At 62.1% G+C, this 57,301-nt stretch carries 47 protein-coding genes (1 of these 47 cut by a window edge); 26 read left to right on the forward strand and 21 right to left on the reverse strand.

Going from position 1 to position 57,301, the window contains the following annotated elements; all coding sequences use genetic code 11:
• Positions 1 to 216 carry the start of a class I SAM-dependent methyltransferase gene (locus ACWTU7_RS17695; RefSeq protein ID WP_455839360.1) on the reverse strand. Its footprint begins 819 nt before the window's first position, so 216 of the gene's 1,035 nt are visible here — the first part of the coding sequence; the start codon lies at positions 214 to 216; its stop codon lies beyond the left edge, outside the window.
• 287 nt (positions 217 to 503) lie between these two features.
• Here ACWTU7_RS17695 and ACWTU7_RS17700 point away from each other — a divergent pair, with 287 nt between their 5' ends.
• Positions 504 to 2,525, forward strand: coding sequence for a putative bifunctional diguanylate cyclase/phosphodiesterase (locus ACWTU7_RS17700; protein WP_455839446.1), 2,022 nt, complete (start codon positions 504 to 506; stop codon positions 2,523 to 2,525).
• 124 nt (positions 2,526 to 2,649) lie between these two features.
• Here the strand turns inward: ACWTU7_RS17700 and ACWTU7_RS17705 are convergent, their stop codons facing one another.
• The 6 genes from ACWTU7_RS17705 to ACWTU7_RS17730 all read right to left on the reverse strand — a co-directional run bounded on the left by ACWTU7_RS17705 (position 2,650) and on the right by ACWTU7_RS17730 (position 11,653).
• Positions 2,650 to 3,438: a DUF899 domain-containing protein gene (locus tag ACWTU7_RS17705; protein ID WP_455839447.1), complete on the reverse strand. Its 789-nt coding sequence runs from the start codon at positions 3,436 to 3,438 to the stop codon at positions 2,650 to 2,652.
• Between the two features lie 397 nt (positions 3,439 to 3,835).
• Positions 3,836 to 6,304, reverse strand: coding sequence for an adenylate/guanylate cyclase domain-containing protein (locus tag ACWTU7_RS17710; RefSeq protein ID WP_455839361.1), 2,469 nt, complete (start codon positions 6,302 to 6,304; stop codon positions 3,836 to 3,838).
• Positions 6,305 to 6,387: 83 nt separating this feature from the next.
• Positions 6,388 to 7,485: a branched-chain amino acid ABC transporter substrate-binding protein gene (locus ACWTU7_RS17715; RefSeq protein WP_455839362.1), complete on the reverse strand. Its 1,098-nt coding sequence runs from the start codon at positions 7,483 to 7,485 to the stop codon at positions 6,388 to 6,390.
• 442 nt (positions 7,486 to 7,927) lie between these two features.
• Entirely contained in the window at positions 7,928 to 8,959 is a 1,032-nt protein-coding gene (locus tag ACWTU7_RS17720) for an aldose epimerase family protein (protein WP_455839363.1), read from the reverse strand.
• Between the two features lie 85 nt (positions 8,960 to 9,044).
• Complete coding sequence (locus tag ACWTU7_RS17725) at positions 9,045 to 10,502, reverse strand: NAD-dependent succinate-semialdehyde dehydrogenase (RefSeq protein WP_065012184.1); 1,458 nt, start codon at positions 10,500 to 10,502, stop codon at positions 9,045 to 9,047.
• A gap of 203 nt (positions 10,503 to 10,705) precedes the next feature.
• Positions 10,706 to 11,653 carry an AEC family transporter gene (locus tag ACWTU7_RS17730; RefSeq protein ID WP_455839364.1) on the reverse strand — a complete coding sequence of 316 codons (948 nt, stop codon included), beginning with the start codon at positions 11,651 to 11,653 and terminating at the stop codon, positions 10,706 to 10,708.
• A gap of 167 nt (positions 11,654 to 11,820) precedes the next feature.
• On the opposite strand from ACWTU7_RS17730, the gene ACWTU7_RS17735 reads away from it, so the two are divergent.
• Entirely contained in the window at positions 11,821 to 12,369 is a 549-nt protein-coding gene (locus tag ACWTU7_RS17735) for a histidine phosphatase family protein (protein ID WP_287091581.1), read from the forward strand.
• Positions 12,370 to 12,959: 590 nt separating this feature from the next.
• Here the strand turns inward: ACWTU7_RS17735 and ACWTU7_RS17740 are convergent.
• Positions 12,960 to 13,127, reverse strand: coding sequence for a hypothetical protein (locus ACWTU7_RS17740; protein WP_455839365.1), 168 nt, complete (start codon positions 13,125 to 13,127; stop codon positions 12,960 to 12,962).
• Between the two features lie 379 nt (positions 13,128 to 13,506).
• Here ACWTU7_RS17740 and ACWTU7_RS17745 point away from each other — a divergent pair, with 379 nt between their 5' ends.
• From ACWTU7_RS17745 to ACWTU7_RS17765, 5 genes are read left to right on the forward strand one after another with little or no spacing between them, the layout of a single operon-like run.
• Positions 13,507 to 13,788 carry an acyl carrier protein gene (locus ACWTU7_RS17745; protein WP_006335407.1) on the forward strand — a complete coding sequence of 94 codons (282 nt, stop codon included), beginning with the start codon at positions 13,507 to 13,509 and terminating at the stop codon, positions 13,786 to 13,788.
• Positions 13,789 to 13,844: 56 nt separating this feature from the next.
• A complete protein-coding gene (locus ACWTU7_RS17750) occupies positions 13,845 to 15,035 on the forward strand; it encodes a beta-ketoacyl-ACP synthase (protein WP_455839366.1) in 1,191 nt (396 codons plus the stop codon).
• 16 nt (positions 15,036 to 15,051) lie between these two features.
• Positions 15,052 to 16,323 carry a beta-ketoacyl-ACP synthase gene (locus ACWTU7_RS17755; RefSeq protein ID WP_029351831.1) on the forward strand — a complete coding sequence of 424 codons (1,272 nt, stop codon included), beginning with the start codon at positions 15,052 to 15,054 and terminating at the stop codon, positions 16,321 to 16,323.
• Between the two features lie 37 nt (positions 16,324 to 16,360).
• Positions 16,361 to 17,389, forward strand: coding sequence for a zinc-binding dehydrogenase (locus tag ACWTU7_RS17760; RefSeq protein WP_455839367.1), 1,029 nt, complete (start codon positions 16,361 to 16,363; stop codon positions 17,387 to 17,389).
• Between the two features lie 37 nt (positions 17,390 to 17,426).
• Positions 17,427 to 18,422, forward strand: a complete 996-nt coding sequence (locus tag ACWTU7_RS17765) for a lipid A biosynthesis lauroyl acyltransferase (protein ID WP_455839368.1) — start codon at positions 17,427 to 17,429, stop codon at positions 18,420 to 18,422.
• A gap of 291 nt (positions 18,423 to 18,713) precedes the next feature.
• On the opposite strand, the gene ACWTU7_RS17770 is transcribed toward ACWTU7_RS17765, so the two are convergent.
• The 4 genes from ACWTU7_RS17770 to ACWTU7_RS17785 all read right to left on the reverse strand — a co-directional run bounded on the left by ACWTU7_RS17770 (position 18,714) and on the right by ACWTU7_RS17785 (position 23,560).
• On the reverse strand, positions 18,714 to 19,493 hold the full coding sequence (locus ACWTU7_RS17770; protein WP_095521961.1) for an ATP-binding cassette domain-containing protein: 780 nt from the start codon (positions 19,491 to 19,493) through the stop codon (positions 18,714 to 18,716).
• Positions 19,486 to 21,741: an ABC transporter permease gene (locus ACWTU7_RS17775; RefSeq protein ID WP_455839369.1), complete on the reverse strand. Its 2,256-nt coding sequence runs from the start codon at positions 21,739 to 21,741 to the stop codon at positions 19,486 to 19,488. Before ACWTU7_RS17775 ends, ACWTU7_RS17770 begins: the two co-directional genes overlap by 8 nt.
• Before the next feature lie 84 nt (positions 21,742 to 21,825).
• Positions 21,826 to 22,908, reverse strand: a complete 1,083-nt coding sequence (locus ACWTU7_RS17780) for a substrate-binding domain-containing protein (protein ID WP_455839370.1) — start codon at positions 22,906 to 22,908, stop codon at positions 21,826 to 21,828.
• A 223-nt stretch (positions 22,909 to 23,131) separates the two neighbouring features.
• A complete protein-coding gene (locus ACWTU7_RS17785; protein WP_029351843.1) occupies positions 23,132 to 23,560 on the reverse strand; it encodes a L,D-transpeptidase in 429 nt (142 codons plus the stop codon).
• 228 nt (positions 23,561 to 23,788) lie between these two features.
• On the opposite strand from ACWTU7_RS17785, the gene ACWTU7_RS17790 reads away from it, so the two are divergent.
• The 5 genes from ACWTU7_RS17790 to ACWTU7_RS17810 all read left to right on the forward strand — a co-directional run bounded on the left by ACWTU7_RS17790 (position 23,789) and on the right by ACWTU7_RS17810 (position 30,188).
• The gene (locus tag ACWTU7_RS17790; protein ID WP_455839371.1) at positions 23,789 to 25,069 is read left to right on the forward strand and encodes an acetylornithine deacetylase/succinyl-diaminopimelate desuccinylase family protein; all 1,281 of its coding nucleotides are present in this window, start codon (positions 23,789 to 23,791) and stop codon (positions 25,067 to 25,069) included.
• A gap of 160 nt (positions 25,070 to 25,229) precedes the next feature.
• Complete coding sequence (locus tag ACWTU7_RS17795) at positions 25,230 to 26,711, forward strand: ABC transporter substrate-binding protein (RefSeq protein ID WP_455839372.1); 1,482 nt, start codon at positions 25,230 to 25,232, stop codon at positions 26,709 to 26,711.
• Positions 26,712 to 26,734: 23 nt separating this feature from the next.
• On the forward strand, positions 26,735 to 27,682 hold the full coding sequence (locus ACWTU7_RS17800) for an ABC transporter permease (RefSeq protein ID WP_029351849.1): 948 nt from the start codon (positions 26,735 to 26,737) through the stop codon (positions 27,680 to 27,682).
• Positions 27,679 to 28,548, forward strand: a complete 870-nt coding sequence (locus tag ACWTU7_RS17805) for an ABC transporter permease (protein ID WP_095521956.1) — start codon at positions 27,679 to 27,681, stop codon at positions 28,546 to 28,548. Before ACWTU7_RS17800 ends, ACWTU7_RS17805 begins: the two co-directional genes overlap by 4 nt.
• Positions 28,545 to 30,188, forward strand: coding sequence for an ABC transporter ATP-binding protein (locus tag ACWTU7_RS17810; RefSeq protein ID WP_455839373.1), 1,644 nt, complete (start codon positions 28,545 to 28,547; stop codon positions 30,186 to 30,188). The genes ACWTU7_RS17805 and ACWTU7_RS17810 overlap by 4 nt, the downstream gene beginning before the upstream one ends.
• Before the next feature lie 22 nt (positions 30,189 to 30,210).
• Here the strand turns inward: ACWTU7_RS17810 and ACWTU7_RS17815 are convergent, their stop codons facing one another.
• Positions 30,211 to 30,642 (reverse strand): TerB family tellurite resistance protein, encoded by a 432-nt coding sequence (locus ACWTU7_RS17815; RefSeq protein ID WP_455839374.1) that lies wholly within the window; start codon positions 30,640 to 30,642, stop codon positions 30,211 to 30,213.
• A 205-nt stretch (positions 30,643 to 30,847) separates the two neighbouring features.
• Here ACWTU7_RS17815 and ACWTU7_RS17820 point away from each other — a divergent pair, with 205 nt between their 5' ends.
• From ACWTU7_RS17820 to ACWTU7_RS17835, 4 genes are all read left to right on the forward strand, one after another.
• Positions 30,848 to 31,633, forward strand: a complete 786-nt coding sequence (locus ACWTU7_RS17820; RefSeq protein ID WP_029351857.1) for a TSUP family transporter — start codon at positions 30,848 to 30,850, stop codon at positions 31,631 to 31,633.
• A 52-nt stretch (positions 31,634 to 31,685) separates the two neighbouring features.
• Complete coding sequence (locus tag ACWTU7_RS17825) at positions 31,686 to 31,856, forward strand: hypothetical protein (protein WP_084831397.1); 171 nt, start codon at positions 31,686 to 31,688, stop codon at positions 31,854 to 31,856.
• 99 nt (positions 31,857 to 31,955) lie between these two features.
• The gene (locus ACWTU7_RS17830; protein ID WP_455839375.1) at positions 31,956 to 32,789 is read left to right on the forward strand and encodes a helix-turn-helix domain-containing protein; all 834 of its coding nucleotides are present in this window, start codon (positions 31,956 to 31,958) and stop codon (positions 32,787 to 32,789) included.
• A 117-nt stretch (positions 32,790 to 32,906) separates the two neighbouring features.
• The gene (locus tag ACWTU7_RS17835) at positions 32,907 to 33,329 is read left to right on the forward strand and encodes a VOC family protein (RefSeq protein WP_455839376.1); all 423 of its coding nucleotides are present in this window, start codon (positions 32,907 to 32,909) and stop codon (positions 33,327 to 33,329) included.
• Here the strand turns inward: ACWTU7_RS17835 and ACWTU7_RS17840 are convergent.
• Together ACWTU7_RS17840 and ACWTU7_RS17845 are read right to left on the reverse strand one after the other, a co-directional pair.
• Positions 33,326 to 34,795, reverse strand: coding sequence for a cobyric acid synthase (locus ACWTU7_RS17840; RefSeq protein ID WP_455839377.1), 1,470 nt, complete (start codon positions 34,793 to 34,795; stop codon positions 33,326 to 33,328). The genes ACWTU7_RS17835 and ACWTU7_RS17840 overlap by 4 nt on opposite strands.
• Entirely contained in the window at positions 34,795 to 35,409 is a 615-nt protein-coding gene (locus ACWTU7_RS17845; RefSeq protein ID WP_455839378.1) for a dimethylsulfonioproprionate lyase family protein, read from the reverse strand. The genes ACWTU7_RS17840 and ACWTU7_RS17845 overlap by 1 nt, the downstream gene beginning before the upstream one ends.
• Before the next feature lie 150 nt (positions 35,410 to 35,559).
• On the opposite strand from ACWTU7_RS17845, the gene ACWTU7_RS17850 reads away from it, so the two are divergent.
• Together ACWTU7_RS17850 and mmsB are read left to right on the forward strand one after the other, a co-directional pair.
• Entirely contained in the window at positions 35,560 to 36,726 is a 1,167-nt protein-coding gene (locus tag ACWTU7_RS17850; protein WP_455839379.1) for an isobutyryl-CoA dehydrogenase, read from the forward strand.
• Positions 36,727 to 36,747: 21 nt separating this feature from the next.
• Positions 36,748 to 37,632 carry a 3-hydroxyisobutyrate dehydrogenase gene (gene mmsB / locus ACWTU7_RS17855; RefSeq protein WP_455839380.1) on the forward strand — a complete coding sequence of 295 codons (885 nt, stop codon included), beginning with the start codon at positions 36,748 to 36,750 and terminating at the stop codon, positions 37,630 to 37,632.
• Positions 37,633 to 38,065: 433 nt separating this feature from the next.
• Here the strand turns inward: mmsB and ACWTU7_RS17860 are convergent, their stop codons facing one another.
• Positions 38,066 to 38,722, reverse strand: a complete 657-nt coding sequence (locus ACWTU7_RS17860; protein ID WP_455839381.1) for an SMP-30/gluconolactonase/LRE family protein — start codon at positions 38,720 to 38,722, stop codon at positions 38,066 to 38,068.
• 736 nt (positions 38,723 to 39,458) lie between these two features.
• Between ACWTU7_RS17860 and ACWTU7_RS17865 the strand changes: the two genes are divergently transcribed.
• Entirely contained in the window at positions 39,459 to 39,755 is a 297-nt protein-coding gene (locus tag ACWTU7_RS17865) for a hypothetical protein (RefSeq protein WP_029351875.1), read from the forward strand.
• Positions 39,756 to 39,952: 197 nt separating this feature from the next.
• Here the strand turns inward: ACWTU7_RS17865 and ACWTU7_RS17870 are convergent, their stop codons facing one another.
• Positions 39,953 to 41,332 (reverse strand): aspartate aminotransferase family protein, encoded by a 1,380-nt coding sequence (locus ACWTU7_RS17870; RefSeq protein WP_455839382.1) that lies wholly within the window; start codon positions 41,330 to 41,332, stop codon positions 39,953 to 39,955.
• A gap of 207 nt (positions 41,333 to 41,539) precedes the next feature.
• Positions 41,540 to 43,603, reverse strand: coding sequence for a prolyl oligopeptidase family serine peptidase (locus ACWTU7_RS17875; RefSeq protein WP_455839383.1), 2,064 nt, complete (start codon positions 43,601 to 43,603; stop codon positions 41,540 to 41,542).
• Positions 43,604 to 43,758: 155 nt separating this feature from the next.
• Between ACWTU7_RS17875 and ACWTU7_RS17880 the strand changes: the two genes are divergently transcribed.
• Positions 43,759 to 44,316, forward strand: coding sequence for a hypothetical protein (locus ACWTU7_RS17880; protein ID WP_455839384.1), 558 nt, complete (start codon positions 43,759 to 43,761; stop codon positions 44,314 to 44,316).
• On the opposite strand, the gene ACWTU7_RS17885 is transcribed toward ACWTU7_RS17880, so the two are convergent.
• The gene (locus ACWTU7_RS17885; protein WP_455839385.1) at positions 44,313 to 45,473 is read right to left on the reverse strand and encodes an MFS transporter; all 1,161 of its coding nucleotides are present in this window, start codon (positions 45,471 to 45,473) and stop codon (positions 44,313 to 44,315) included. The two genes, ACWTU7_RS17880 and ACWTU7_RS17885, sit on opposite strands and share 4 nt — an antisense overlap.
• A 239-nt stretch (positions 45,474 to 45,712) precedes the next feature.
• Here ACWTU7_RS17885 and ACWTU7_RS17890 point away from each other — a divergent pair, with 239 nt between their 5' ends.
• From ACWTU7_RS17890 to ACWTU7_RS17905, 4 genes are all read left to right on the forward strand, one after another.
• Entirely contained in the window at positions 45,713 to 47,290 is a 1,578-nt protein-coding gene (locus tag ACWTU7_RS17890; RefSeq protein WP_455839386.1) for a trimethylamine methyltransferase family protein, read from the forward strand.
• 178 nt (positions 47,291 to 47,468) lie between these two features.
• Entirely contained in the window at positions 47,469 to 50,042 is a 2,574-nt protein-coding gene (locus tag ACWTU7_RS17895; RefSeq protein WP_455839387.1) for a GcvT family protein, read from the forward strand.
• Between the two features lie 280 nt (positions 50,043 to 50,322).
• Positions 50,323 to 51,828: an ArnT family glycosyltransferase gene (locus ACWTU7_RS17900; protein ID WP_455846531.1), complete on the forward strand. Its 1,506-nt coding sequence runs from the start codon at positions 50,323 to 50,325 to the stop codon at positions 51,826 to 51,828.
• A gap of 25 nt (positions 51,829 to 51,853) precedes the next feature.
• Positions 51,854 to 53,173: a M24 family metallopeptidase gene (locus tag ACWTU7_RS17905; RefSeq protein WP_455839448.1), complete on the forward strand. Its 1,320-nt coding sequence runs from the start codon at positions 51,854 to 51,856 to the stop codon at positions 53,171 to 53,173.
• A 6-nt stretch (positions 53,174 to 53,179) separates the two neighbouring features.
• Here the strand turns inward: ACWTU7_RS17905 and ACWTU7_RS17910 are convergent, their stop codons facing one another.
• Together ACWTU7_RS17910 and ACWTU7_RS17915 are read right to left on the reverse strand one after the other, a co-directional pair.
• Positions 53,180 to 53,980 (reverse strand): phosphate/phosphite/phosphonate ABC transporter substrate-binding protein, encoded by an 801-nt coding sequence (locus ACWTU7_RS17910; protein ID WP_455839389.1) that lies wholly within the window; start codon positions 53,978 to 53,980, stop codon positions 53,180 to 53,182.
• Between the two features lie 83 nt (positions 53,981 to 54,063).
• Complete coding sequence (locus tag ACWTU7_RS17915; protein ID WP_455839390.1) at positions 54,064 to 55,065, reverse strand: fatty acid desaturase; 1,002 nt, start codon at positions 55,063 to 55,065, stop codon at positions 54,064 to 54,066.
• 237 nt (positions 55,066 to 55,302) lie between these two features.
• Here ACWTU7_RS17915 and ACWTU7_RS17920 point away from each other — a divergent pair, with 237 nt between their 5' ends.
• Both ACWTU7_RS17920 and bmt read left to right on the forward strand, forming a co-directional pair.
• Positions 55,303 to 56,145 carry a helix-turn-helix domain-containing protein gene (locus ACWTU7_RS17920; protein WP_455839391.1) on the forward strand — a complete coding sequence of 281 codons (843 nt, stop codon included), beginning with the start codon at positions 55,303 to 55,305 and terminating at the stop codon, positions 56,143 to 56,145.
• A gap of 89 nt (positions 56,146 to 56,234) precedes the next feature.
• The gene (gene bmt, locus ACWTU7_RS17925; RefSeq protein ID WP_455839392.1) at positions 56,235 to 57,251 is read left to right on the forward strand and encodes a betaine--homocysteine S-methyltransferase; all 1,017 of its coding nucleotides are present in this window, start codon (positions 56,235 to 56,237) and stop codon (positions 57,249 to 57,251) included.
• The last annotated feature ends 50 nt before the right edge of the window (positions 57,252 to 57,301 follow it).

Raw genomic sequence — 57,301 nt, forward strand, 5'->3', positions numbered from 1 at the left:
GGAACGGGTTGCTTCGAGGTGCGCCATCAGACGACGAATGATCTCCGCGGGATCCTTTCGTTGCTCGATTTGCTGGTGTGTCGTGTGGAGAATGAGCGCAAGCTCTACGCGAGCAGTTTCGAACGCTTCGCTATGAGGCTCGAGCTTTCCTCGAGAGAGACTGGCGGCGATCATCTCGGCAGTAATCAGACTTTTGCCATCAAGGATGGTTGCCACCACATAACCCCATAGTTACAATTAGCTAGATATTATTTAGATATTGCGTAAAATTTTACCTTTGCCAAGCCACATCCCCGGCATTTTAGCGATGTCGTTAATTTCCCGCCAACCATGCTGGTTCTTTGGACGCCTTGCGGGTGGGATTCCGGATACGAGTTAACGAAAACCTATTTGCGCGACTGCATATTGTTTGCGAGGCGCCGCAATCGCTGTCGCGCCTGAGGAGTCGGCCGGCGTTGGGGGCAGAAGCTAGAAATGAGTTCGGAATACAAAGTCCCGTTCGGATGGGGTTTGTGGTGACGAACGAATGCGCGTCATCTGCATTGGCCGATATAGCCCATGCGGAACCGTTCGAACCGCGCTACGAGCCGCGGTCCGACGAGCTCCGCAACCTCTACCGAGAGGAAGGCCAAGCGAAGCGAAGAATGGACGCCAGGCCAGGGCTTTGGATCGCCGTTGCCATCTATCTGCTGTTTTCGGCAACGGATCTGCTGCTGATTCCGGATGTGGCACTCTATACGATCATGGCACGCTTCGCGGTCGGAGTGACTGCACTCCTGATCTTGGAGGCACAACTTCGCCGGGGCGTCGGAACGGAATGGATTGACGTCACTTGCGCCGGAGCCATCATCTTTGGCTATGTTGGCTGGCTGTGCCCAGCGGTCATGGGTGCAGACAAGGAAAGCGTCTCTTATTACATGGTGTTCGGCACCATCTTCATGATGAGCGCCAATCTCTTCTTCACGTTTAAGTTCAGCCTGTCTATTGTAACGTCTGCAATAATTTTAGTAATACTGTATGCCGTAAACTACTTTGTGCCTTCCACATTAATCTACAAAATGGTATTTGGAACTTTTTACATTTCATGCTTCACATTTACGTCTTACGTTAACTGGAAGCTGAACGAGGAGCGCTACAACGTCTTCCTGAATGCCCTCGAAGCCAAAATCCAGCACAAGGAAGCCACCGAGCGCGGACAGGCGCTGTTGAATCTGTCGAGAACCGACCCGCTTACGGGTCTGGAGAATCGGCGGGCGATTGACGAGAAGCTGCGGGACTACTGGAGCGACTGGCAAAGGTCTGGCAGCAGTTTTGTGGCGATCCTCATCGACGTGGACTTCTTCAAAAGGTTCAATGACTATTACGGACATCAAGAAGGCGACCGCTGCCTGATTCTCGTCGCCAATGCCCTTGCCGAAATGATTAAGCAGCACAATGGCTCAATCGGCCGCTACGGCGGTGAGGAATTCATTGTTCTGGCTCGCATGGAGAAAAGAGAACAGGTCGCAGATATTGCCGAAGCCATTCGAAGCACGGTGGAGAACCTCGCGCTTCCCCACGAGCAGCGCAGAGACGGTATCTCGGTTGTGACGGTGAGCGTTGGCGCTGCATTCACCAGGCCGCAGACTGGCGCCAAGCTGGAAAAAATCATCCATGAGGCCGATCGCGCACTCTATCTGGCAAAAGCAGGCGGTCGAAATTGTACCTGGCTGTTCGATCCAAACGATCCCCAGAGCAGCGACGAGAGCGAGAATATTGCGGCTTTGCTGAAGATCGCGATCGGCCAGGATCTCGTTTCACTCGTCTATCAGCCTATCCAGAATGTCACGTCCGGCCGAGTTGAAGCCGTCGAGGCTCTGATGCGCCTCAAAATGCTGGACGGTACATCGGTTCCGCCGAGCCTGTTCATTCCCGTCGCGGAACGAACTGGCGCGGTCCTGGCGCTTGGGCGCTGGGCAATAAGGACAGTGTGCACTGAGCTTCTGGCGGACAATCACGTCCGTGTCGTCAGCGTCAACGTCTCTCCGATTCAGCTCAAGACGCCCGGCTTCGCAACCTCTGTTGCGGCCATTTTGAGCGAGACTGGCGTAGCCGGCAGCAGGCTGGCCCTCGAAATCACCGAAGGGCTGGAGATGGAGATGCACTCCGACGTTCTCCGCTGCATCAGCGACCTGAAACTGCTAGGGATCAGGATATGGCTCGATGACTTCGGGACGGGCTTCGCCGGCCTCTCATGGCTTCGTCTAATCGATTTCGATACGGTGAAGATCGACCGCTCGTTTCTACATGACTGCGGCACGCCGAGGGGCAAGGCGATGCTGCAAGACATTATTGCCCTGGTCCGAAATCGCGGTCATAAAATCCTGCTCGAAGGGGTCGAAACCGACGAGCAGATGGCCCTCGTACGCGAATTTGACATAGATAAAATCCAAGGGTTTCACGTCGGCCGTCCCGCTCCCGCCGCGAGTTTCCGGACGAGACCGGTCACCTACAAACGCCAATTTTCGGTCGTCAAGTCCGCATGAATGGCGGCGCAGCGATCTGCGCTCCTGCAAGCCGTCGCCCCGCGCTCCCTCTGCAATCATCCAGCGGCTTTGTCTTAGCCGACCGACCGTCGCCGCCGTCGATCTCCACCGGACCAGGCCGGGCTCATTGCTTCGTGCTCGCCTCCCGGAACGCGGCCTCTCCGGCGTCCGACACCTCGGCCCACTTCTTGTCGGCCGCTGGATCCGCGGCGTAGCTGTCATGCCAGTTCCACCACTTGTAGGTCGGGGTCTGGGGATAGCCCTCGGGCGAGTCCTCCCAGACCTCCTGCCGGCCAAGCGGGGTGATGTCGAGATAATTCCAGGTGCTCCCCATCTGCTCGTCGCCGCGGTTGTTGATGAAGTAGGTGCGGAACACGCGATCGCCGTCGCGGATGAACACGTTGTGGCCGTGCCACTCGTCCACGCCGAAGTCGGCGTCGAAGCTGTCGGTGAGCGTGTACCACGGCATCTCCCAGCCCATCCGCGCCTTCAGCCGCGCGATATCAGCCTGAGGCGCACGCGAGACGAAGACAAGGGTGGTGTCACGGGCGTTCAGGTGGGCGACGTGGGCGACCTGGTCGGCTACCAGGGAGCAGCCGCGGCAGGCGTGGTCGGGCCAGCCGAACACTCCCGGCTCGAAGAAGGCGCGGTAGACGATCAGCTGACGCCGGCCGTCGAACAGGTCGAGCAGGCTGGCCTTTCCGTCAGGCCCCTCAAACGCATACGTCTTCTCCACGGCCATCCACGGCATCCGCCGCCGCTCGGCGGCCAGCGCGTCACGGGCGCGGGTCTGGGCCTTTTCCTTCACGAGCAGCCGCTCGCGGGCCACCTCCCACGCCTCAGGCGACACCACCGGTGGTGTGCGCATGGCAGGCTGTCCGCTTTTCCGTCCGCTCTCGGCTGATGAAGTCATGGCTTGATACCTCCTGATTTGGGCGAATTCCCGCGCCTCATGGCTGAAGCGCGGTTCCATTCGCTGCTCATCGCTCGTTGGCGTGAGATAGTTTGGCACCGGAGAGCAAACAGTGGGAGTAACAAGTGTGGCGCTATTCCGATGGAAACGCCGATTGCGTTGAGGGCAGCGTTCGAAGATTGGGTCAAAACTCAATCAGGCTGGCTGCCGCCAATGGCCGAGAACTTGCCACTTGAATCGGTCGGCGGGAACGAGCACAGGGCACCAATTGCCGACCTTGCCAGCGCTGCCCGGGAAGGTCGTGTCTCGATCCCAAAGAACCACGTTGGCCGACAGGCATGCCTGGCTGTGGGCTGGTCGACGAGGTGAGCGCTGGAGAATTCAGGTACGGGCCCTACTACCTAGGCTTGTGACAAAGTTGATCGAGCACGCCTCGAAGCGCAGTGGCGGCTTGGTCACGCTCGTCAGCAGACATCAGCTCGGGCTCAGCTTCTAGCCTGAGATGCGGCAGTTCGGTTCGAACGGAGCGATGGGCAGCGACAAGATTGGCCTTCAGATCGATGACGCGATAGGTGGCGACCGGATACGCGATCCCCTTGACGTGGATGTGCCCCAGTTCGTCGCAGTCGATCATGTCCTTCACTTGCGCAAACGTCTCATAAGAAATGAGCACGGTCCCTGGCTGCGCCTCCTGCTCGAGACGTGAGGCGAGATTCACAGCGCCGCCGATTATCGTGTAATCCATCCGGTCCTCGCTGCCGAAGTTGCCGACAGTGCAGTAGTCGGTGTGGATGCCGATGCGGCAGCGCAGCGGTGTTTCAATTCCAATGTCGCGCCAGATTTCGGCAAGTTCGCTCATCCGCTTCTGCATGGCGAGAGCCATCTGCACGCAGGCGAACGCGTCCTCCTTGACGCCGCGAGTCTCCGGATCGCCGAAAAACATCAGGATCGCGTCGCCGACATACTTGTCGATCGTCGCGCCGTGATCCGAAGCAATTTTCGACATTTCCGTCAGATAGTGATTGAGGAGCTGGGTGAGAACTTCGGACTCCATTTTGTCAGTGGTCTCGGTAAAGCCGGCGATATCCGAGAAGCATATCGTCAGCTTCTTCCGCTGGCTGGCGATCCTGACGTCCTGACGGCCAGTGAATATCGAGTTGTAGACCTGCGGCGCCAGGTACTTCGCCAGCTTGCTGGAAAGCGCCTCGAGAGCCGCGGATTTCTCGGCGAGGTTCTCCTCCCGTTGCTTCAGCTCGGTGATGTCCGAGTAGACCGCGACTGTGCCGCCGCCGGTGATCCGCCGCTCGCTAATCATAATCCATCGCCCGTCGCCTCGCCGCTGCAGCCACGGTTCGCCAGGGTTGCGGTGCCGGGAGAGGCGCTCGGCGACCCATTCCTCTAACCGTCCCTCAGCATCCCTGATATAGCCGCGCTCAGCGGATCGGCGAATGATGTACTCGAAGGCCGTGCCGGGCGTCAGTTCGATCGCAGGGTCGCTGTAGAGCAGTTCGCGGTAGCGGCTATTGCTAAGGGCGAGCCGGTCCTCCGCGTCGTAGAGAGCGAAACCCTCGGAGATGCTTTCGATGGCATCAATGAGCCGCTGACGCGCTTCGGCGACCTCGCGCAGGTTCTTCTCCTCCACCTCGACTGCGGTATCCCGGAAGAGCCTGAGCGCCTCGGCCATGCGGCCGATTTCGTCGTGGCCCGCGGCAGGCAATGGCGCACGAAGATCGCCGCCGGCGATCGCGAGCATGCTTTGGCTCAACCCTCCCAGCCGCGCGAGGAGGCTACGGTCGACATAGAGCCACACAAACAGAACGGAACTCAAGAGGCTGAGAACGGCGGAGCCAAGGACAACTCCGGTCCCGTAGCGCTGGACGACCGCGGCTTCGAGACCGGACGCCGCGATCTCGCGGTCTGCCGCGGCGACCAGGCGATCGACGGCAGCGGTAAGACTGCGCGACAGCTGCTGGTTTTCGGCCAGAAGCTTTTCGCCCTGCGCAAGGACGGCGAACTCGTCCTGCCGCGTCTTCGGGATGCTGTTTCCACCGTCGATCAATGCCTTGAACTCGTTGACCCGCTGCTGGAAACGGGTTCGCAGCCTCTCGTCGATCTCGTTGGAAATCGTATCTAGAACGGCGAACGACCGGCGCAGCGGAAACATGATCAACGCCAGATCGCCTGGCGTAGGCGCGTCCGCCGTGTTGACCAGCGCGTCATTGACCGCCGAGATCTCCTGCTGCGCCTTCTGCTGCGGGATGTAGGCCGCGATCGCTTGAACCAGGTCGGCCGTCGCCTCCGTGCCTCGATCCGACGCAAGCGACGTGCCGGCTGTGACCGCCCGCCATTGCTGGAGTTTGGAATTCATCACGAGCATACCGGGCGCCACAAGGCGCTGGCTTGCATTTGTCGTGGCCGATAGGCGGCGTAACAGTTCCTCTTTGTGCGCCACCACGGAGAGGCGGGCGGCGACAAGGTCATCGAGGGCGTTGAGATTGCGGCGCAGACCAAGCACCGCAGCCTCGATCTCAGCCACCACCGCCGTGCCAGGCTTGGCGCCTTTGAGAGCGGCAAGCAGTTCCTCTAGGCGCGTCATCTCGGCCGCGATCGCAGCCGACACCTCGTTGTGCTGAGCCTTGCTGGTCGAAGCAAGTACGGCGGGCGCAGTGGCGGCGACCCGCTCGGCCTGCCGCGACAGCTGGAGGGATGCGAGCGCCGACGGCACTCGGTCCTTGGTGATGCGGTCGACAACCTCCCCCACCTCGAGAAAGGCATAAAGAGCGGCTACTGTCGCGAGCACCGCGAAGGTGCTGATACCAAAAAAAGCGAGCAACAGGCGGCCGCGTATGCCGAGACGCTTAAGCATCGCGGCGACGCGTTGATTCAGCTGGCGCGGCCAATAAGATCTGCACAGATTGGCTCAATGCGATCCGCCAGCTCGGTGGTCCGTTACTCCAACGGCACGTATTCGCCGCCCTTCCAAACATACCATACCCAACTCTGAACAGTGAGGTCGCCCTTGTCATCAAAGTCCATACGGCCCAGCACAGTATCAAATTGATTGCTCCGCAGCGACGCAATCACGGCTTGGAGTTCTAGTGAGCCTGCCTTCTCGACCGCCTGCGCCCAAGTCTGTGCGGCACCGTAACTATGCAGCGTCCAGGAATCGGGTTCGAAGTTCTCGGCACGGAATCGTTCGACGACTTGCGCCGCTTCGGCATTTCGACGTGGGTCGGGGACAAAGGTGAAGAGCGTGCCCTCGGCGGCAGGGCCGGCAATGAGCCCAAACGCCTCGGTCGCCGTATCGTCACCCGAGATCAGCTGAAGCGAGTAGCCCCGGTCGCGCGCCGCACGGACCATAAGCGCAGCCTCGGTATGATACCCTCCCATATACAGCACGGCGATATCCGCCCCCTGTAGCCTACTGATCTCGGCCGAGTAGTCGTCTTTCCCGGGAGCGTAGCCATCATAGATTGTTTCGGTCACGCCCCGCTTGTTCAACTGCTTTCTTGTCTCATCGGCGAGACCCTTCCCATAGGTCGTGTTGTCGTGAAGGATCGCGATCTTCTTGTCGCTCCAATGATCGGCCAAGTAGTTGCCGGCCTCGAAGCCCTGCGCATCGTCGCGACTGCAGACGCGGAAAACGTTGGCGCGACCTTGCTCGGTCAACATCGGATTGGTCGAGGATGGCGAAATCTGCAGAATTCCCGCCGCCTTGTACACTTTCGAAGCTGGGATCGAGGCTCCAGAGCAGTAGTGCCCGACGACTAACGATACACCGTCAGCCACCAGCTTTTGGGCAGCAGCCACTGCTTGCTCGGGATCGCAGAAGTCGTCGACCGTGATGAGTCGCACCTGTTGGCCTAGAACGCCGCCCGCTGCATTGATGTCGGCCACAGCCACCTCTGCGCCGCGCTTCAATTGCGTGCCAGTCCACTCAAGCTTTCCGGTCATCGGGCCTGCGACCCCGATCAGCACCTCCGCCTGCGCAGGACAGTTAAGCGCGACCGCGAGCGCCACAAAAGCCACTGTGATGATACGGTGCATGGATGACACCCAAAGCGAGTAGTTTACGCCAATCCCGTCAACGCCGACAGTCCTTTCCGCGAGCGTAGATATCTTGGCTGGTTATACAGCGCATCGTTGATTAGCTTCTACCTGGATTTGCCATATCCCTGCGCGGGCTAGTTGATGGCTAAAGCGCTCGCGCTTGCCGAGGTTCTCAACAAAATTGGGCGCTAAGTGGTTGTTGCCATCGCGTGCTACGAAGTGGATTGTCCCCTTTGCAGACGTTCCGGCCCGACCTACGAAGGTCGCTTTCGGGTCAACTTGCCTCATCCCGGCGAACTCGATCGCTGACAGTGATTGGGTTCCGATCCGAGAGCGTCGCGCGTCCAATGGGAGCGCAAAGGACGGCCTTTGAACTTGCGCACGATCCTGTCCGAACCGGAGGTAGCGCAGCAAGAACCGGTACCACCCGACTTCCGTGTCAGGCACCAGGCAGTCGGAACCGGTATTCCGTCACATGATGGTAGATCTGGCCCGGCCATAGCGTGGCCTGTGGGAAATACGGCCGGTTCGGCGCGTCCGGCCAGACCTGCGGCTCCAGGCAAAAGCCCGAAAAAGCCTTGTAACGACGTCCTTCGAGCCCCGGCGAAGGCGGCGCCAGATACTGGCCGGTATAGAGCTGAACGCCCGGCTCGGTGGTCCAGAGCTCCATCTCGACGCCGGAATTTGCGCCTTGCGCCCATGATGCCAGCTTGAGCGGCCCACGCGTCGAGGCAAGGCAGAAATTCTGGTCGTAGGCGAGCTGCTTGCCCTCGCTTTCCATGCGCAGCGGCCGCGCCTGGCGGAAATCGAACGGCGTGCCGTCGACCGGCTTCACGACGCCGGTCGGGATCAGGTCGCCATCGACCGGAAGATAGGCGCCGGCGTTCAGCATCAGCCGGTGGTCGAGGATATCGCCGGCGCCGCCGTCATCCAGGTTGAAATAGGAATGCTGGGTGAGGTTGCACAGCGTCGGCTCCTCGCAGGTGGCGGTCATCTCGACGCTGAGCGTGCCGGGGATTTTCATCCTGTAGGTGCAGGTCACGTCGAGCGCCCCGGGAAAGCCCATCGTGCCGTCGGGATCATGCAGTGTCAGCGTGACAAAATCCCTGCCATGCAGCGAAACCTCCCATGGCCGGTGCGAAAAACCTTGCGAGCCGCCATGCAGCGTGTGCTTGTCGAGGAAGTTGCGCTCGGTCTGGTAACGCTGGCCGGCGATAGTGAAGCGGCCATCGCGGATGCGGTTGGCATAGCGTCCGACGACGGCGCCGAAGAAGGCCGTATCCGTTTCATAAGAGTCGAAATTGCCATAGCCGAGCACCAGCGGCGCATCGTGCCCGGCCAGGCGCAGATCCTGGACGATGGCGCCCAGCCCGATGATGTTGGCGGTGAGGCCGCCGCCGCGGATGGTGAAGCGGCGGACGGCCTCACCCGCTTGCGTCGTACCGAAGACCTCGCCGTCTTTCATCGCCATGCCCGAAACGCCAGTTGGTTGATCCATCCCCGCCTGGCCTCTCGGGCCGGCTTGGGTCTGTTGACGGTCAACAGGCCCTGCCAAATCAGAGGCCGAGGCCGCCGATGCAGACATATTTGGTGTCGAGATAATCCTCGATGCCCTGATGTCCGCCTTCCTTGCCGAGGCCCGATTCCTTGACGCCGCCAAACGGCGCCTCAGGCGTGGTGATGAGGCCTTCATTGACGCCGACCATGCCGTATTTCAGCCCTTCCATGACCCGGAAGGCGCGGCCGAGATCGCCGGTGTAGAAATAGCAGGCGAGGCCGAATTCGGTGTCGTTGGCAAGCGCCACGGCTTCCTCTTCGGTTTCGAACTTGAACACCGGCGCGACCGGGCCAAAAATCTCTTCCTTCATGAAGCGCATCTTCGGCGTCGCGTCGGCGATCACCGTCGGCTGGAAGAACGAACCGCCGAGCGCATGGCGCTTGCCGCCGGCGACGACCTTGCCGCCCTTGGCGGTGGCGTCGGCGATCAGTTCCTCAACCTTCTCGACTGCCTTCTCGTCGATCAGCGGCCCCTGCTGCACGCCATCTTCGAGGCCGGAACCGACCTTCAGCTCGTTGCTGGCAGCGGCGAGCTTCTCGACGAACTTGTCGTAGACGCCGGCCTGAACCAGGAAGCGGTTGGTGCAGACGCAGGTCTGGCCGGAATTGCGGTACTTGGCGGTGATCGCGCCGGCGACGGCACGTTCGATGTCGGCATCGTCGAAGACGAGGAACGGCGCGTTGCCGCCGAGCTCCATCGAGACCTTCTTGACGGTGACGGACGACTTCTGGATCAGGATCTTGCCGACCTCGGTCGAGCCGGTGAAGGTGATCTTCTTGACCAGCGGGTTGGCGCAGATCTCGTCGCCGATTTCGCCGGCGGCGCCGGTCAGGATGTTGATGACGCCTTTGGGGAAGCCGACTTCCTCGGCGAGCGCGCCCCAGGCGAGGCCGGAATAAGGCGTCTGCGAGGCCGGTTTGACCACCGCGGTGCAGCCGGCGGCAAGCGCCGGGCCGAGTTTGCGGGCCAGCATCGAAGACGGGAAATTCCACGGCGTGATGGCGGCGATGACGCCGACCGGCTCCTTGGTCACCAGGATGCGGCGGTCCGCCCAGGGCGACGGCACGACATCGCCATAGGTGCGGCGGCCTTCTTCGGCGAACCACAGGATGTAGGAGGCGGCCGAACCGATCTCGCCCTTCGATTCGAACAGCGACTTGCCCTGCTCGATGGTCAGCAGTTCGGCCAACACATCCTGATTGTCCATCATCGCGTCATGCAGCTTACGCAACAACTTCGAACGCTCGAGCGCAGTGGTCTTGCGCCATGTCTTGAAAGCGGCGTCGGCGGCTTCGATGGCGCGGCGCGTCTCGACCCTGCCCGACTTCGGCACGGTGCCGATCTTGAGGCCGGTGGCCGGATTGTTGACGTCCACCGTCTGGCCGCTGTCGGCCTGCACCCACTCGCCATTGATGAGATTGGCCTGGCGCATGAAATGGCTGGTTTTCTGAAGCATGGTCTAGCCTCCGGTCGGCGCGCTGACGGGCCGCTATCTGGATTTCTTTGGTGGGCGTGCGCAATGGCATCGGTGCCGGCACGCCTGGAGCCACTGCTCTTTACCTAGGGCAAGCCCCGCAATCAATCGCAAGATGGCATATAGGGTTTGGGCCAGCGCAAGGCGAGGCCAACTTGCGCCCAAATTGCAATCCAAACACGTTGCTATCCAAACACGTGGACGACGACCGTCAGCCAGAACGCCGTGGTGACGACCGCGCAGGCGGTGGCGATGGTCATCTGGTTCGATGCCAATGCCTGGCCGGTGTTGAACTGCGTCGCAATCAAGTAGGAATTGACCCCGGATGGCAGCGCGGCGGCCACGACCGCGACCTTCGCTGACAGCGGCGGCAGCCCGAACAGCCAGACCAGGCCGAGTGCAACGGCCGGCATCAGCAACAGCTTCAGCGCCGACAGCGCCAGCGCCGGCCGCACGTTGCCGGAGATGCCGAAACGGCACAGGCCAAGCCCCATGGCAAACAGCGCGACCGGTCCGGCGATGTTGGCCAATGCGTCGACCAGCCGGACGGCCAGCCCCGGCAGTGGCAGGCCGGTGATACGCCATACCCATCCGGCCAGGATGCCGATGATCAGCGGATTGGAGAGCAGCTTTCGAAAGAAGCGCCGGATGATACGCAGCGGATGCACATGCTCGTCACCGCGGCCAAAGATTTCAAACAAGATGATCGACGCCATGATCATCGTCGGCAGATGCACGGAAATCAGCAGCGACAGAACTTCGAATCCACTTGGCCCGAATGTGCCGAGGACGAACGGGATACCGAGCAGGACGAGATTGGAAAACGCCGATGACACGCCGCCGACGACCCCCTCGCGCGCGTCGCGCCCGAACACCCGCGTGATCACCAGATGGCCTGCAGCCCAGGTGACTGCGGCAGCCGTGAAATAGGCTCCCCAGAACGACCAGGGCGCGGCACCATGGAAATCGGCATTGACCATGGTGCGGAACAGAAGCAGCGGCATCGCCACCCCGACGGCGAATTCGGCGATGGCCTCGCCCGCCTCGGCCTTCAGATAGCCGGTGAGCCCGGCCAGATAGCCGAGCGCGACAAGGCCGAAGACAAAAAGGACGGTTTCGATGAGTGGAGACATTTTTCTCCTGATAGGCGAGCCGGGATGGCAGCGCAATCACCCCGCCTTACGAAGCGGTCTGTTCTCACAAACAGCCGGGATTGGTCGTGCCTTGTTTTTCGGCCGGCTTTGCCGTCCCTATATGCGGGCACCGGAACCCACCTCCGGTGACCGGAAAAGGACGTTTGATGCTTCGATTTGTGCTGGCGCTATTGCTGCTCGTCATTCCCGCGTCGGCCCATGCGACTGAAGCCGGCTGGGCGCTGTTGCGCGACGGCGGACATGTGGTGCTGCTTCGCCATGCCATGGTCACCGGCACCACCGATCCGGCGAATTTCGACATCGAGAAATGCGCGACCCAGGTCAATCTCTCGGTGCGCGGCAAGCAGCAGGCGCGCAAGATCGGCGCGCTGTTCGCCGCCCGCGCCGCGCCCGTCGAGCGCATGCTGTCCAGCCGCTATTGCCGCTGCCTCGACACGGCCCGCATCGCTTTCAGAGCGGAACCCGAACCGTTCGCGCCACTTGACCTGCTGAAGACGGACGCGAGCGAGAAAGCCGCCCAGCTCGAGGCGATCATGAACGAGATCCGCGGCTATTCCGGTTCCGACAATGTGGTCATGGTCACCCATCTGGAGAACATCATGGCTCTGACCGGCATCTCGCCGCGCGAAGGCGAAGCCGTGATCGTCGAGCTGCAAGGCGACGGCCTGCGCGTGCTCGGCCGCGTCACCTTCTAATCTGCGCTGGAGACGGTTGAAGCGTTCGCTAGTGGTGAAAATCTAGCGCTGGTACCTTAAGCGGAATACCGGTTCCGACCCTTCTTTGCCATTGTTCGGAGAAAGTTGAAGGGGAAGCCGTGACCCGTTGCGGTCTTTCAGTTGCGAGCGTCGCTTGCTGGAGCTGCGTTAGTCGGTCGGGGGCCAATGGTATTTTTAATGGAACGCTAATATACATAGACGCTCGAACGAGCAGCGGCTGCCAAATACTTGAGGAATGCCATGCGAAGATTAATCTTCACGGCAATGTGTATCGCCACCGCGACAGCCGCTAGCGCCCACGATTGGTACGAGGACAAGGTTGACCCACAGACGAAATTCAAGTGTTGCGGTGGTTCTGATTGCCGCGCCATACCACGGTCTTCGGTGCGGTCCAGGATAGACGGTGGTTACACTTACTTGCCGCATAATTTCATCATCCCCCGGGACCGTGTACAGGAATCCCCGGACGGCCAATACCATATCTGCGAGAGTACCTACGTCGTAACTAATCAGCTGTATTGGCGTTGCTTTTTCGCACCTCGTGCCAATGTCTCTCTACTTCTCCCACGTTAATGATACTGCGCGTCGTGGCCGGAATCGGCATCGGCAAGGTACGTAGCTGTGGCAAATTCAGTCGCGCCGCTCGCTGCCCTGAACGGACGTTCGCGTTCGCTACACGGGAAAAGCATCGGCCCCGAAAGCACGATGCCGTGGCTGCGCTCAAGATGGTTCGTCATCCTCCTCCCCGCCGGTTTCCGCCAGACCGTGGCTGTCCGCTGCGCCAAGCTCCAGCCCCGTAGATGCGCTTCAATTGGCCGATCGTTTCCAGGGTCACCGGGGAAAACGGCGTCTGGCCTTCAAAAGCACGATGCCCTCGACGACGTCACTCAGGCTCATGTCGCGATGTTCGGCCAAGGCCCTGAGCACCTTCACGCAATGACCAGAGATGGGATGGTTGCGGATATCGCCGGGAGGTTCCCGCGACCCTATTGCTCTGGTAGAACAGCCACCCCATCTGCGCCCGGCGTATCAGGCCCTTTTCCTGCCCGGAAAAACCGATTAGACAGCGCGCAAACACATGCGGACAGATTCCGCCCGCAACCGAAGGAACAGCCCTTGTCCACCACGTTCGACAAAGTCGCCAAGATCATCGCCGACACCAGTGAGATCGATATCGACACGATCACCCCTGAAAGCCACACTATCGACGATCTCGGCATCGACAGCCTCGACTTCCTCGACATCGTCTTTGCCATCGACAAGGAATTCGGCATCAAGGTGCCGCTGGAAAAGTGGACGCAAGAGGTCAATGACGGCAAGGCCTCGACCGACGATTACTTCGTCATGAAGAACCTGTGCGCCAAGATCGACGCTCTGGTCGCGGCCAAGAACGCCTGAAATGGTTCAGCCCGCGATCTTGATGCGCCTTCAAACCTGACCCACAACAACCGCCCATGAGTCCCCACCACGTCGTCATATCAGGCATCGGCCTTGTCTCTTCGCTGGGCGAAGGTCCGGATGCGCATTGGCGCAAACTCGCCCAGCCCGGCCTGGAACCCGTGCTCGAAGCATCGCGCTTCTCGCCCTACACCATCCACCCGCTGCCGGAGGTCGACTGGAACCTGCAGATCGCCAAGCGCGGCGACCAGCGGCAGATGGAAACCTGGCAAAGGCTCGGCACCTACGCCGCCGGCATGGCGCTCGACGACGCCGGCATCAAGGGCAATGACGAACTTTGCACGACCATGGACATGGTGGTGGCTGCCGGCGGCGGCGAGCGCGACGAAACCGTCGACGCCGACATTCTCGCCGCTTCGGAAAGCCGCAACGACCGTGACGTCCTGCTCAACGAGAAACTGACCACCGAGTTGCGGCCGACGCTGTTTCTGGCGCAGCTTTCCAACCTGCTCGCCGGCAACATCTCGATCGTTCACAAGGTGACCGGCTCGTCGCGCACCTTCATGGGCGAGGAAGGCGCCGGCGTCGCTGCCGTCGAGACGGCCGCCGCACGTATCCGCTCCGGCCAGTCGACGCATATCCTGGTCGGCGGCGCCTTCCAGACCGAGCATTCGGACATGCTGCTTGGCTACGAACTGGCCGGCTATCTGCATCGCGGCCCCTGGAGGCCGGTCTGGCAGAGACAAGGCCTGCAAGGCGGTGGCGTGGTGACTGGATCAGGCGGCGCGTTTCTTGTCCTGGAACAGCGCGAACATGCGATCAGCCGCGGGCGAAAGATCTATGCCGAACTCGGCCCGGTCATATCCGGACGCGCAAAACGCCGGCAGGGCGAACTCGATGCCGAAATTGCCGCCCTGCTCAGGCAGGCGGCATTGCCGAACGGCGAGTTGCTGACGATTTCGGGCGCTTCGGGTGCCCATACCGCTACTGCTGCCGAGAAATCGGCGCTCGACGCCAATCCGGCGATTGCCGCACGCGGCTTTTCGACGCTGACCGGCCACATGAAGGAAGCACAGTTTCCCTTCGCCGTGGCGCTGGCGGCACTGGCTGTCGAACGTAAGGCCGCCTACCCGGCTTTTGACCCCGCCACCGAGAAGCCGTTCAACGGCATTCCCAGGACCGTCCTTGCAACGGCGGTCGGCTATCACCAATTCGAGGGCTTGGCGTTGGTCAACGCCGCCGATTAAAGATCCGGGACAAGTCATGGCCAATCTGAACGACCACATGGGCAGGCCGATCGTCGCCGTCACCGGTATCGGCGTGGTGACTTCGCTGGGTGTCGGCAAGGCCGACAATTGGGCAGCGCTCACCGCGGGCAAGTCCGGCATCCATCCGATCACCCGCTTTCCGGTTGACCATCTGAACACCCGCATCTCCGGCATGGTCGATTTCCTGCCGTCGAGCTCCAAGGGCGCCAGTCTTCTTACCTACGATCTCGCCGAGATCGCCGCGCAGGAAGCCGTGGCCGAAGCCGGCCTTGATTCGGGCGATTTCGGCGGGCCGCTTTTCCTCGCCTCGCCGCCGGTCGAACTCGACTGGAGCGAGCGCTTTTCGCTCTACAATTCCGACAAGCACGACATCGGCGCCGAACGGCTGCTTCGCGTGGCGCGCGGCTTGAAGGAACTCGATGTTTTCGAAACCACCCAGTTCGGTTCGATCGCCGACCGGCTCGCCGACCGTTTTGGGACGCGCGGCCTGCCGATCACGCTGTCGACGGCCTGCGCCTCGGGCGCCACTTCGATCCAACTCGGCGTCGAGGCGATCCGCCGCGGCGAATGCGACAGGGCGCTGTCGATCGGCGCCGACGGCTCGGCAACGGCCGAGGCGCTGATCCGTTTCTCCCTGCTTTCGGCGCTCTCCACGCATAACGACATCCCCGAAAGGGCGTCCAAGCCGTTCTCCAAGGATCGCGACGGCTTCGTGCTGGCCGAGGGCTCGGGCGCGCTTGTGCTGGAATCGCTGCAGGCCGCACTGGCCCGCGGCGCGACCATCCTCGGCATCCTGCGCGGCTGCGGCGAGAAGGCCGACGATTTCCACCGCACCCGCTCGAAGCCGGACGGTTCGCCGGCGATCGCCGCCGTTCGCGCCGCCCTCGCCGATGCCGGCTTGGGCGAGGACGAGATCGATTATGTCAACGCTCATGGCACCTCGACGCCGGAAAACGACAAGATGGAGCATCTGTCGCTGTCAACCGTGTTCGGCGAGCGGATCGGCTCGATGCCGATCTCGTCGAACAAGTCGATGATTGGCCACACGCTGTCGGCCGCCGGTGCCGTCGAGGCCGCGTTTTCGCTGATGACCATGCGCGAGAGCGTGATCCCGCCGACCATCAATTACGACAATCCCGATCCGGCGATCGTGCTCGATGTGGTACCGAACAAGAAGCGCAACGCCGAGGTCGGCACGGTGCTGTCGAACTCCTTCGGCTTCGGCGGCCAGAACACCTGCCTTGTCATGGCGCGGGAACCAGTCTAAGCGAGCCTTTTCCCGCTCAACAGAACCGACAGGCTCAATGCGCGCATTGCAACTTATCGAGGACCGCCGCCTTGAAACGGTGGACCTGCCGCCTCCGCCGCAGCCTGCGCTGGGCGAAGTGACGCTGCGCATCAAAGCCGTGGCGCTCAATCATATCGACGTCTGGGGCTGGCGCGGCATGGCCTTCGCCAAGCGCAAGCTGCCGCTGGTCGTCGGCGCCGAAGCTTCCGGCGAGGTCGAGGCGGTCGGCCCCGGCGTCTCCAGCCTTGTACCCGGACAGCTTGTGTCGATCTACGGCGCGCGCACCTGCGGGCTTTGCCGCGCCTGCCGCGAAGGCCGCGACAATCTCTGCGATAATGTCTCGGGCGTTCACGGCTTCCATCTCGATGGCTTTGCGCAAGAGAAGATCAACCTGCCGGCGCGCCTGCTGGTCCCCGCCCCGCCCGGCGTGACGGACATCGGCGCGGCCGTCGCGCCCGTCACCTTCGGCACGGTCGAACACATGCTGTTCGACAATGCCAGGCTGCAGCCCGGGGAGATCATCCTTATCCATGCCGGCGGCTCGGGCATCGGCTCCGCCGCGATCCAGCTGGCAAAGAAAATGGGCTGCACTGTGATCACCACGGTCGGCTCGAACGACAAGATTGACAAGGCGAAGGCGCTTGGCGCCGACCACGTCATCAACTATCGCGAGGACCGTTTCGAAGGCATCGTGCGCAAGCTGACGAAAAAGAAGGGCGTCGATGTCGTCTTCGAGCATGTCGGCGCCGACACCTTTGCCGCCTCGATGCTGTGCCTGAAACGCGGCGGTCGCCTGGTGACCTGCGGCTCGACCTCGGGCGTCTCGACGCAGATCAATCTGATGCAATTGTTCCAGCAGCAGCTGAAGCTGCTCGGCTCCTTCGGCTGCCGTATGCAAAACATGGCCGACGCCATGCAGAAAATGGCGGCGGGGCTGGTTTCTCCGGTTATCGACACCGAAGTCGGCTTCGACGGCATCGACGCCGCGCTGAAGCGCATGGAAGGCCGCGACGTGTTCGGCAAGATCATCCTGCGCGTCGGCTGACCATGATGTTGCTGTCTAAAAACATCATGGGCTAGGCATGGTCGGCAACACCTTCAAGAAGCTCCGCCGGGACTTGGCGTTCCGCCACGGCAGGCGGCTGCGCCAGTTCAACTATTGGCTGCTTGCGCGCGCCGCGATGACGATAATTTGGCTGCTGCGTCTGCTGCCGGTCGACAGCGCGCTCAATTTCGCCGACCGAGCCGCCCGCCGCATTGGTCCGTGGGTGGGACGCCACAATGTCGCCATCGCCAATCTGCGCAACGCCTACCCGGAAAAGAGCGACAGCGAAATCCAGGCGATCGCGTCCGATATGTGGGGCAACATGGCCCGCCTCGCCGCAGAATACATTTTTCTCGACGCCCTGTTCGACTACGATCCCGCCGCGACGAAACCGGGCCGCGTCGAGGTCAAGGGGGTCGAGCACTTCGTGCATATCGCCGAGGAACATAAGCCCCATATCATCTTCACGGGGCATCTCGGCAACTTCGAACTGCTTCCGGTGGCGGCAGCCACTTTCGGCATGAACATAACGGCGCTGTTTCGCCCGCCCAACAACCCTTACCTTGCCGACTACATCCTCTCGACTCGCCGCTCGACCATGGGGTCGCTTCTGCCCTCTTCGACCGGCGCTTCATTCGCGCTGGCCGCCATTCTGGAGAAAGGCGGCAATATCGGCGTGCTCGTCGACCAGAAATTCTCGAGCGGGCTCGAAACGACATTCTTCGGCCGCCCATGCGAGAGCAACCGGGTTCTGGGCACCCTGGCGCGGCACTATGACTGCGATGTCTATCCGGCGCGCTGCGTGCGCTTGCCGGGGAACCGCTTCCGGCTCGAGATCGAGGACAAACTGACCTTGCCGCGCACCGCCGGAGGCAGTGTCGACGTCCACGGCACCACCCAGCTGCTCAACGACGTGGTCGAGCGCTGGGTGCGCGAGGATCCCGGCCAGTGGATGTGGTTCCACAAAAGGTGGGAAATCAGCGGCCCGCGCGGAAAGCGTCAAAAGGCGAGACAGCGCGGCGAAGCGGCCTGAAGCGGCAAGTATTGAGATGCAGCGCAAGCGTGAAGCGATTGCCCTGCAACTATGTGTAGTTTCGACGACAAGTGACGGCAGTTATGCTAGGAATTTAAGCACAATTCTTGAGATCTGCGCCCACGACCCGCCCGCTGAGGCGGGTTTTTTGTTTCGGCCGGATCGCTCGATGGCGGCCTTGTTTCAAGTTTCGGTCTTTCGGCGCGGCAAGTTTCACCGCCAATCGTTAAGCACGTCCGAAATGAAAGGGCTGTTTGACAGCCACGCCTGGAGAAAAGTGAACCTGATCGGTCAAAGCCTCGCCTCATCGGCCGTAAGTGCGTGCTCTCGCGTGCCGGAGACGATGATCTCCAGGACCTCATGCTCGCCGGTGTTCCTGACGTAGCGATCGCCGACGTTCTCGCCGCGCTTCAGCACCATCACGCGATCGCCCACAGCGAATATGTCAACGAGGCGGTGGGAGATGATGATCTGGGCAACGCCCTGCTTTTTCAGTTCCAGCATGGTCTCGAGCAGCCGCTCGGTCGCCATCACCGAGAGATTGGCGGTCGGCTCGTCGAGGATCACCACGCGCGGCTGGAAGGAGATAGCGCGGGCAATCGCCACAGATTGCTGGCGTCCGCCTGACAGGCTCTCGACCTTTTGATAGACGGAGTTCACGTCGACCTTGAGTCGCTTCAGCACGCTGTCGGCTTCCGCGTACATTTTCCGCCGATTGACGAAAAGGCCCTTGCGCGGCCAACGGCCAAGAAAGATGTTCTGACCGACATCCATATTCCCGCAAAGAGCGAAATCCTGGTAGATCATCTCGATGCCGGCGTCGCGGCTTTCGTGCGGGCTCTTGAAGTGCACCGGCTGCCCGGCGACGAAAACCTCGCCGGCGTCGCGCTGGTAGGCGCCGGTCAGGATCTTCATCAGCGTCGATTTGCCGGCCGAGTTGTCGCCGACGAGGCCCAGGATCTCGCCGGGATAGAGCACGAGGTCGACGTTGCGGAGCGCCTGCACTGCACCGAAGGCTTTTTCGATGCCCCGCATTTCTACGATCGGTGCAGGCGTGGTCGGGTCACGCATGGGTGGTCTCCGCCGTTCGTGTGCGCCGTGCGAGGCGCGCCCGCAGGCGGCCGAAGATGTTGGCCTGGCGCACCCAGATGTCGATCAGCACCGCCACGATCAGGATGCCGCCGATGAAGACGTTGATCCAGTGCTGCGGCATGGTGAAGCCCTGGACGTTGAGCTGCAGCAGCGCCCGGATCAGGGTGATCACCGCCGCCCCGGCGAGCCCCCCGATCACGGTGCCGTAGCCGCCGAAGATCGAACCGCCGCCGATGATCACCGAAGCGATGGCGTCGAGCTCGCGGAACTGGCCGGCTACCGGGTTGAAGCTGCGGAAGTAGGCGACGTTGATGATCCCCGCCATTGTCGCGCAGAGCGCCGCCAGCATAAGCGCGAGGAACCGCACCCGGTTGGTGTTGATCCCGGCATAGGCGGCGGCGCGAATGTTGCCGCCGGTCGCATAGACCTTCTGCCCGAACGGCATATAGGCGAGCACGACGCCGGCAATGACGGCGACGAACAGCATCCAGATGGTCTGGACGCTCACCACCTCGGCGATCGAGCGCAGCAGCCCGTCCGGCAGCGAGATGCGGTAGTGCAGCAGGATGTCGTTCACCTTGCGGCCAAGCAGGTTGTAGCCCTCGGGCCAGCCGGTGAGCTGCTGCCCGGCGACGAACCAGGCGGCGAGGCCGCGGGCGATGTAGAACATGCCGAGCGTGGCGATGAAGGCCGGCAGCTTGAAGCCGACGGTGACGATCGCGTTGACGAGGCCGGCACACATGCCCGCGAGCAGGCCCATCGCCACCGCGGTCACGGGGTCGGCGCCGAGAACCTTGAGAAAATAGGCGGCGGTGCTGCCGGCGAGGGCGAGCACCGCCCCGACGGAGAGATCGATATCGCCGGCGGCGATGACGTAGGTGAGCCCGATGGTGATCAGCGCAAGCTCGGTATAGTTGAGCAGGATCGCGAAGCTGTTGGACAGGTTCCACCAGTAGTCCGGCCGGAGCGCGAGGCCGGTCAGCCACAGGAGCACGGTCAAGATGATGGCGAGCGCGTCGCGCCGGGCGAGGAACTTGCCGAACCCGGTGGCCGACAGCGCCATGTCGGTCGCCATTGCCCCCTTGGTCTGCACTCCCTCGATCGCGATGCCACCGATCTCGTAGGCCGGTGGCGGTGGCCGGCCGCGGAGCCAGGCCCAGAGGCGCCCTGCCACCTGGCGGCGGATGAGATAGGGCTCGATGAGCACCGCCACGACGAGCAGCAGTCCGAGGAACACCGGCACCGCGCCGACCGGCAGCGAGAAAACGGCGTTGACCGTGATCTCCTCGTCGCCGATCTTGATGGTGCGCGTGATCGGCCAGCCCTCGCGCAACACCTTGTCGAGCAGCACCACCAGCAGGGCGCCAAGGCAGGATCCGGCGACCCGGCCGCGGCCGCCGAGGATCGAGGCGCCGCCGATGATCACGGCGGCAATGACGGTCAGCTCACCACTGACGCCGTAGAGGGGCGTCACGCCCTTGTCCTGGGCAGCTGACATCAGGCCGGCAAGCGCCGCGCAGAGTGAGGAGATCAGGTAGGCTCGAATGCGCACCCAGTTGGTCGGGATGCCGGCATAGGACGCCGCCTGCTCGTTGCCGCCGGTGGCGAAGGTCTCGTAGCCCCAGCGCGTCTTGGCGAGCACATAGGCGCCGATCACTGCGACAACAACGAAGATCACGACCTGGTTGTTGAAGCCGAGGAGGTTAGTCTCGCCGAGGTGAAAAAAAAGCGGATAGCCGGTCGCCTTGGCAGGATAGTAGATCGCCTGGCCGTGAGTGAGCGCCAGCACGAAGCCGCGGCCGATGAAAAGTATCGTCAGGGTGGCGATGAATGCAGGCACTTTCAGGATGGTAACGAACACGCCATTGACGAGACCGATCAACACACCGAGAAGCATGCAGAGGATCACCGACGTGACGACGCCGAGGTCAAGGAAGCTCGGCGCGAACAGCCTGGCGAAGACGACGGCGACTAGGCCGTAAGTTGAACCGACCGAAAGATCGAGGTCCTTGTTGACGATGACGAAGGTCACTCCGACCGCGATGATGGCAACCCGCGAGGTGTCGCGGAGCAGCGAGTGAAACGCTCCTGTCGACCCGAAGAACGCGGGATTGACGAGAGCGCCGCCGAGATAGAGCAGCAAAAGCAAGGCAACGAGCCCCACCTCCCAGCCGCCGACAATCTGGGACGGCGCACGGCCGAGTGATGTGGTCGCGGTAAGCGCCATGGTCTCTTCTGGTCGATTTCCCTGCTGCCGCATTGCGGGAGAGCTTGCGCCCTCCCGCAATGATTTCAGACCTTCCGAGCGGACTCAGTTCTCGAAGCGCTTGCCGACATCCTCGACGGTCTCCTTCGTCACCAGTTGGGCACGTGTGTCGAGGTTGGATGCCGCGATACCGCGATCGATCTCCAGATAGAGCTGCATGACCGGCCAGAAGCCCTGCAAGAAGGGCTGCTGCCCGAGCGCCCCGGTCAGATCGCCGCTCTTCATCGCATCCTGCTGGGCCGGGCCGAGGTCGAAACCGTAGGCGCAGATCTTGCCGGTCAGTCCGGTCTGAGCGACGGCCTTGGCAAGCGCCGGCGTGAACACGTTATTGCCGGCGAACGCGCCAACGACGTCGCCTCGCGATTCGAACAGCGTCACGATGCCGTTCACCGGATCATTCGGATTGGTGTCGATACCTGTGTTCTCCGGACCCGCGTCGACCTTGAAGGCATCAAGCTTGCCGGCATCCTTCAAGCCCTTGACGATGGCGTTGAAAGCCGAAGTGACGCGATTGTTCACCTCGATGTTGCCCATTGCGGTCGACGACGGCAGGACGATCGAACCCCTCTCGATACCCTTGTCCGCGAGGCACTTGACGAGCGCCTCGCCGGCGATTGCGGCAGCGGAGGCGTCCTGGCCGGTGTGGCCAATGCTGCTGCGGTTGAGGAGCGTGCCGTCAAAGGAATTGGTCGTAGCGACCGGTATGCCCTTCGCCTCGGCGGCCTTGACGATGTCGTTATAGGCGCCGACCTGGGGCGTTGTCATGATCAGCCCGTCGATCGTCGGATCCTGCACGATCTGGTTCAGGATTTCGATCTCGCGGGCAGGGTCGTCGGTCGGCGATTCCGAGCCGAGCAGCAGGACCTTGGCGCCGATCAGGTTGCCGGCGACGGTCGCGCCGACGTAGACCGGATCGAAGAAACCATTGCCGGCAGTGTGTGTCACGATAGCGAAAGTGAGGTGACCATCGGCCGAATGGAAGTTCTTGGTACCGGGAGCCTCCTTTGCGGCTTCTTCGAAGCTGTAGCCGCCGACCGCCTTATCGACGCCGCCCGATTGTGCGTAGGCGTTCGATACGCCGAGCGATAACGCCGCGGCACACGCCGCGAGCGAGAAAATACGTTTCATGATTATCCTCCCTTGCAACCAACGGTCGGAAGCCGTTCGGGCGCATTTATTCAGGGATTCCGATTGCTTCCTCCCACCCCGTATATTCTGCCCAAAGCCTGCCCACGTAAATAGTGCTCCCACTTTCGCCGACGAATTAGTTCAGAGCGGAAAGCCGGCGTCGCTTCACACAAGCGCCCGTTCTGACTTCTTGTAGGAACCGCGAGCTTGCAACCACCTAAAGTTAGTTGGTCACGACGATCCGCGTATTGCGGAAGCCGGCTTGCCGCACCATCGAATAAAAGGCTGCGGCATTGGCCGGGTGCAGCCGCACGCAGCCATGCGACGCGGGGCGCCCGAGAGACTTCACCGCGCCCGTGCCATGGATGGCATAGCCGCCGCGGTAGAACACCGAATGAGGCATGGGCGACATGTCGTATTTGCGCGAATACCACATCCGTGCCGTTCGTTGCGGCCGGTAGCTGCCGCGCGGCGTGATATACCCCTTGCGCGCCGTCGATACGCGCCATCGGTAAACCGCCTGACCGTATCTTACAGTCATCGTCTGCGATGACACGTCGATCCTTGCAACCAGCTTGGCTGCCCAGCCCTCGACCGAAGAACCGAACAGCATCGTTACCAGTAACGCTGCCATGAGAACGGTCTTTTTCATGCGATCAAACCCCTTTGATTGCCCTTGCCCGCCTGCCTTCACGCTATTCTTGATTTTTTAAATGACAAGTGAGGTAACCACATACTCCTTGACGAATTCGCCAATCCAAAGCAGCGAATTTGAACGATTTCCCGCGATAGTTGCCGCAGCAACACGCAGCAGCGGCGCGGTCCGCCAAGAGGCTTGCCAAAGCGCGCCGTTGGCTGCTCAATTCGTCGAATGAACGAAATGAACGAACGGCTCCTGAAAGCGGTCGATGATCGGGTCGACGACCTGGTCGCGCTGACCGCGGATCTGATCCGCTTTCCGACAATCAATCCGCCAGGCGAAGCCTATCGGCCATGCGCCGAATACGTCGGAGCGCGGCTGAAGAAACGCGGTTTCGAAGTCGAATTCATCCGCGCCGAAGACACGCCCGGCGACACCGACCGCTACCCGCGCGTCAATGTCGTCGCCCGCTTCGATGGCCGCTCGCCCGGCGCCTGCGTGCATTTCAACTCGCATATCGACGTGGTCGAAGCCGGCGACGGCTGGAGCCTCGATCCCTTCGCCGGCATTGTCAGGGATGGCAAGGTCTATGGCCGCGGCGCCTGCGACATGAAGGGCGGCTTGGCCTCCTCGATCGTCGCCGCCGAGGCCTTCATGGAGGTCTTCCCCGATTTTCCGGGCGCCATCGAAATATCAGGCACGGTCGACGAGGAGTCCGGCGGCTTTGGCGGCGTCGCCCATCTGGCAAAGCTCGGCTATTTTTCCAAGCCGAAGGTCGACCACGTTATCATCCCCGAGCCGTTGAACAAGGACCGCATCTGCCTTGGCCATCGCGGCGTGTGGTGGGCGGAGATCGAGACCAAGGGCGAGATCGCCCACGGCTCGATGCCGTTCCTCGGCGACAACGCGGTGCGCCATATGGGCGCCGTGCTAAAGGCTTTCGAGGAAGAACTGTTCCCGGCGCTCGACCGCAAGATGACTCGAATGCCGGTCGTGCCCGATGGGGCAAAGCGCTCGACCATGAACATCAACTCGATCCACGGCGGCCAGGCCGAGGATTTCCGGCCCGGCCTGCCATCGCCCAACGTGCCCGATTCCTGCCGGCTGACCATAGACCGCCGCTTCCTGCTGGAGGAGGACCTCGGCACGGTCAAGAGCGAGGTGACTGATATCCTCGACCGGCTGAAGCGCGAGCGCAAGAAATTCGACTACGAGATCCGCGATCTCATGGAGGTGCTGCCGCTGATGACCGAGCGCGATGCACCGGTGGTCAAGGCGGTGGCGCAAGGCATCATGGAGATATTCGACCGCGAGCCCGACTACGTGATTTCACCCGGCACCTACGACCAGAAGCACATTGCCCGCATCGGCCACATCTACGACTGCATCGCCTATGGCCCTGGCATTCTCGACCTCGCCCACAGGCCCGACGAATGGGTAGGGATCTCCGACATGGTCGAATCTGCCAAGGTGATGGCGATCGGGCTGAACATATTGCTCAGGGGCGCCGGCGCACGGTAACCCGGCTGCGACGGAAAGCTTCGATCGCTTGAGCCGGCGGCTAACGGAAAACATTCCCGCCGGCGCTGCCAGAAAGCACGAAACGCAATTTACTCCTTGGCGAAATCACGCTTCTATCCACCGGGTTTTGAGCATTTTTTGAGCATACGGGAGCTGCACGATGAAATTGTGGAAAACCATTCTCACCGCTGCGGGCCTGGTGGTGGCCACTGGGGCCTCGGCGTTCGCTGTGCGGACCGATCTGGTCATCGGCATCACGCTCGAACCTCCGCATCTCGACCCGACTGCGGGTGCTGCGGCGGCGATCGACGAAGTGCTTTACGCCAATGTGTTCGAGGGGCTGACCCGCATCGGTCCGAACGGCGAGGTGCTGCCGGATCTCGCCGAAAGCTGGACCATTTCCGACGACGGCAAGGTCTACACCTTCAAGCTGCATATCGGCGTCAAGTTTCACGACGGCACCGACTTCAACGCCGACGACGTGAAATTCTCGCTCAACCGCGCCCGCGCCGACAACTCCGTCAACGCACAAAAGGGCCTGTTCGCCGCCATCGATACGGTCGAGGTCGTCGATCCGGCGACGGTCAAGATCACGCTGAAGAACCCGCAAAGTTCCTTCCTCTACAATATGGGCTGGGGCGACGCGGTCATCGTCGCGCCGGAGACAGCCGACACCAACAAGGAAAAGCCTGTCGGCACCGGCCCGTTCAGGTTCCAAAGCTGGGCCAAGGGCTCGTCGATCACGCTGATCAAGTCCGATACTTACTGGGGCGCCCCGGTGTCCCTCGACAAGGCGGAGTTCCGCATCGTTCCCGATGCCGCCGCCGCGATACCGGCGCTGCTTTCCAGCGACGTCCAGGCCTTTCCCTTCTTCCCCGATCCCGACAGTGTCGCGCAGGTCAAGGACGACGCGCGCTTCAAGGTGGTGATCGGCGCGACCGAGGGTGAAACCATTCTCTCGATCAACAACAAGAAACCGCCTTTCGACAGACTGCAGGTCAGGCAGGCGATTTCGTTTGCGCTCGACCGCAAGGCGATCATCGACGGCGCCTCGGCCGGCCTTGGCGTGCCGATCGGCTCGCACATGTCGCCCGCCAACAAGGCCTATGTCGACCTCACCGGCCTCTATCCGCACAATGTCGAGAGGGCCAGGGAACTGCTGAAGGAAGCCGGTCTGGAGAACGGCTTCAAGGCGACGCTGAAACTGCCGCCGCCCCCCTATGCGCGGCTTGGCGGCGAGATCATCGCGTCGCAGCTTCGCGATGTCGGGATCGATCTGCAGATCGTGCCCGTGGAATGGGCGCAGTGGCTGGACCAGGTCTTCACCAAGAAGGATTACGACCTGACCATAGTCTCCCACACCGAGCCCAACGACATCGATATCTATTCGCGCAAGGATTACTACTTCAACTACGACAACCCGACCTTCGACAAGATCATCGCCGATCTGAACCTCACCTCCGATGAGGCCAAGCGCATGACGCTGCTCGGCGAGGCGCAGAAGATACTGGCCGACGATGCCGTGGTCGGCTTCCTCTACGAACTGCCGAAAGCCGGCGTCTGGGACGCCAAGCTCGAGGGTTTTTGGGAAAACGCCCCGATCCAGGCCAACGACCTGACCAAGGTGAAGTGGACGGAGTGAGGCAGCGCAGCGGTCCTCCTCCCATGACCACCTATCTTCTCAATCGTCTTGCCATCGCCGTCATCACGCTGGTTCTGGCCTCGATGGTGGTCTTCGCCGTGCTGGAGATCATTCCCGGTGACCCGGCGCGGCTGATGCTTGGCATGAACGCCAGCGCCGACCAGGTCGAGCTGCTGCGCAACCAGATGGGCCTCAACGCGCCCCTCGCTCTGCGCTATCTGCACTGGGCCGGCGGCTTGCTGAGCCTCGATTTCGGCCGTTCCTACACCTATTCGGTGCCGGTCATCGACCTGGTCCGCGAGCGCGTCGTCGTCTCGCTGCCGCTGGCGCTGATCGCGCTGGCGCTGTCCACCATCATTGCCATTCCGGTCGGGCTGTTTTCCGCCGGCAGGCACGGACGGGCCGGCGACACGATTGCGATGGGCGCCGCCCAGCTTGGCGTCGCCGTGCCGAACTTCTGGTTTGCGCTGATGCTGATCTACCTGTTTGCGGTTTGGCTGCGGCTGGTGCCGGCCGGCGGTTTTCCGGGTTGGAGCGCCGGCGTCTGGCCGGCGCTGAAATCGCTGGTCCTGCCGGCGATCGCGCTCGCTCTGCCGCAAGCGGCGATCCTCGCCCGCGTCACCCGCTCGGCGCTGATCGAAGTGCTGAACGAGGACTATATCCGCACCGCCCGCGCCAAGGGCCTGCCTTATCGCGCGGTGCTGTGGCGGCACGCGCTGCGCAACGCCATGATCCCGGTGCTCACCATTCTCGGCCTGCAGTTCGCCTTCCTGCTCGCCGGCACCATCATCATCGAGAACGTCTTTTACCTGCCCGGCCTTGGCCGGCTGGTGTTCCAGGCGATCACCCAGCGCGACCTGATCGTCGTCGAAAGCGTCGTCATGCTGCTGGTGGCCGCCGTCATCGCGGTCAACCTGCTTGTCGATCTCTCCTATGCGGTCGTCGATCCGCGCCTGAGAAGCCGCCAATGACGCTGCGCTTCGACATTCCAGAGGAAAATTTTGCCGACATCCTCGTCAAGGCCTTCACCAACCGCTCGTTCCTCGCTGGCTTCGTCATCACCGCGCTGGTGGCAGCGGTCGCCATCGTCTCGTTCTTCTGGACGCCTTTTGACGTCACCAAGCTGATCATCGCCGACAAGACCCAGGCACCCTCGCCGGCGCACTGGTTCGGCACCGACCATTTCGGCCGCGACATCCTGTCGATGATCATGGTCGGCGCCCGCAATTCGATCGCCGTGGCGCTGGTGGCGGTCGGCATCGGCATGGGCATCGGCGTGCCGCTCGGTGCCTTCGCTGCGGCGCGCGGCGGCATCGCCGACGAAGCGGTGATGCGGCTGAACGATCTCGTCTTCGCCTTCCCTGCCCTGCTGTCGGCGATCATGATCACCGCCATCTTCGGGCCGGGCGCGCTCAACGCCATCATCGCCATCGGCATTTTCAACATTCCGGTCTTCGCCCGCGTCGCCCGGGCCGGCGCGCTGGCTATCTGGCCGCGCGACTTCATCCTCGCCGCGCGCGCCGCCGGCAAAGGCAAAACACTGATCACACTGGAACATGTGTTGCCCAACATCGTCACCTTGCTTCTGGTGCAAGGCACCATCCAGTTCGCGCTCGGCATCCTGGCCGAAGCCGGGCTTTCCTATGTCGGGCTCGGCACACAGCCACCGATGCCGAGTTGGGGCCGGATGCTGTTCGACGCGCAGACCCGCATGGTGGCGGCGCCCTGGATGGCGATCTTTCCAGGCATGGCGATCGTCGTCACCGTGCTTGGCCTGAACCTGCTCGGCGACGGTATTGCCGACATCCTCGATCCCCGGTCACGGCGTCAGCGATGAGCCTGCTCGAAATCGAGAACCTTTCGCTGAGCATCGGCGACACGCCGATCCTGAGGGATGTCGAGCTCTTCGTCGCGCCCGGCGAGGTGATGGGGCTGGTCGGCGAATCCGGCTCGGGCAAATCGATCACGGCGCTGACGGTGATGCGGCTTCTCCCCTGGTCGGCGCGCGCCACCGGGCGCGTCGTCTTCGACGGCATCGACATCCTGGCGGCCAGCGAAGACCAGATGTGCGCGCTGCGGGGCGACGACATCGGCATGGTGTTCCAGGAGCCGATGACGGCGCTGAACCCGGTCAAGACCATTGGCGAGCAAGTCGCCGAAGGCATCCGCTGGCATACGAAGGCAAGCCGCGCTGACGCCGAGGACCGCGCGCGAAAGATGCTCGACCGGGTCGGCCTGCCCTCAACCAAATTCCCGCTATCGCGCTATCCGCACGAGCTTTCCGGCGGCCAGCGCCAGCGCGTCGTCATCGCCATTGCCTGCGCGCTGAAACCCAAGCTGCTGATCGCCGATGAGCCGACGACGGCGCTCGACGTCGTGCTGCAGGCGCAGATCCTCGACCTGTTGCGCGACCTGGTCGCGGAAAATCGCATGGGCCTGCTTCTGATCTCGCACGACCTCGCGGTGGTGACGGAGATGGCGGATCGCATCACCATCCTGCGCCACGGCGAAGTGATCGAGGCCGGCGACACGGCGCGCACCTTGTCCGAACAGCTCCATCCCTACACCCGACAACTGGCGCAGGCCTCGATGCATGTGCCGGCGCGCGCCAGGACACATGAGGTCGGCCAAGACACCCCCCTGCTCCAGGGTGCCAAACCTCTTCTTCAGGTAGACAGCGTGACGCGGGACTATCCGGGACGTCGCCCGTCGCTGCTGAAGCGGGCGGCTCCGATCCGCGCCGTCGACGATGTCTCGTTCTCGATTGATCCCGGCCAGTCGGTGGCGCTGGTCGGGCGTTCCGGCTGCGGTAAGTCCACGCTTGCCCGCATGATCCTGGCGCTGGACGGGCCGACATCGGGAACGATCCGGTTTCGCGGCGAGGTCATCACCGGCAAGAGCGAGGCGGAGCTCAAGCCGGCGCGCCGTGACATGCAGGTGGTGTTCCAGGACCCTTACGGCTCTTTCGACCCGCGCCAGAAAGTCGAAAAACTGGTCGCCGAGCCGCTGCATGTCCTGGAGAAGAAGCCGACGAATACCGAGCGGCGCGAGATGGTGGCAAAGGTCCTGCACGAGGTCGGTCTCAGCTCACGCGACATGGACAAATATCCGCACGAATTTTCAGGCGGCCAGCGCCAGCGCCTGTCGATCGCCCGCGCCATCATGACCCGCCCCAAACTGGTCGTCGCCGACGAGCCGGTCTCGGCGCTCGACGTCTCGATCCGTGCCCAGATTCTCGATCTGCTCGCCGAGCTCAACCAGAAGCTCGGCGTTGCCTATCTATTCATCACTCACGATCTGACCGTCGCTCGCGCCATCACCGATCAGGTGATGGTCATGTATGACGGCAGGATCGTCGAGCGCGGCAGGACGAGCGAGGTTCTCGACCATCCGCAGTCCGAAGCCGCCAAGGCGCTGGTCGCTGCGGCCCCAGACCTGCACCGCGCGATTGCTCGGCGGTTACAGGAACAGGGGTGAGCCGCCCACCGTTCAGAACGGCTTACTCTTCGGCCTTCACCACATCGGCTGGGCTGATGTCGAGCAAGTCGAGCGTGCGGCGCAAAAGCTGCATCTCGGTCCCGGCAAGTTGCGAATCGGCCTTGGCGATCTCGGCCATATGGCGGGCAAGCAGGCTGCGCCTCTCGACGTCGAGGTCACGGAACTGCGCGATGGCTTGCGAGCTGTTGGTCTCGTAGCCGAACTCGTTGAGATATTCGATGACGCTGTCGATGCTGGCTTCCGGAATGCCGAAGGCTTCCCGGCAGATGCGCCTGAAGGCGGCCATTTCGCTCTCGCTGACCGTACCGTCGGCCAGGATCATGCGAAACAGCATCAGCAGTTCCGCCGACAGCACAGGATCGTCCGCAACCTTGCGCACGCCGGGGTCGCCATCGAAGATCGAGCGTATCTGGTCAATCAATGCGAATGCCATCAGCGTCCCTTTCCGATTCGTCAAATGCATGTCGCTCAAAAGTGCGCAGCGGTTTTGAGATAACGACATGCATAAACAAAAGAGCCAAGCGCGTCGCCGCGCGCTTGGCATAGGTAGCGCGGAATCGGTCTTGCGCAAACGGGTCGGCTGTGGTTCGAACGCGCCATATTTTCCCGCTGGCCGGAACCCCTCCCGCAACCATCCGATGTTCGATTTTTTCACCCAAACCGTCGTCATTCTCGGCGCCGCCGCCTTCGCTGCCGGCTTCGTCGATTCGATTGCCGGCGGCGGCGGCTTGATCACCATTCCAGCACTGCTGCTCGCCGGCTTCTCGCCGGTCGAGGCGCTGGGAACCAACAAGCTGCAGGGCATGTTCGGCTCAGGCTCGGCGACCATCCACTACGCCGCGAAGGGCCATGTCGATTTGCGCCGGCAATTGCCTTCGGCCCTGTTGGCGCTTGCCGGCAGTGCTCTCGGCGCCTTGCTGGCGACATTCGTGCCGGGCGACCTGTTGCGCGCTCTTCTGCCGGTCCTGCTGATCGCCATCGCCCTTTACTTCGCCCTGAAGCCCAACATGGGTGACGTCGACCGCGCCCGGCGCCTGTCGCCGTTCCTGTTCGGGCTGATCCTGGTGCCGATTGTCGGCTTCTATGACGGCCTGTTCGGGCCGGGGGCCGGTTCCTTCTACATGCTGGCCTTCGTCACCCTAGCCGGCTACGGCGTGCTCAAAGCGACGGCGCACACCAAGCTGCTCAACTTCGCCTCCAACATCGGCGGCTTCATCGTCTTCGCTGCTGCCGGGGTCGTCTACTGGAAGATCGGCCTGATGATGGGTGTCGCCCAGTTCCTCGGCGCCCGCGTCGGCGCCAGCCTCGCCATCCGCAATGGCGCAAAACTGATCAAGCCGCTGCTGGTGATGGTCTGTCTGGCGCTGGCCATCAAGCTGCTTGCCGATCCGGCGAACCCGCTGCGCACGCTGATTGGTGTGTGAACGGCGCGCCTGATACTATGCGGTTGTACGAATCATGTTGGAGGAGCCACACATGAATCTCAGTGCGCCTACGCAGCTTGTTTTCATCATATCCCTTGTTATCGCCATCATCGGCCTTCTCGCCGCTCTCGGCGTTTTTGCGTTCATTCCCTTGGCCGCGGTGTGGATCGTCCTCATCGCTTATATTGTGCTTGCTGGCGGCTGCTTGGTTCGCGGCGCTTAAGTATTCAAATCTCAGGTAACTCGAAGCGCCCGGCCACAAGCCGGGCGCTTTTGATTTTGAGGGCTGGTCTGTTAGACTCCTTGGGCGGAAGGAAAGCTCATGCCCGCCAAGAGCGAAGACGGCAGCCGACATGAAAATCCCGGCCTCGACCGGTTCGAGATGGTGCGGCGTACGTCCGGCCCTTGCCTCCGGGGCGCGGTCACCGACATCTGCGGCTATCGCGAAACGACACCGGGCCGTTTCCGCAACGTCGAATATGCATCGCTGACCGTGCCGCTGGTCATCAGCTTTGCCGAACCCTTCGCCATCGGACTCGGCAAGGATCCGGGCGACAACGACCGCTTCGCCAGTTTCGCCGCCGGCCTTTTTGCCGGTCCGGTGGTGATCGAATCCTTCGGTGGCGCCTGCTGCGTCCAGGTCAATTTCACCCCGCTCGGCGCCCGCCGCTTCTTCGGCCTTGCGATGAGCGAACTCACCGACCGCATGGTCGACCTCGACGATGTGCTCGGACTTGAGGGCATCGCGCTGCGGGAAAGACTTGGCAATGCGCACGGTTGGAGCGCACGCTTTGCCATCGTCGAGACGTTCGTCGCAGCACGGCTGGACAAAGCCCGGGAAACGCAGGCCGAAATCGCCTGGGCCTATGACCGGATCATCGTCTCGGGCGGCCGCATTCGCGTCTCATCGCTCGCCGACAGGCTGGGCTGGAGCCGCAAGCATCTCGCAGGAAAATTCTCCAACGCGATCGGCGTCGGCCCTAAGACGCTGTCGCGCATCGTCCGCTTCAATCGGGCGCTCGGGCTGTCAAGACAGGACAAATCCGATTGGGCTGATATCGCCGCCGATTGCGGCTATGCCGACCAGGCGCATCTTGTTCGCGAATTCCGCGACCTTGCCGGCGAAACGCCGACGACACTTGCCGCCCAGGCATAGATTCTGGAACGCCTTTTGCGACGCCCAACGGGCGCGCGCGTGGTAACATTTCTTCAAGACGTGCGAACAGCCTTCGCCCAGACTGGGTTATCGACAATCCAATTGAAGGAGATCGCCATGACAATAAATGTCGAACCGCCCAGGCTCTATCCCACGTTGCGCTACCGCAATGCAGCCAAGATGATCGACTGGCTGGGCGAAGCCTTCGGCTTTGCCGTTCATGCCCGCTACGGCGAAGGCGACATTGTCCATCACGCCGAACTGACTTTTGGCTCATCGATGATCATGCTGGGCACTGCACGCGACGACAAGTTTGGCCAGATGATCGGTGCACCGGGCCCGGGTGGCGGCAGATCGATCTATGTTGCCGTCGACGATGCCGATGCTGCTTATGCCAGAGCCAAAAAGGCCGGCGCCGAAATACTGGAAGAACTGACGGACCGCGATTACGGCAGCCGCGAATTCATCTGCCGCGATCCGGAAGGCAATGTCTGGTCGTTTGGTACCTATTGGCCCAAGGCCACCGAACGCGCCAGCTAACGCGCCAGGCCAAAGATGGCGTCGCAGTCGAGGTGAGTTTCCAACTCGGCTGCGACCTCGTCCAGCGCTCGTTCGACCTCGGCGCGATAGTCGACGCCGCCGCCTTTCACGCCAAGGTTTTCCAGGAATTTCGCCCGAAAAGCGTCGGCGGAAAACAGCCCGTGCAGATAGGTGCCCGACACCTTGCCGTCGGCGGAGATGGCGCCGTCATCGACGCCGTTGATGACGGCGGACGGCCGCAGCGTATCCGGACCGGTGGTGCGGCCGAGATGGATTTCATAGCCCTCGAGCGGCAGGTCGAACTGCACCGAGCGCGCCCTGACATTGCGCACGGTCTTTTCCGGCTCCATCACCGTTTCAACATCGAGCAGGCCAAGCCCTGTGGTCTCGGTCACGCTGCCCTCGATGCCGTCGGGATCGCGCACGACGTGGCCGAGCATCTGGAACCCGCCGCAAATGCCGACGACGTGGCCGCCGCGCTTGCGGTGGGCCGCAAGGTCGCGGTCCCAGCCGTTCTCGCGGAATCTTAGGAGATCGCCGATCGTCGACTTCGAGCCGGGAATGATCACCAGCCCGGCATCTTCGGGGAGGTGCTGACCAGGCGGCACGAATACCACCTCGACCTGCGGTTCGGCCTTGAGCGGGTCGAGGTCGTCGAAATTGGCGATGCGCGAAAGCATCGGCACGGCGACCTTCAGCGCGCGTTTCTCGCCGGACGCCAGGCGTTCGAGTACCACGGAATCTTCAGATGGCAACCGCGCCGCCGCCTTCAGCCACGGCACGACCCCGAAGCAGCGCCAGCCGGTGAATGTCTCGATCGCCTTGATGCCGTCATCGAACAGCGAGACATCGCCGCGGAACTTGTTGATGAGATAGCCGACGATCATGCGCCGGTCCTCTTCCGGCAGGATCAGATGCGTGCCGGCGACCGAGGCGATGACGCCGCCGCGATCGATGTCGCCGACCAGAATCACCGGCACATTGGCGCGCGTCGCAAAGCCCATATTGGCAATGTCTCGGTTCCTGAGATTGATCTCGGCCGGCGAGCCGGCGCCCTCGACGATGACCAGATCGGCGCCGTCGCCGACCTTTGCCCAGGAGTCCAGCACGGCATCCATCAGCCTGCCCTTCAGCGCCTGGTAGTCGCGTGCCCTCGCCTCCCCTGACACCTTGCCCTGCACCACTACCTGCGCACCGATATCGGTCTGCGGCTTAAGCAGCACCGGGTTCATGTGGATGGAGGGCGCAACGCCACAGGCGATCGCCTGCAGCCATTGGGCGCGGCCGATCTCACCGCCGAGTTTGTCGCCCGGAATATCGGCAACGGCGGCGTTGTTCGACATGTTCTGCGGTTTGAACGGCCGCACCTGCAGCCCGCGTTTCCTGGCCGCGCGGCAGAGGCCCGCGACCAGCACTGTTTTGCCGACATCGGAGCCCGTGCCTTGCAGCATGATCGCCTTGGCCATCAGTCCTTGCCCTGTACCGTCGTTCCGGTGACCGTGGATTTTGCCGCCAGCGGCCCGCCACGCCAGATGTAGAGCGCCAGCAGCGGCTCCTTGCCGGTGCGCATGGCGTGGCTGACATCAGAGGCGTGGTGGATCACCTCACCCGCCTCGCGCGTGCGAAAACCGCCTTCGCCCATGCGCCATTCGGTGCCGCCGGTCAACGGAATGTAGATCTCCTCGGCGACATGATGATGGTCGGGATAGACGACATCAGGTCCAAGGATCAGCAGCCCGGCCGCGACCTCGTCGTTGACGAAATGGCCGCGCGTCCCGAATACCTCCAGCCAGCCGTAATTGTCGATGAAAGTCTTGCCGAAATCCGCCTCGCTGTAGGTCTGCCCCCAGCGCAGTTCGCCGCGACGCTCCGCAAGCAGCCGCGCCAGCGGCTTGGCGTTTGCCGGAGCGAGCTCGGCGATACGGTCGAGCTGGCGCAGGCAGGCGAGCGGATGCGGCTCGAGCCGACGCGCCGGCATGGCCCAGCCGATCCGGGCCACGGCATCGCGCACCAGCGTATCATCGAACCTTTCGAGATAGGCATGGAAACACTCGAGCAGTTCATCGAAATCTGTCGTCACGCCTTGCTCCACACACGCATTCGCGCACGGCGCTCCCAGTTGGTTGGATGCAGACGGTCAGCTTGCGCGGCGGCATCATTGGTCTAGATTGAACCGCGCGCAAAGCCAAAAACGACAGGCCAGCCGGCCGACAACATCAGGGAGCACGCCATGGACGCCGCTGTCGATGCGGGCACCAGCCAGTTCGAACTCAACGAGGACCAGCGCGCCATCCAGGAGATGGCCGAGGCCTTCGCCGCCGACCGCGTCGCGCCGAACGCGCTCGACTGGGACCGCAACAAGCATTTTCCGGCAGACGTGATCCGTGAGACAGGCCCGCTCGGCCTCGGCGGCATCTATATCAGCGACGATGTCGGCGGCTCGGCGCTCGGTCGGCTCGACGCCGTGCTGATCTTCGAGGCGCTTTCGCGCGCCGATCCGGCTTTTTCCTCCTTCATCTCGATCCACAACATGGTGGCCTCGATGATCGACCGCTTCGGCAGTAACGAGCAGCGCCAACGCTTCCTGCCGAAGCTGACTTCGATGGAATGGCTGGCCAGCTATTGCCTGACCGAGCCAGGCTCGGGATCGGATGCTGCGGCGCTGAAGACGCGCGCGGTGAAAAGCGGCGGCGACTATGTGCTGAACGGGGTCAAGCAGTTCATCTCAGGCGCCGGCGACAGCGACCTCTATATCGTCATGGCGCGCACCGGCGCCGACGGGCCGAAGGGCATTTCCACCTTCGTCGTGCCGAAGGATGCGTCCGGCCTGTCTTTTGGCGCCAACGAGCACAAGATGGGCTGGCACATGCAGTCGACGCGCCAGGTCATCTTCGAGGACTGCAAGGTGCCGGCGCAAAACCTGCTCTCAGTCGAAGGCGCCGGCTTCGGCATCGCCATGGCCGGACTCGACGGCGGCCGGCTCAACATCGCCGCCTGTTCGCTGGGCGGCGCGCAATCGGCGCTCGACAAGGCACTGGCCTACACCGCGGAGCGTAAGGCCTTCGGCTCCAAGATCAACCAGTTCCAGGCGCTGCAGTTCAAGCTCGCCGACATGGAGACCGAGCTGCAGGCGGCACGGATATTCCTCTACGCCGCCGCCTCGAAGCTCGACCGCAAAGCTCCCGATGCCTTGAAATGGTCGGCGATGGCCAAGCGCTTCGTCACCGACATCGGCTTCAATGTCGCCAACGACGCGCTGCAACTGCATGGCGGCTACGGCTATTTGCACGACTACGGCATCGAGAAGCTGGTCCGCGATTTGCGCGTTCACCAGATTCTCGAAGGCACCAATGAGATCATGCGCGTCATCATCGCACGCGCCCTGATCGGCCGCTGACGGCAAAACCGGGAGAAAACGATGACCACCATCGCCTTCATCGGCCTCGGCAATATGGGCAACCCGATGGCCGCCAATCTCGTCAAGGCTGGATATGCCGTGCACGGCTTCGACCTGATGCCGGAGAATCTCGTCATCGCCAAGGAGCATGGCGTCGTCGTCATGGCCAATGCCGTTGCCGCAGTGAAAGAGGCCGATGTGGTCATCACCATGCTGCCGGCCGGCAGGCATGTCCTGTCGGTCTATGAGGACATCGCGCCCAAGGCGAAAAAAGGCGCGCTGTTCATCGACTCCTCGACCATCGACGTCGAATCGGCACGAAAAGCCCACGCCATTGCCGCCAAACATAAGCTGCTGTCGATCGACGCGCCGGTTTCCGGCGGCACCGGCGGCGCCGCAGCCGGCACGCTGACCTTCATGGCCGGTGGCTCGAAGAACGCATTCGCCAAGGCCGAACCCATCCTGAAGCCGATGGCCGGCCGCATCGTCCACTGCGGCGATGACGGCGCCGGACAGGCGGCAAAGATCTGCAACAACATGATCCTCGGCATTTCGATGATCGGCGTCGCCGAAGCCTTCGTTCTGGCGGAAAAGCTCGGCCTGTCGCATCAGGCGCTGTTCGACGTCGCCTCGAACTCGTCGGGCCAGTGCTGGTCGCTGACCACCTATTGCCCGGTGCCCGGTCCGGTGCCGACATCGCCGGCCAACAATGGCTACAGGCCGGGATTTGCCGCAGCACTGATGCTGAAGGACCTGAAACTGTCGCAGGAAGCCGCGCAAAGCGCCGGTGCGGTGACGCCGCTGGGCGCCGAGGCCGCCCAGCTTTATGGGCTGTTCAATGCCCAGGGACATGCCGGTGCCGATTTTTCCGGCATCATAAATTTCCTGCGCGGTAACCCGGCGTAACGCATGTCGCCCAAGAGCTTGCGCTCGGGTCTGACCGTCCCTTCAGACGCGACGCGCTTAAGCCTCGAACTCGACGGGCTTTTCCGTTCCCGGCAAAGAGAAACATCGGAAATTTAGATTTGCTTAAACTATCGATAACCACCCGGTAACGATGTCCCTGTAGAACGGAGTGCGAGGCGGCATATCGCATCCGCCCGGCGCTCCGGATCAGGTCTCGCGTACCGGAGCCCGTAAGTTTCGCAAGTGTTCTGTTGGCGAAGCGCCATGCGTATCTGGCAAAGCCGCGTTCCCGATGGAGCGCGGTTTTTGCGTTTCGGAACGGCACCGCGCAAGAGCTGGCACAGATGTGGAAAGGGCCGCTGATCCGGCCCTTCGATAGTGCAAGTCATGACCCTGTACGGCCAATTGGGGAGAGGACTATGTGAGCCTCTTCTCAAGTTGCTCCACCCAATCGAGTTGCGACCAGTTTGCCGTCCATCATCATCGGGATGATTGCCAGCTTTTTTTCTTCCAGGAATTCCAGATCGGCGCTGCCTTGATTGAGGTCCATCAGCTGCTCGACTTTTCCATCCGGATGAATGCGAAAGAGCGCCCCTGCGACCCAGTCCGTAACAAGCCAATTTCCTGCTCCGTCCGGTTCTAGACCATCTAGATTTCCAACAGGCTCGCCGGACCCGATGTCAGAGATAGCCTTCGTGTTCAGGTCGATCGCGATCAGATGGCCGGGTGTCTTGGACGAAAAATCCGGCTGGATATCGCGACCCCAGCCGGCGACGAGGAGGCGACCATCTTCGACGCGCAGACCGTTCGGATGCAGGAGATCCTCGCTCTCCAGCCAGACGGTGAGAGCATCGTTGTCCAGAAGGTAAATCCTGTTCGCCAGCATGTCGGAAACAAAGACGCGACCCGCCTCGTCGACGGCGGGGTCATTGAGGAACTGAGCGCCTTCCGCGGGCCATGTTCCGGTGATCTGACCGCTCTCGACGTTGACGGCCATAAGCCGATCGATGTCGGTGACGAAAAGCGTATCGCCTTGCATCACCAATCCCTTGGGCGCATTAAACCCGGTCACCCATTCGGCTGCCTGCAACTTTCCGTCAGGCGAAACTTTCGAAAGGTGTCCGACCCCATCCTTGCCGGCGGGCTCGCCAACAATATTGGAACGTAGAAGACGTTCCGCTTGGTGTCGAAAAGTACGCTCTCGGGGGCCTTTAAGCCGTCAAGGGACCAGACCTCCTCCGCTGTCGCGGGTGACCCTGCCATTCCTAGTAGTAGAATAGAAAATAGAACTGATTGAATCCTGATCATGATAACCTCCCTATGTTGTTTTTTGACCTATTATGTAAAGCGCAACCGCAAATTGCGCAGGCGATCTTGAAAAGCCTACGGTTGACGCTCCGATTGCTCTGACAAGTTCGTTCGCCAAGCAATTTCTGCTTAGCCTCGCCAACTTTACAATTCCCCAGATGAATGGCAGTTCCAACGTCAACTGTTCTTGGAGCCGTACTGCGGGTGAAAAGCACTCCGCACATCCCGTGACGCTGTACTCGGGCGGCCCGCGAGAGGCTGGTGTTCGAAAACGACGCCCAAGCGAGTCTAATCGAAACACCAGCCAGTCGCCTTTGCGCGGACGGCCGATCCGGTCCGCCGAAGGCATCATCGGCTCGAGGCTCGGATCGTCGATATTGCCGAAATTGGGCAGCCATACCGTACGGCCGGGGATGTGCAGGTGCTGCCCCCTTAATCAATTTCATTCCAAGCTGCCCTTTACACAGCCTGGATGGGCTCTATCTGAATCTTGAGTCCAAATACTGGAGGACAGCACGATGAAGCACGTTCTCGCATTGGCACTCTTCATCGGCGCCGGATCGCTGTTTGCCACGGCAGCCTATGCCGAACCGCCGGATCATGCCCGCAACGATGACGCAAGCCTCCATCCCGGCCATCAAGGGCACCTGTCGAGCGGCCGCCAATACCCAGGAAGACCTGCCACTGAGTTCCACGAGAGTCTAGAGGCGGAAGGAGAGCCGAGCTTTCCGACCGGTCCGGGTGGGTGGGCCGAGCAACAGAGCGACGGCGCTAACGCCCAGCGTAGCAGCACCGACGCTACGGCCGACAACTAGGGCAGGTAAACACAGGTCCTGACGAACAAGGTAAATCGCGGCGATGGACGAAGCGATCGCCTCGTAGCAGCCCTTGGTGAGCGGCTCCTCCAAGGTGTAGGAGACCTGCCGCGCTCACGACCGATCCTCGCCCTGGCGAGATCTTCGGCAGAATGCACCGGGCGTCCGACTGCAGGACGCCCGGCAATCGTTCTATCTTACCGCCCGCGCAAATCCGCTTGCGCCAGATCAAGCGCCTTGGCGATGCGGTCGCAGGCCATGTCGATCGTCTCACGCGTCCAGATCAGCGGCGGAGACAGGATCATCGTATCGCCGGTGGCGCGCAGCATCATGCCCTGGGCAATTGCGTGGTCGCGGACAAGCACGGCCGCGCTTCCGGCCGGCAGGAAGCGCTCCTTGGTCGCCTTGTCCCTAACGATTTCGATTCCCCCCATCAGCCCGATCGAGCGCACTTCGCCGACCAGATCGTGACCGCCAATGTGCTCCTGCAGCGCCTTGGCGAAATATGGTCCGGTGTCGTTCTTGACCCGATCGACCAGACCTTCACGCTCCATGATCTCGAGGTTCTTCAGTGCCACGGCGCAGGCCACAGGGTGCCCCGCATAAGTGTAGCCGTGATTGAATTCGCCGCCCTTCTCGACCAGCGTCGCGGCGATGCGGTCACCGACCAGGAGCGCCGACAGCGGCTGATAGCCGGAGGTCAGCGCCTTGGCGGTGGTGATGGTATCTGGCTCGATGTCGAAGGTCTGAGCTGCGAACCACTCGCCCGTTCGACCATAGCCGGTGATGACTTCGTCCAGCATCAGGAGGATATCGTATTTGCGGCAGATGCGCTGCACTTCCGGCCAATAGCTCATCGGCGGTATCTTCACCCCGCCTGCCCCCATCACCGGCTCGCCGATGAAGGCGGCGACCTTGTCGGCGCCGGCTTCGAGGACGGCATCCTCGACGGCCTTGGCCGCGCGCAGGCCGAAATCATGGTCGCTTTCGCCGGGCAGAGCCAGCTCATAGGCATAAGGCATCATCACATGGACGATGTTTGGAACCGCGCCGTTGAGCTGTTTGTGCATCGGCTCCATGCCGCCCAGCGAGGTGCCGGCGATGGTCGAGCCGTGATAGGCCGTCTTGCGCGAGATGATGCAGTTCTTCTCCGGCTTGCCTTCCAGCGCCCAATAGTGGCGGACCAGCCGCAGTGCCGTATCATTGGCCTCCGAGCCGGACGAGCCGTAGATGACCTGATTGACGTGCTTCGGCGCCAGTTCCGCCAGCTTTTTGGCCAGCAGCACCGGCGTCGGGGTCGAGCATTTGAAGAAGGAATTGTAGTAGGGAAGTTCCTTCATCTGGGCGTAAGCTGCGTCGGCCAGTTCATCGCGGCCGTAACCGACATTAACGCACCACAGCCCGGCCATGCCGTCGAGGATTTCCGTCCCTTCGGAATCGTAGATGAACGGCCCGTTGGCGTGGGTGATGATGCGTGAGCCGGCCTCGCGCATCTCCTTGTGATCGGTGAACGGATGAAGGTGATGCGCAGCATCGATCTGCTGAAGCTGCTTCAGCGAATAATTCTGATACGTCATGTCTGATCTTTCCTCTTGAACCAATCCGGCAATTTGTTGCCGGGGCGGATTCGCTAGGGGAAAGTGGGCGGCGAATAGCCGATGCGGGCGCAAAGCCGCAAAAGCTCGGCGCGAAGCGTGCGCGGCGACGGCGTCACCGCCATCCCAAATGCGCGACATGTCTTCCTCCGAGCCATGCAGCACCTTAGGCGGTCTGATGCGATCAGTTCAAGCCGTTCCGTTCAGCGCCCGTTGCAGGAAGACATACTTCATCGCCGCCTGTGCCGCTTGCGGCCGTCGATCACCGCGCCCGCCATGGCCACCCTCGGTTTCTTCGAAGAATAGTGTCTTGGTGTGGCCGGCAGCCTGCAGCCGCCCGGCCATCTTGCGCGCATGGCCGGGATGGACGCGGTCGTCGGCGGTCGACGTCGTCAGCAGGACCGGCGGATAGGCCGCATCGGTCTTTACATGCTGATAGGGTGAGTAAGCGGCCAGCCACGCGGCCTCTTCCGGCTTCGCCGGATCGCCATACTCGGCCATCCAGGATGCGCCGGGCGGCAGCTCGGTGTAACGCAGCATGTCGAGCAGCGGCACGTCAATGATCACCGCACCGAAAAGCTCGGGATGCTGGGTCAGGGAAACGCCGGTCAGCAGACCGCCATTCGAGCCGCCCTGGATGCCGAGTGTCGCCGGCGTGGCGATGCCGCGTTTCACCAGGTCTTGCGCAACCGCGACGAAATCGTCGAAAGCATTCTGCCGGTTGGCCTTGAGCGCGGCCTGGTGCCAGTCCGGGCCGAATTCGCCGCCGCCGCGAATATTGGCCTGCCCATAGGCATTGCCTTTTTCCAGCCACAGCCGGCCGCGCACGCCGGCATAGCCTGGCAGCAGCGGCACTTCGAAGCCGCCATAGCCGTAAAGCAGCGTCGGCACCGGCCCGTTCTGATCACGTCGCCTGACGACGAAGTAAGGGATCATGGTGCCGTCTTTCGAGCGCGCCTCGAACTGTTCCGAGACAAGCGACGACGCATCGAAACGCGCCGGCTGCGATTTCACCGTCATAAGCGTCGCAGCATTGTCATCCGACCAGATGATCGAGCTCGGCGACAGGAAACCGGTGAAGGAGAAGGAGACGCTGGAGCCGAAACGCTCGGCGTGGCTGATACCGACGCTGCCGTTTTCGGGCAGCGCCACCGGCTGCAGCGACCAGCCGCTGTCGCCGCGTTGGCAGGCGACGACCTTGCCGCGCACATTGTCCATCAGATTGATGAACAGCCGGTCCTGCGTGCGGGCGATGCCGGCGATCGAGACACGATCCGCCGGCTCGAGGACGGTATCGACGGGTCCGAGCGCATTGGTCTCGATCCAGCGGGCGAAGTCCAGCGAATAGAGGCCGTCGGGTCGGCATCGCGTGCCGTCCGGCGCCGACCATGGGCTGCGCACCCCGAAGACGAGCTGATCCCTGAACAGCATCGTGTCGGTGACGTCGTCCGGCAGCGGGATGCGCCTGTTTTCGCCGGAAGGCAGACGCAGAAAGCTGTGCGAGGCAAAAAAGTCGAGCGTCCGGGTCAGGAACAGATGCCGCTTGTCGCCGTCGAACTCGAGGGAACCGCCGGCGGCGAGATCCTGCTTCTGCGCCTCGAAGATCGGCGTCGCATCCTCCAGCCTGGTGCCGCGCTGCCAAAGCTTAACCACGCGCGGATAACCGGACCTGGTTTTTTCGTCCTCTTCGAAGGCAGCCGAGACGATGACCGTGTCCTTGTCCAGCCAGCTGAAGCCCGACTTCGAGGCAGGAGCACGAAAGCCGCCCTCGACAAAGGACTTGGTGTCGATGTCGAATTCGCGCATCTCACTGGCGTCGCCGCCATCCGGCGACAGGCTGAGCAGGCAGCGGCTGAAGTCGGGGTAAAGCCGGCTGGCGCCGCTGAACACCCATTTTACGCCCTCTTTGGCCGAAAGACGGTCGAAGTCGATGATCGTCTCCCAATCCGGCTTCTCGGTCTTATAGGAAGCGACCGTCGTGCGCCGCCAGAGGCCAAGCACGTTAGTCTTGTCCTGCCAGAAATTGTAGACGTGGCCGTTGAGCGCAGAGCCGACCGCTATGTTGTCTTCGGCCGTCATCAGGTCGAGCGCGGTTTGGAAGTAGGACTGGTAGGACGGATCACCCTGCAATTCACCTGTTGTAGCCTCGTTCTGACGGTGAACCCAGTCGAGCGCTTCCTTGCCTGTCCTGTCCTCCAGCCAGAGAAAGGGATCTTCGTCCGCCGAATTCGCCTGCGTCTTTGTGTTCGACATCGTCAAATGGTCTCCGATAAACTCATCAAGGCTCGGTGTTGCAAACATCGTCTTGCGACGACCTATATTCAACTTGGAACGCGCAAAACGAGCCGTTGCGCTGTTGGCCGCTCTAGGTGGGGCCTCCTTGCCGCCCGCAGGCCACGAGGGAACTCATGCAACCTCTGTACATTGCGAAAGAGAAGTTCGGTCCTTTCAGCGGCACTGCGTGGACCATGTACATCAACTGGTCCGGCCTCACCCAATTAAGCGAGGTCGTTTCACTCGATGGAATGCTCGGGCCGGTCGCCTTGGGAGAGGTAAAGGACAGCTACTGGCCTCATATTGTGAACGAGGACTACATGCTCGATTTCTTTGTGGACCTGGACTTCCTCCTTTCGGAGTTGGCGGATCCGGGCGACTTGAATGTCCTCAATGTGATCCGAAGACCGTCGGTTGACGTGCGTTCACTCGACTGGAACGGATTTACCTTCCTGGGCTACGACTTGTTGGATCAAGACGTCTCCATAAGCGCTTTGACCAACTGCGGAGGATTTCCTGACGTGTTTGCGAACACGGAACTGTCTGACGTTGGATTGATACCCGACTTTGATCGTGCCGTTGAAATTCGAGACCGTCTACGCGGGATGCATCCCTCTGAATACCACGCCAATTGTGATTTATGGGCGATTTCCAGATGGCAAGGAAATGAAGGCACGCCGCAATTGTATTAGACTGCTCGCCCCCGCAATACGGTTGTGACCGCCAGCGCCAGGCAAATGGCGCCAAGCGTGATCGGCAGGCCGTCCGCACCGAGAACATCCATAGCGCCGCCCGCCAGCGGCGGCACGGCGATGCCGCCGACGCCCCACATCAGCGAGAAGGCGGCATTGCCGGCGACCAGTGCCGAGCCGGTGAACCGCTCGCCAAGCTCGATAATCGACATCGTGTAGATGCCGTAGGAGACTGCACCCCAGATAAAGACGCATGGCCAGATCAGCGGCGTCTCGATGAGAACCGGCAACAGCACGCATCCGAGCAGCGTTAGCAATACACAGATAAATCGGACCAGACGCGCCGTCAGCCGTTCCGCCAGCAGGCCGAGCGGCACCTGCATGGCGATATTGCCGGCGATCATCATCGACAGCAGCGCCGACATGCGTGTTTCCTCAATGCTGTAATGCGCTCCGTAGACCGGCAGCAGTGCCAGTACCGCCTGTTCGAAACCAGCGGCCACGACAACCGCCGACAACAGCAGCCATGCCATCGGCATGAACCCCATGACCGAAACCCGGTGCCCGGCCTCATCGACCTTCGGAAGCCGTCGCAGCACCAGCGCCAGGCAGGAGCCGCAAAAAACGAATGCGGCGATGCCGACGAGAAACGGCGGCCAGCCTTCGGTGCCGACGGCAAGCAGGCACAGCGGGCCGGCGGCGAAACCAGCCGAAATGACTGTGGAATAGACCCCCATCACGCGGCCGCGGCGCAACGGCGGCGCCAACGCGATCACCCAGATCTCGCTCAGCACATAGAGTGGATTGGTCACCACGCCGATCAGGAAGCGCAGCGGGAACCATAGATAGACATTTTGCGTCCAGCCGATCAGCGCCAGCATGATCGCGGAAAGAGCTGCGCAGGTGAGCGCCGTGCGCCCCGCCCCGAACCGGCGCGCCAGCGCCGGGATCAGCGGCGACGAGACGATAAAGCCGACCGGCGTCATTGCCGCCGAGAGGCCGATCATGGCCGGCGAGACGCCCTGGCGCTGCAGGATGAAGCTCAACAGCGGATAGCTCAGCCCTTGCGCGATGGCGAACACCGAAACGGTGGCGATCACGCCGGTGATCGCCGCCCACTGCATTGTCTCGCCGCTGTTCTCTTCCGCCAGGTCCATGATCCGCACCAACAGGGAACCTGCACGATTAGCGTTTCAGCAGCGCGCCGGGAAGCACCGTTGACGAAAACCGCTTGCGCCAGCCTGAGGAGATCAAAAGCCCGGTGATCCAGTCGGTTGCCTTCAGCCCGGGAGCTGTCATGTCGCTTCCCTCGTCCTAGTGGTCGTCGCCTCCGCAATGGCGGGACAGCCGGCGGTCCATTATGCCGCCGCACTTATCGCAGCGTACGAGGACTATCATGACCGCCGCCCTTCATCCCGCCGAACCGGCATTGGCAAACGACCGTGCCCGTCGCGGCGGCCGCGCGGGAAAGCGCGCCGGCGGATCAGCGGCGTTCGAGCAGCCGCCGTTCCGCCAACTGAAAATCCCGCTGACGCCGACGAAGCTGGTCTCCGACGACGAGCTGGAATCGATCCACCTCGCATCGCTCCGCGTTCTCAGGGAAATCGGCGTCGACGTGCTGCACGACGAGGCAAGGTGCATCATGAAGGCGCACGGTGCGGATGTCCGCGAAGGCAGCGAGCGGGTGCGCTTCGACAGCGACATGATCCTCGAGCTGGTTTCCCACTGCCCGTCGGAATTCACCATCCATGCCCGCAATCCGGCGCACAATGTCCGCTTCGGCGGTGACAATCTGATCATCTCGATGATGGCGTCGGCGCCCAATTGTTCCGACATCGACCGCGGCCGCCGGCCGGGCAATCAGCAGGACTACCGCAACTTCCTCAAGCTTGCGCAGATGCACAACATCCTAAACTGCACGGGCGGCTATCCGGTCGAGCCGATCGACATCCATCCGTCCGTCCGGCACCTCGAATGCATCCGCGATCTGAGCGTGCTAACCGACAAGGTGTTCCACATCTATTCGCTCGGCAAGGAGCGCAATGTCGACGGCATCGAGATCACCAGGATCGCGCGCGGCATCAGCGACCAACAGCTTCTCGATGAGCCATCGGTGTTCACCATCATCAACACCAATTCGCCGCTCAAGCTCGACGTGCCGATGATGGAAGGCATCATCCAGATGTCGAGCAGGGGCCAGGTCGTCATCGTGACGCCGTTCACCCTGTCGGGCGCCATGGCGCCGGTGACCATCGCCGGCGCGCTGGTGCAGCAGAATGCCGAAGCGCTGTCCGGCATTGCCTTCGCCCAGATGGTGCGCAAGGGCGCGCCAGTCGGCTATGGCGGTTTCACCTCCAACGTCGACATGAAGTCCGGCGCGCCGGCCTTCGGCACGCCGGAATATATGAAGGCGCAATTGGTCGGCGGCCAGCTCGCCCGCCGCTACAACATCCCTTACCGCACCTCCAACACCTGCGCCGCCAACACGGTCGACGCGCAGGCGGCCTATGAAAGCGTGTTCTCGCTGTGGGGCGCCATCCAGGGCGGCGGCAATCTGATGATGCATGCGGCCGGCTGGCTGGAAGGCGGCCTGCGCTGCTCCTACGAGAAGACCATTCTGGACATCGATCTGCTGCAGATGGTGGCCGAGTTCCTGACCCCGCTCGACCTCTCCGAGGAGGCCCTTGGCTTCGACGCCATCCAGTCCGTCGGTCCGGGCGGCCATTTCTTCGGCACCCAGCATACCCAGGACCGCTACAAGACCGCTTTCTATTCGCCTATCATCTCCGACTGGCGCAATTTCGAGACCTGGGCGGAAGCCGGATCGCCGACGGCTCTCGAAAAGGCCAATCGGGTCTGGAAGGAGCGGTTGGCCTCCTATGAAGAGCCGTATATGGACCCGGCTATCCGCGAGGAGCTCAACGCCTTCGTCGACAAACGCCGGTCCGAAGGCGGCGCGCCGACCGATTTTTAAATATCTGTATTGGTTTGATGAACAGTCGACCGCCACTCCGTCGAGCGTCACCCGACACCTCTCCCCCGGTCGACAGGGTCGAGGGAGGGCGTGAGATCATTCCAGCCGGCGCCCTTCTCCGCTTTGTGTTCACCCCCCGCTCACTCGATTCAATCTCTTCAAAAACGGAACTATCTTCATGAAATCTCATACAAAAGCGGTTGTCATCGGCGGCGGCGTCGTCGGCTGCTCGGTGCTCTACCATCTGGCCAAGGCCGGCTGGACCGACATCATGCTGATCGAGCGCTCGGAGCTCACCTCCGGCTCGTCGTGGCATGCGGCGGGCGGCTTCCACACGCTCAACGGCGATCCCAACGTCGCCAAGCTGCAGGCCTATACGGTGCAGCTCTACAAGGAGATCGAAGAACTTTCCGGCCAGTCCTGTTCGCTGCACCTGACCGGCGGCGTGATGATGGCCGACACGCCCGAGCGCATGGACTTCCTGCGCCTTGCCCACGCCAAGGGCCGCTATCTCGGCATGGACACCGAGCTGATCACGCCGTCAGAGGCCAAGGCGATGTTCCCGCTGATGGACGAGACGAATTTCGTCGGCGCCATGTGGGATCCGGTCGAAGGCCATCTCGACCCTTCCGGCACCACCCACGCCTACGCCAAGGCGGCCAGAAAGCTCGGCGCCGAGATCGTGCTGCGCAACCGCGTCGTCGAGCTGACGCAGGAAGTCGACGGCACTTGGAACGTCGTCACCGAACAAGGCACGGTCCAGGCCGAGCATGTCGTCAACTGCGGCGGCCTGTGGGCGCGCGAGATCGGCCGCATGGTCGGTGTCGAGCTGCCGCTGCTGGCCATGGAGCACATGTACCTCTTGACCGAGCCGATGCCGGAGGTCGAGGAATTCAACAGGTCGAGCGGCCGCGAGATGATCGGCGTGATGGACTTCAAGGGCGAAATCTACACCCGCCAGGAACGCAACGGCATCCTGCTCGGCACCTATGAAAAGGCCTGCAAGCCGTGGTCGCCGATCAACACGCCGTGGGATTTCGGCCATGAGCTGCTGCAGCCCGACATCGACCGCATCGCGCCGTCGCTCGAAATCGGCTTCAAGCATTTTCCCGGCATCGAGAAGGCCGGTATCAAGCAGATCATCAACGGTCCCTTCACCTTCGCACTGGATGGCAACCCGCTGGTCGGCCCGGTGCAGGGCCTGACCAATTTCTGGTGCGCCTGCGCCGTCATGGCCGGTTTCTCGCAGGGTGGCGGCGTCGGGCTGGCATTGTCGAACTGGATGGTTCATGGCGATCCCGGCTTCGACGTCTGGGGCATGGACGTGGCGCGCTTCGGCGAATGGGCGACGCTGCGCTACACCAATGCCAAGGTGCGCGAAAACTATTCGCGCCGTTTCTCCATCCGCTTTCCCAACGAGGAATTGCCGGCCGCGCGCCCGGCGCAAACGACGCCACTCTACGACACGATGCTGGCCAAAAACGCCGTCATGGGGGATAGCTGGGGCCTCGAAACCCCGCTCTGGTTCGCACCGAAAGGCACGGAGCCAAAGGACATCGTTTCCTTCCATCGCTCCAACGATTTCGGGCCGATCGGCGAGGAAGTGCGTGCGACCCGCGAGAAGGTCGGCGTCACCGAGATCGCCAACTTCGCCAAATACGAAGTCTCCGGGCCGGCAGCCGAGGATTTCCTCAATCGGCTGATGACCAACCGCATGCCGAAGACCGGCCGCATCGTGCTGACCCCAATGCTCAACGAATTCGGCAGGCTGATCGGCGACTTCACCATCGCCAAGGCGGGTGAAGAGCGCTACATGATCTGGAGCTCGTCGGCGGCGCAGAAGTATCATATGCGCTGGTTCGAGAAGCACCTGCCGAAGGATGGTAGCGTCCGCATTCACCGCTTCGATCAGACGCTGGTCGGCTTGTCGATCGCCGGGCCGAAATCACGCGACCTGCTGCAGAAGCTGGTCGATGTCGACATCTCGACCAAGGCTTTCCGCTTCATGGACTTCCGCGAGATGGCGGTCGGCGGCGCGCCCTGCATGGTCAATCGCATTACCTATACCGGCGACCTCGGTTACGAGATCTGGATGGCGCCGGCATACCAGCGCCTCGTCTACAAGGCGATCAAGGATGCCGGCGAAGAGTTTGGCCTCGTCGATTTCGGCATGCGCGCCCTGCTCTCGATGCGACTGGAGAAGAATTTCCCGACCTGGTTCCGCGAACTGCGCCCGATTTACGGGCCGTTCGAAGGCGCGATGGACCGCTTCGTCAAGCTGGAGAAGAACGACTTCATCGGACGCGAAGCGGCAGCCAGGGAGCAGGCAGAAGGGCCAAAACTGCGCCGTGTCTCTTTCATCCTCGATGCCGCGGACGCCGATGTCATGGGCGACGAACCGATTTGGGCCAAGGTCGGCGGCAAGGACTACGGCACGGTGGAAAAGCCGCACGGCTATGGTGCGCCGCGTTTCGATACGGGCGGCAAGGAAGTGCGCGGCTCCAGGGCCGCGGAAGGCGCTTCGGCCGTGCGCGGCATCGTCGATGGCGACTGGCGCGTGGTCGGCTGGGTCACCTCCGGCGGCTATGCCCATTACGTCCAGAAATCGATGGCGCAAGGCTATGTGCCAGCGGCGTTAGCCGGGGAAGAGAGCGCCGGACTGTTCGAGATCGAAATCCTCGGAAGCCGGCGTCCGGCCCGCATCAATGTCGAGCCGCCTTTCGACCCGAGCGGCGAAAAGATGCGGACCTAGAGCACCGCACCCAAAGGCCTGCCTTCCGGCCCGAGCCGGGGTGCGACCGATTTTGGAGAAGTCCGATGCTTAACCAAAAAGCTAGAGCGGCGGTACGATTCGACTTGAAGCCCGCCGCCCCGGAAGCGATCAGGGCTGCCACATTGTGCGGGGCACGGTCTTCGTGCTAGCGGGGCCGGCGGCAACTGGCACGGGCGATGAGAACTCGTTGAAGTATTCGATGAAATGGGACGAATGGCTTGCCGAGAGCAGGATCGGCCCCTTCCCGGCGGCGATCGTCATGGTCGCCGCTTATTTGGCCTTGCAAACCGTCATATTGTCCATTCTGGCCACTTGGGCAGGAACTGGCGTCGGCGTCGATGACGCGGAGCAACTGATTTATCTTCCATATCTTTGGGCCGGATATGGCGGCTCGCAACCGCCTCTCTATACATGGATCAACTGGCTGGCCGCGCAAATTTTCGGCACCAATATTTTCACGCTGAAGCTCGTCAAATACTCCGTGCTGTTCCTCGCCGCCTGCAGTGTGTTCGCCGCCATGCGGCGGTTCGGCTACATGAAAGCGACGGCAGCGGCGGCCATGTTAGGACTTTTCACAATCCCGCAAATCGCCTGGGAATCGCAGCGGGCCTTGTCGCATTCGGTCGCCGTTGTCGGCTTTTGCGCACTGCTCCTGCTCGCGATGGCTAATCTGATCGAGCGGCGAAGCGTGATCGCCTATGCGGTGTTTGGCTTGGCAACGGCTGCGGCAATTCTTGCCAAATACAACGACGTATTCCTGGTGTTAGCCCTTGTTGCGGCGGTGTTGTCGCTGCGCGAGTTGCGCGGCGCGATCCTCGATCCGAAATTCGCAATCAGCGTTGCCGTCGCGATATTGGTGCTGGCGCCAACCACATATTGGAGCCTCATGCATCCTGCCGATTTGCTGGCGAGAGGCGAGAAGTTCGGAATAGACCTACAGCAGCCGCGCATGACGGCCGCGGCCACCGGCGCCGGCAAGTTTATCATGGGGACCTTCAATTTCGCTGTCTTGCCGGTGTTCGTTTCCGCGCTGGCTTTCGCGCTGACGGGGTTTCGTTTCTCCGAGCGTCACCCCAAAGCACCGGCCAGGGAAGTTCTCTTGTGGCGTACCTTGGCGCTCGGCTTGGCCATGCTGGCGACACTTGTGCTGGCCACCGGCGTGACCGAGGTCAAGGCCCGTTGGCTGGTGCCGGTCCTGATCATCTTGCCGCTGGCGATGGCCGCCTATATGGAACGGCTTTCACCACGCGGCAGGGACGCCCAGCTCCTGGTGATCGCGGCCGGAGCGGTCATCGCCGTTCTGCTCGCGCCCGCCACTTGGTACTTCCAGATAAACGGGACCAGTGGTCTCTCGCGGATGATCCGGGTGGATTACCCGGCCCTCTATCGCCAGCTGACTGCCGACGGGCCGGTGAAAACCGCAATATCCGACGGTGCATGGGTCGGAAATCTGCGGTTGGTCGACGAAAAATTGGTCGCGCTTGACCAGGAAGTGCCGAATTTCGACAGGCTGGTGCAAGAGCCGGCTGTACTCGTCTGGCTCGACCGCGACGATCCGCGGCCGGTCATTTTGGAGCAGCTCAAAAAAGCTGGCTATGAGCCGGACGGCCAACCAAGGCAAATCATGGTTCCGCTATTGCCTAGCACGGGCAAGCCTGCCCGGCCCGGCGCCTACATAAGATTGAAGAAAACGGCTGCGGAAAAAGCCACAGCGCCCGACGAAGGCGTTAGCAAAGGAGCCGAGGGTGGACAGGAACCCGACTGATCGACCTCCTCGTCATCGCAAGATCATGCCGTTCGAGCCGGACGAAGCGGGCTTCACCGATGTGTTGCACCTGAAGTCGCGGCAGAAGGCCGCTGAGCTCAACCAGCATGTGCTTGGCTATGGCGCACTGGCGGAAGCCGAGTGGCACGCCGCCGGCATTGCTGCCCCCAACCTGCCTGCCATGCGTCAATACCGGCTCGACCGCATCCGCGCCGAGCTGAAGCGCCGCGACTATGCAGGAGCCCTGCTCTACGATCCGATTAACATCCGCTATGCGACCGACTCGACCAACATGCAGCTCTGGGTCGCGCACAACCCGACAAGGCATTGTTTCGTTGCCACCGAAGGCCCGGTGGTGCTGTTCGACTATTTTTCGTGCGAGCACCTTTCCGACCACTCCGGCGTGGTCGACGAGGTGCGGCCGGCAGTGTCGTGGATGTATCTCTACAGCGGCGAGTTGACCGAGCAAAAGGTCCGCCGCTGGGCTGCCGGCATCGCCGATCTGGTGAAAGAGCATGGCGGCGGTATCAGTCGTATCGCCGTCGATCACATCAATACCGAAGGCGTCGAAGAGCTCGCCCGCCTCGGCATCTCGATCGGCAATGGCGAGGCGCTGATGGAAAACGCTCGTCTGATCAAATCGCCCGACGAAATCCTGGCCATGCACCGGTCGATCGTCGCTTGCGAGGCGGCGATGGGCGAGATGGAAGCAGCATTGCGGCCAGGCATTTCCGAAAACGAATTGTGGGCCGAATTGCACCGCGGCAACATTGCGCGTGGTGGGGAATGGGTCGAAACCCGGCTTTTGACGTCAGGCCCGCGCACCAATCCGTGGTTCCAGGAATGCTCGTCGAGAACGATCGAAGCCGGCGATCTCGTCGCTTTCGATACCGACCTGATCGGCCCTTATGGTTTCTGCGCCGACCTGTCGCGCACCTGGCTCTGCGGCGACACCGAGCCGTCCAACGAACAACGCGACCTGTTTCGCATCGCCGCCGACCAGATCGCCCACAACACCAGCCTGATGCAGCCGGGCATGTCCTTCCGCGACCTTGTCGAACGCTCGGCGGTGCCGCCCGGAGATTGTTTCCCGACGCGCTACGGCGTGCTCTATCACGGCGTCGGCCTGGCCGACGAATACCCGACGCTGCCGCATGCGATCGACTGGACTGAAGACACGCCCGACGGCGTGCTTGTGTCAGGCATGGTGCTTTGCGTCGAGAGCTATATCGGCCGGCTTGGCGGTCACGAGGGTGTCAAGATCGAGGAACAGATCCTGATCACCGAAACCGGCAACGAGCAGCTTTCGAACTATCCGCTCGACGAGCGGCTGCTCGGCGGCTGATTGTTTTTATGCGAGCGCCGCGACAGCCTCGCGCAACGCCACCACGATTTTCTCCGGTGTCGATCTGGCGGTGATGAACGGCAGGCCCTTGCGCCGCCTTGTCCAGCCGACCACCGCCACCGCTTCCGCTGCAGGCTCGAAGCGCTGCGCCAGCGCCCAGCTCAGGCAATCGATGGCGGCGACATCGGCCCTGCCCTCGGCAATTGCGACGATCGAGGCACGGTGGCCACCGCTTTCGCTGCGCTCAGAGAAGATGTCGAGGCTTTCGCCCAGCGCCTCCAGGTCACGCGTCAGCCCGATGATGCCCGACATGGAATCGAGGCTGTTGAAGGTAAAGTGCTTGCCACGCAGGATATCGAGCGGGATGAGAGGGCTGCCGTCGGCCGGTGAGCCAACCGATGGCGCTTCACCTGCCCGCATCACGATGGCGCTCGAATAGAGTTCGCCCTGCCCGCCTTCGAAAGCATCGTAGCTCGGCTGGCCGATCACCTGGACATGCTCCGACAGGCCGGTCTCCATCGGGCCCCAGCAGGTCTGTGCGAACAGCAGCGCCGGATGCAGCCAGAGGCCATGAAAATCCAGTTCGCCCGGCGGCATAGTCGCCGGATCGGGCGCGATGACCTTTCCGGCGGCGTCGCGGATGCCGCCTTCCACAGGCCGTAGATCGGCATTGAAGCGAGCGATGGTCTGGGGCGCGTCGATGCCTTTTTGCCGGAAGGCATCACGCAGCCGCGCCCATTGGGCATCGACCTCGCTCCGCATTTCGGGCCAGTCGTACATCGGCAAGGCGGCAACGAAATCGCTCATGCCGGGATTTTGATCGTTACGCTGAGAAACTGACGAGACCATTGACGCGCACCTGGGCATCGCCGCCGGCGATGCCACAAAATTCATTCTTTCGGCGGCTCGGCGGGCACCGGCGCACTGCCAAGCCCATTGAGGCTGCGCGCTCTGACGCGCGGCTTGAATGCCCGGCCCGGTTCCGGCGTGCGCCGCAGCACCGGGTGGACGATCGGCTCCTTCGCCTTGAACGCGTAAGCCTTGAGAAGCGCCAAATAGTTCGGATAAGCGTAGCCATTGTTCATCCGCAGCCACTCGTCACGGCGCTCGCGAAACAGCTTCGGCAGCCGGTACCAAGCCACCGTCGGGCTCTTGTGATGAACGAAATGCAGATTGTTGTTGAGGAACAGGAACGACAGCGGCGAACGCTCGACGATCACCGTGCGGCCTTCCGGATGCTCCGACCATTGGTGCTCTGCGAAGGTGCGGATCGAGATCAGCGATTGGCCCAGCCACACCGGAACCAGGATGTAGAGCCATAGCGGGATGCCGAAGCCGAACTGCACGACCGGCAGCACCACGGCGAGGCCGACGGCGTGCAGCAGCCATGCCTTTCGGATCATCTTGTCGCCGGCGAGCACCTGCTTGGCATCGTCGATGAAGAAACCGATGCACGACAGCCATGGGCCGAGAATGAGACGGCCGATCATGGTGTTGTTGATCTTCAGCAGGAACTTCATCGCCGGCGGCAATTCCTCATGGTGCCACAGCGCCTTGTAGTAGCTTTCAGGATCGTCAAGCGGATCGGTCAGCCGTTCGTCGGCATGATGGCGCAGATGAATGGTCTTGAACCGACGGAACGGCCAGACGAGACCGATCGGCAGGAAGACGAAAGCTTCGTTGAGCTGCGCATTGCGAGTCGGATGGCCGTGCAGGACTTCGTGCGCCAGCGAGGATTGCAGCGCGGCCATCAAGGCCAGAACGACGAGCGCCAGCAGCGGATAGGACGGCCACAGGAATAGGCCGGCTGCAAGCCAGGTGCCGTAACAGAAAAACGCGAGAACCACGGTCGGCCATTCGATGGCCGGTGCATTGCGTCGTCTGTTATTCATGCTCGTCATGGATCGACCACTGCCCTTCCAGTCGCCGGAATCGTTTTGATTCCTGACAGCATTCTGTCAGGAGCATCGAGATGCTGCAACGCGACAAGGCGCACAAAATGTTGCGATTGCGCATTTTCAGCCGCAGATGTTATATATTGTAAACGAATTGGAGGATTCATTTACGCCTAAACTGCCACTTTAACGGATTCGGGGGATTTTTTTCCTCCCAACGGCCGGAATGACGATATGGACAAACGCGACCTATCGACGATCTTCCGGGAGCGCCTGAAAATGCTCCTGACACGATCCGACTTGAACCAGTCCGCTTTCGCGACGGCGGTGGGCATCGATCGTTCGGCGCTTTCGCAGCTGCTGTCCGGCGCCTCGACACGCCTTCCCCGCGCCGAAACGCTGCTCAACATTGCCGCCGAATTCAAAGTGTCACTCGACTGGCTGCTCGGCCTCAGCCAGGACGAAGGCGTCACCGGTGAAATCCGCGAGAGCCTGGAGATCGAGGAAGCGCCCGACGGTTTCGACCGCACGCTGCTGGCCAGATGGCATGCCGAGGCCGCCGGTACGAAAATCCGTTACGTGCCGGCCGGCATTCCCGACCTTCTGCGCACCGAGGCGCTCGTCGACTACGAGGCTGGTATCGCCAACAAGAGCCGCGAGGCCCAGGCCGGTGAGACGCAGTACCGCATCGACTACAACCGGCGGCCGGAAACCGACATGGAAGTCTGCATGCCGCGCCACACGCTGGAGATCTTTGCGCGCGGACTGGGCGTCTGGGACCGTTTTCCTGATGCCGACCGCCACCAGCAGCTTCTTCACATGGCGACGCTGCTCGACGACCTTTATCCCACCTTCCGCCTGTTTCTCTATGACGGACGGATGCGCTACTCGATTCCCTACACCATATTCGGGCCCTATCGTGCCGCCATCTATGTTGGCGACATGTATCTGGTGCTGAACGCGACCCAGCCAGTCCGCACGCTGACCAGCCATTTCGACAATCTGATCCGCGCCGCCGACATCAACGCGCATGAGGCGGCCAGCTTCACGCAAAGGCTGGCGGAGATGCGATTTTGACGGCTTGTCTATCGCGCCGACATTGACGCCATATAAAGATTTCTTTATATCCTTATCTCAACAAAGAATCCCCGGAAGGCGTATTTCCAATGACCAATCCAATTGACGCGCTGCTTGCTGAGAAGGGCGTTCTGCTTGCCGATGGCGCCACCGGCACCAATCTGTTCGCCATGGGGCTAGAGGCCGGCGAGGCTCCAGAGTTGCTGAACGAGACGGCGCCGGACACCATTACCAGTCTGCACCAGAACTTCGTCGATGCCGGCGCTGACATCATCCTGACCAACTCCTTCGGCGGCACCCGCCACCGGCTGAAGCTGCACCATGCGCAAGGCCGCGTGCATGCGCTGAACAAGCGCGCCGCCGAGATCGCCCGCGCTGTCGCGGATAGAGCCGGCCGCAAGGTCATCGTGGCGGGCTCGGTCGGCCCGACCGGCGAGTTGCTGGTGCCGCTCGGCGCGATGACCTATGACGAGGCGGTCGAGGCCTTTGCCGAACAGATCGAGGGCCTGAAAGCCGGCGGCGCCGAAGTCGCCTGGATCGAGACCATGTCTGCGCCGGACGAAATCCGCGCCGCAGCCGAAGCCGCGATCCGCGTCGGCTTGCCCTATACCTACACCGGCTCCTTCGACACCGCCGGCCGCACCATGATGGGGCTGTTGCCGAAGAACATCCACGGCGTCGCCGATGGCTTGTCGCAGGCTCCGCTCGGTGTCGGCGCCAACTGCGGCGTCGGCGCCTCCGACATCCTCGCTTCGCTGCTCGACATGACCGAGGCGAAGCCGGAGGCAACGGTGATCGTCAAGGGCAATTGCGGCATTCCGGAATTTCGCGGCGCCGAGATCCATTATTCCGGCACGCCCGAGCTGATGGCCGACTATGTCAGGCTGGCCGTCGATGCCGGCGCAAAGATCGTCGGCGGTTGCTGCGGCACCTCGTTCGCCCACCTCGCCGCAATGCGCAAGGCGCTCGATGCGCATACCCGGTCGGATCGCCCGAGCATCGAAAAAATCGTTGAGCGCATTGGCCCGATGCGCAACAAGCAGGCCACAGTCAACACCGTCGAGACCAGCGAAGCCCGCCGCGAGCGCCGGCGCAGCCGCGCCTGACAAATGTTGAAAAAGGCCGGTAAGGTTTCCCCTGCCGGCCTGCCTCACCC

The sequence above is a fragment of the Mesorhizobium sp. BHscii genome (assembly GCF_053848065.1).

Excerpts from the sequence above, each read along its gene's own strand:
- ACWTU7_RS17700 (WP_455839446.1), top strand. The coding sequence starts at position 504 with ATGGGGTTTGTGGTGACGAACGAATGCGCGTCATCTGCATTGGCCGAT.
- ACWTU7_RS17705 (WP_455839447.1), bottom strand. The coding sequence starts at position 3,438 with ATGACTTCATCAGCCGAGAGCGGACGGAAAAGCGGACAGCCTGCCATG.
- ACWTU7_RS17710 (WP_455839361.1), bottom strand. The coding sequence starts at position 6,304 with ATGCTTAAGCGTCTCGGCATACGCGGCCGCCTGTTGCTCGCTTTTTTT.
- ACWTU7_RS17715 (WP_455839362.1), bottom strand. The coding sequence starts at position 7,485 with ATGCACCGTATCATCACAGTGGCTTTTGTGGCGCTCGCGGTCGCGCTT.
- ACWTU7_RS17720 (WP_455839363.1), bottom strand. The coding sequence starts at position 8,959 with ATGGCGATGAAAGACGGCGAGGTCTTCGGTACGACGCAAGCGGGTGAG.
- ACWTU7_RS17725 (WP_065012184.1), bottom strand. The coding sequence starts at position 10,502 with ATGCTTCAGAAAACCAGCCATTTCATGCGCCAGGCCAATCTCATCAAT.
- ACWTU7_RS17730 (WP_455839364.1), bottom strand. The coding sequence starts at position 11,653 with ATGTCTCCACTCATCGAAACCGTCCTTTTTGTCTTCGGCCTTGTCGCG.
- ACWTU7_RS17735 (WP_287091581.1), top strand. The coding sequence starts at position 11,821 with ATGCTTCGATTTGTGCTGGCGCTATTGCTGCTCGTCATTCCCGCGTCG.
- ACWTU7_RS17740 (WP_455839365.1), bottom strand. The coding sequence starts at position 13,127 with ATGACGAACCATCTTGAGCGCAGCCACGGCATCGTGCTTTCGGGGCCG.
- ACWTU7_RS17750 (WP_455839366.1), top strand. The coding sequence starts at position 13,845 with ATGAGTCCCCACCACGTCGTCATATCAGGCATCGGCCTTGTCTCTTCG.
- ACWTU7_RS17755 (WP_029351831.1), top strand. The coding sequence starts at position 15,052 with ATGGCCAATCTGAACGACCACATGGGCAGGCCGATCGTCGCCGTCACC.
- ACWTU7_RS17760 (WP_455839367.1), top strand. The coding sequence starts at position 16,361 with ATGCGCGCATTGCAACTTATCGAGGACCGCCGCCTTGAAACGGTGGAC.
- ACWTU7_RS17765 (WP_455839368.1), top strand. The coding sequence starts at position 17,427 with ATGGTCGGCAACACCTTCAAGAAGCTCCGCCGGGACTTGGCGTTCCGC.
- ACWTU7_RS17770 (WP_095521961.1), bottom strand. The coding sequence starts at position 19,493 with ATGCGTGACCCGACCACGCCTGCACCGATCGTAGAAATGCGGGGCATC.
- ACWTU7_RS17775 (WP_455839369.1), bottom strand. The coding sequence starts at position 21,741 with ATGGCGCTTACCGCGACCACATCACTCGGCCGTGCGCCGTCCCAGATT.
- ACWTU7_RS17780 (WP_455839370.1), bottom strand. The coding sequence starts at position 22,908 with ATGAAACGTATTTTCTCGCTCGCGGCGTGTGCCGCGGCGTTATCGCTC.
- ACWTU7_RS17785 (WP_029351843.1), bottom strand. The coding sequence starts at position 23,560 with ATGAAAAAGACCGTTCTCATGGCAGCGTTACTGGTAACGATGCTGTTC.
- ACWTU7_RS17790 (WP_455839371.1), top strand. The coding sequence starts at position 23,789 with ATGAACGAACGGCTCCTGAAAGCGGTCGATGATCGGGTCGACGACCTG.
- ACWTU7_RS17795 (WP_455839372.1), top strand. The coding sequence starts at position 25,230 with ATGAAATTGTGGAAAACCATTCTCACCGCTGCGGGCCTGGTGGTGGCC.
- ACWTU7_RS17800 (WP_029351849.1), top strand. The coding sequence starts at position 26,735 with ATGACCACCTATCTTCTCAATCGTCTTGCCATCGCCGTCATCACGCTG.
- ACWTU7_RS17805 (WP_095521956.1), top strand. The coding sequence starts at position 27,679 with ATGACGCTGCGCTTCGACATTCCAGAGGAAAATTTTGCCGACATCCTC.
- ACWTU7_RS17810 (WP_455839373.1), top strand. The coding sequence starts at position 28,545 with ATGAGCCTGCTCGAAATCGAGAACCTTTCGCTGAGCATCGGCGACACG.
- ACWTU7_RS17815 (WP_455839374.1), bottom strand. The coding sequence starts at position 30,642 with ATGGCATTCGCATTGATTGACCAGATACGCTCGATCTTCGATGGCGAC.
- ACWTU7_RS17820 (WP_029351857.1), top strand. The coding sequence starts at position 30,848 with ATGTTCGATTTTTTCACCCAAACCGTCGTCATTCTCGGCGCCGCCGCC.
- ACWTU7_RS17825 (WP_084831397.1), top strand. The coding sequence starts at position 31,686 with ATGAATCTCAGTGCGCCTACGCAGCTTGTTTTCATCATATCCCTTGTT.
- ACWTU7_RS17830 (WP_455839375.1), top strand. The coding sequence starts at position 31,956 with ATGCCCGCCAAGAGCGAAGACGGCAGCCGACATGAAAATCCCGGCCTC.
- ACWTU7_RS17835 (WP_455839376.1), top strand. The coding sequence starts at position 32,907 with ATGACAATAAATGTCGAACCGCCCAGGCTCTATCCCACGTTGCGCTAC.
- ACWTU7_RS17840 (WP_455839377.1), bottom strand. The coding sequence starts at position 34,795 with ATGGCCAAGGCGATCATGCTGCAAGGCACGGGCTCCGATGTCGGCAAA.
- ACWTU7_RS17850 (WP_455839379.1), top strand. The coding sequence starts at position 35,560 with ATGGACGCCGCTGTCGATGCGGGCACCAGCCAGTTCGAACTCAACGAG.
- mmsB (WP_455839380.1), top strand. The coding sequence starts at position 36,748 with ATGACCACCATCGCCTTCATCGGCCTCGGCAATATGGGCAACCCGATG.
- ACWTU7_RS17865 (WP_029351875.1), top strand. The coding sequence starts at position 39,459 with ATGAAGCACGTTCTCGCATTGGCACTCTTCATCGGCGCCGGATCGCTG.
- ACWTU7_RS17870 (WP_455839382.1), bottom strand. The coding sequence starts at position 41,332 with ATGACGTATCAGAATTATTCGCTGAAGCAGCTTCAGCAGATCGATGCT.
- ACWTU7_RS17875 (WP_455839383.1), bottom strand. The coding sequence starts at position 43,603 with ATGTCGAACACAAAGACGCAGGCGAATTCGGCGGACGAAGATCCCTTT.
- ACWTU7_RS17880 (WP_455839384.1), top strand. The coding sequence starts at position 43,759 with ATGCAACCTCTGTACATTGCGAAAGAGAAGTTCGGTCCTTTCAGCGGC.
- ACWTU7_RS17885 (WP_455839385.1), bottom strand. The coding sequence starts at position 45,473 with ATGGACCTGGCGGAAGAGAACAGCGGCGAGACAATGCAGTGGGCGGCG.
- ACWTU7_RS17890 (WP_455839386.1), top strand. The coding sequence starts at position 45,713 with ATGACCGCCGCCCTTCATCCCGCCGAACCGGCATTGGCAAACGACCGT.
- ACWTU7_RS17895 (WP_455839387.1), top strand. The coding sequence starts at position 47,469 with ATGAAATCTCATACAAAAGCGGTTGTCATCGGCGGCGGCGTCGTCGGC.
- ACWTU7_RS17900 (WP_455846531.1), top strand. The coding sequence starts at position 50,323 with ATGGTCGCCGCTTATTTGGCCTTGCAAACCGTCATATTGTCCATTCTG.
- ACWTU7_RS17905 (WP_455839448.1), top strand. The coding sequence starts at position 51,854 with ATGCCGTTCGAGCCGGACGAAGCGGGCTTCACCGATGTGTTGCACCTG.
- ACWTU7_RS17910 (WP_455839389.1), bottom strand. The coding sequence starts at position 53,980 with ATGAGCGATTTCGTTGCCGCCTTGCCGATGTACGACTGGCCCGAAATG.
- ACWTU7_RS17915 (WP_455839390.1), bottom strand. The coding sequence starts at position 55,065 with ATGAATAACAGACGACGCAATGCACCGGCCATCGAATGGCCGACCGTG.
- ACWTU7_RS17920 (WP_455839391.1), top strand. The coding sequence starts at position 55,303 with ATGGACAAACGCGACCTATCGACGATCTTCCGGGAGCGCCTGAAAATG.
- bmt (WP_455839392.1), top strand. The coding sequence starts at position 56,235 with ATGACCAATCCAATTGACGCGCTGCTTGCTGAGAAGGGCGTTCTGCTT.